The organism is Sphingosinicella terrae (genome assembly GCF_003347635.1).
Classification (GTDB): Bacteria; Pseudomonadota; Alphaproteobacteria; order Sphingomonadales; family Sphingomonadaceae; genus Allosphingosinicella; species Allosphingosinicella terrae.
In genome coordinates this window covers 102,501-159,686 of record NZ_QDFY01000007.1, presented here as the reverse complement: position 1 = coordinate 159,686, position 57,186 = coordinate 102,501, and the positions used below count along the sequence as shown (strand labels likewise).

The following is a 57,186-nucleotide window of genomic DNA, read 5'->3' as shown; positions in this document are numbered from 1 at the left end:
CCAGGGCCGCGACGAGACCCTTGAAGGCGAGCCGATCGAGGACGCGCTGATGCGCCAGATCGGCCTGCTCTGGCAGACCCGGCCGCTGCGCCGCGAGCGGCTGTTCGTGGCGGACGAGATCGAGATCGCCCTGAGCTATCTGCGCGACGTCTTCCTGCCCGTCCTGCCGGCGCTCTACGCGCGCTGGCAGCGAAGCCTGGGCTTTCATCCGCCGAGCTTCCTGCGGCCGGGATCCTGGATCGGCGGCGACCGCGACGGCAACCCCTTCGTCAACGCCGAGTCGCTGAAGCGGGCCCTCGCCGGGGCTGCCGAGGCGGTGCTCGCTTTCTACATGGACGAGATCCATGCCCTCGGCGCCGAGCTGTCCATCTCTTCGGCGCTGGCCGAGACGACGGACGAGCTGGCGGCGCTGGCCGACGCCTCCGGCGACACCAGCCCGGCCCGGCAGGACGAGCCCTATCGGCGGGCGCTCAGCGGCATCTATGCGCGGCTCGCCGCCACCTATGCCCGGCTCTGCGGCCGCCCGGCGCCGAGGCCGGCCTCGGTCGAGGCCGCGCCCTATGACCGCCCGGAGGCCTTCCGCGCCGACCTCGAGATCGTCGATCGTGCGCTCGGCGGCGAGGACGCCGCGCTGGAGCGACTGATCCACGCGGTCGAGACCTTCGGCTTCCATCTCGCGACTTTGGACCTGCGCCAGAATGCCCAGGTCCACGAGCGGGTCGTCGCCGAATTGCTTGCCGTCGCCGGCGTCGAGCCCGATTATCTGGGACTGGACGAAGCCGCGCGGGTAGCCCTGCTCCGCCGCGAACTGGCCAGCGCCCGACTGCTGGCGACCCCGTTCGCGGCCTATTCGGACGCCACCCGCTCCGAGCTCGACATCATGCACGAAGCCGCCGAAGCCCATGCGCTCTACGGTCCGGCCGCGATCACGACCTACATCATCTCGAAGACCGAGAGCGTGTCCGACATGCTGGAGGCCTATGTCCTGCTCAAGGAAGCGGGGCTGTGGCGCGTCGGCGAACCGCCGCGGGCCGGGGTGATGACGGTGCCGCTGTTCGAGACGATCGGCGATCTCGAGGCCGCATCCGAGATCATGCGGGAATGGATGGCGCTCCCCGAGGTGGCGGCGATCACCGCCGCGCGCGGCCACCAGGAGGTGATGGTCGGCTATTCGGATTCGAACAAGGACGGCGGCTATCTGACGTCGGTGTGGAGCCTCCATCAGGCCAATCGCGAGCTGGCGGGCGCGTTCGCGGACGCGGGTGCGACGCTCCAGCTCTTCCACGGCCGCGGCGGCGCCGTCGGCCGCGGCGGCGGCTCGAGCTTCGCCGCGATCCGCGCGCAGCCTAAGGGCACCGTCAACGGCCGGATCCGCATCACCGAGCAGGGCGAGATGATCGCGGCCAAATATGGCACCCCGGAGAGCGCCGCGGCGAACCTCGAGACGATGGTGTCGGCGACCCTGCTCGCCAGCCTCGAGCCCGACGAGGTCGAGCCCGGCCGCGCGGCGCGCTTCACCGAGGCGATGGAGCGGCTGTCGGCGGAGGCGTTCCGCGCCTATCGTTCGCTGGTCTACGAGACCGACGGCTTCCGGACTTTCTTTCGCCAGCTGACGCCGATCGCCGAGATCGGAGAGCTCAAGATCGGATCGCGGCCGCCGAGCCGCACCAATTCGGACCGGATCGAGGATTTGCGCGCCATCCCCTGGGTGTTCAGCTGGGCCCAGGCGCGGGTGATGCTGCCCGGCTGGTACGGCGTCGGCCATGCTCTGGCCGGCTTCGAGGACCGCCCCCTGCTTCGCGAGATGCTGGAAGCCTGGCCCTTCTTCCGCACGACGCTCGACAATCTCGAGATGGTGCTCGCCAAGACGGACATGGAGATCGCCCGCCTCTATGCGGGGCTGGTCGAGGATCCGGCGCTGCGCGATACCGTCTTCGGCCGGATCCGCGATGGCTGGCAGCAGGCCCGCGACGGCCTGCTCGACGTGCTGGGCCAGTCCCGCTTGCTCGAAAACCATCCTCGGCTGGACGCGGCGATCCGGCTGCGGCTCCCCTATATCGAGCCGCTCAACCACCTCCAGGTGGAATTGCTCAGGCGCCACCGCGCCGGCGAGGCGGATCCGCGGATCAAGGAAGGCATCCAGCTGTCGATCAACGCGATCGCCACGGCCCTCCAGAATTCCGGATGATGATCAACCCTCTCCCCTTGCGGGAGAGGGAGAGGGAGAGGCCCGACGCGAAGCGGCGGGAGGGCGAGGGGCGGCCGCGCTCGGACAGCGCAGGCATCCCCAACTCGTATGCTTGCCCTCACGCTCTCAGCGGCTTTGCCGGGAGGGGCCCTCCCTCTCCCGGACTGGGAGAGGTTGGATCGCCTAGGCGAAGTCTTCCGTGTCGATCTCTGCGAGCGTCGCTTCGGCGTAGCGCGCTCCGGCGATCGCCTCCGGGGTCATGAAGCCGTCAATCTCGGCCAGGGCGTACGCCGACACGGCGAGCGTGCCGGCCGCGAGATTTTCCTCGAGATGCTTCAGCGAGGTCGTGCCCGGGATCGGGATGACATGCTCGCCGCGCGACAGCAGCCAGGCGAGCGAGAGCTGCGCGGGCGTGCAGCCCGCCTCGCCGGCGAGCGCCTCGAAACGCGCATAGAGCCGCAGGTTGCGCTCCAGATTCTCCCCCTGGAAGCGGGGCATCGTCCGGCGCAGGTCGTTGGCCTCGAGCTGATCGGCGGAACGGACGCTGCCGGCGAGGAATCCGCGCGCCATCGGCGAGAAGGTGACGAGCGCGGCACCGAGCTCGCGCGTCGCAGCCAGGACTCCGAGCTCGACGTTGCGCGACCAGGGCGAATATTCGTTCTGGACGGCGGCGATCGGATGGACGCCGTGCGCCTTGCGCAAGGTCTCGGCCGAAACCTCGCTGAGGCCGATCGCGCGGACCTTCCCTTCCTCGACCATCCGGCCGAGCGCACCGACCGATTCCTCGACCGGCACCTCCTTGTCCCAGCGGTGGAGATAATAGAGATCGATCGTTTCGGTCTTCAGCCGCCGCAGCGACTCGTCGACCGTGCGCAGCAGCGTCTCCGGCCGGCCGTCTATCACTCTCTTGCCGTCGACGCCGGTCATCCCGCATTTGGAGGCGAGGACATAGTCGCCGCGGCGGTGGCCGATCGCCTCGCCGATCAGCGCTTCGTTCGCCCCGAAGCCGTAGAGGGCGGCGCTGTCGATGAAATCGTAGCCGAGGTCGAGGGCGGCGTTGAGCAGCCGCCCGGCCTGTTCGGGATCCGGGGGCGTGCCGTAGGCGTGACTCAATGACATGCAGCCGAGGCCGATCGGGCCAACCTCGAACGGACCTACTTTTCGCCTCGAATCCATGAGCGGCTCCATGGCGCCGAGGCCGGGGCCCGGCAATTCCAATCGCGACCCGGCCGATAAGAGCAGGCTAATCACCGGGTTCCCGCTCACGAGGTGAATCGGCCCGCACGGACGGGTTGGGGGGTCGCGGCTTCTCCTCGGCGGACACGCGCATGGCGAACAACATGACCGATTACGCGCTTTGCGGCCCGCGCCGCGGCCGATTATGCCGGCTCTCTGTTTCGCCGGGATTCAAACTTGCCTAGAAGGCGGTCCTGACGGGTTCGATTTTCTTGTCCGGCAAGGGAGAAGGAGGGAGAGACGCCTGTGCATCGTGACCGACGCACCGACGCGGTTGGGGAGGCAAGAGCGGCCCCGCCGCTTTGCGGTCGATCTGCCCGCTCGTCGAGTTTGGATCCGAGACTAGCGCGATGAGGGTGAACCGGCTCGACCACGTCAACATCCAGACGACCAGGCTGGCCGAGACCGTGCGTTTCTATGCGGCCGTGCTCGATCTCGAGGCCAAAGATCCGCCGCCGCCGCTCGATCCGGCCGAGGTGCGATGGATGCATGACGGCGACGGACGCGCCATCTTCCATCTGTCGTCGCCAGGTTCGCTCGATGCGATCGAGGACATCAATATCGGCGAGGATACCGGCGCGATCCACCATGTCGCGCTCGAGTGCTCCGGTCATGACCTTATGGTGGAACGGCTCGAGCAGCTGGGGGTCAGGCATCGGCTCAACCATGTTGTCGCGGTCGATCTGAAGCAGATCTTCGTACGGGATCCCAATGGCGTGCTGCTCGAGCTGAACTACCGGCAGGGACAACATTGATCCCACGGCCGCCGCCCGGTCTCGCCCCGATCAGGAGAGCATCCGGCGCATCTTCCTCCCATCGGTCGCAATAGCGTTCCCGACTCGCCCAAGGATGGAATGCCCGCTTCTATCCAAGAATGCCCTCTCGGCATTCCCGTGAAGCCCTTCGTCAGCTATGTTCCACAGCGTGAAAAGAAGGCCATCCTCGGCGGCCGAGGATCCGAGCGGCCCATGATCGAGCAGAAGGTCAAGGCGGTCCGATCCGCGATGGCGATCCCGGCGCGCAGGCCGGCCGGTCGGATCGGTCAACATCACTTGGCCGGGGCACCAGGCCGGTGAAGGAGGCGGTGGCGCAGCAACTGGCGACGCTCGAGGCCACCGACGCCTTCAAGCGTGACGTCGACGGATCGGCCCCGCCGGTGGCGGTGATGGCGGCAGGGCGCGATTTCCTTCCATCGACCGGAAGGGCATTGGGAGTTGGACGGGAAGCGAGCGGCTGCGTCCGCATAACGCTTGACCCGAGCGCCGCTTGGGATTGTATGCTAGGCAAACGAATGGAGAGGGTCGGAACGTGACGGGCAACGCCCATGATCCGCGGCTGTGGACGCCTCAGGAGGTCGAGGAGATACTCCGCCGCCATGCCGGTCGCGAGGGGCCGCTCATGCCGATCCTGGGTGACGTGCAGGCGGCGTTCGGCCATGTGCCGGAGGGCGCCGTTCCGATCATCGCCGCCGCGCTGAACCTGTCGCGGGCCGAGGTGCACGGCGTCGTCAGCTTCTACCACGATTTCAGGCGCGCGCCCGCGTCGCGGCCGGTGGTGAAGCTCTGCCGCGCCGAGGCCTGCCAGGCGCGCGGCGCCGAGCAACTGGCGCCCCTGCTCGAGCGGGACGAACGGATCGAGCTCGAGACGGTCTACTGCCTCGGCCTGTGCGCCAGCGGCCCCTCTGCCCTGGTCGGCGATCAGGTCTATGCCCGTCTCGACGAGACGAACGTCGCGGATTTGGTCGCGCTCGCGGCGCGGGGTAGCGCGCTATGAGAATCTTCGTCCCCGGCGATGCCGCCGCCTGCGCCGTCGGCGCCGACGAGGTCGCGCGCACGCTCGAGCGCCTCGCCGCCGGCCGCGGCCTTGCGATCGAGATCGTGCGCAACGGATCGCGCGGCATGCACGAAATGGAGCCGCTGCTCGAGGTGGCGACGCCGGCGGGGCGGGTCGGCTATGCCCGCGTCGCCGCCGGACAGGTCGAGGCGGTCCTCGACGCGCTCGTCGAAGGCCGCGACCATCCCGCCTGCGTCGGCCTGGTCGAGGAGATTCCCTTCCTCAGGCGCCAGACCCGCCTCACCTTCGCCCGCTGCGGGATCACCGACCCCCAGTCGCTGGACGATTATCGCGCGAATGGCGGCCTCGAGGGCCTGGCGCGGGCGATCGAGATCGGCCCGGAGGCTGCCGTCGAGGAGGTCGTCGCCAGCGGCCTGCGCGGCCGGGGCGGCGCCGGATTCCCCACCGGGATCAAGTGGCGCACCGCCGCCGCCGCGTCGGCGCCTCAGAAATATATCGTCTGCAACGCCGACGAGGGCGACAGCGGCACCTTCGCCGACCGGATGCTGATGGAAGGCGATCCTTTCCTCATCATCGAAGGCATGGCGATCGCCGGTCTCGCGGTCGGCGCGACCCGCGGCTATATCTATATCCGCTCCGAATATCCTCATGCGATCAAGGCGATGGAGCGGGCGGCCGAGACGGCGCGGCGCGGCGGCCTGCTCGGCCCTTCGCTGCTCGGCTCGACCCATGGCTTCGACCTCGAGATCCGCGTGGGCGCCGGCGCCTATGTGTGCGGCGAGGAGACGTCGCTGCTCGAGAGCCTGGAAGGGCGCCGCGGCGAGGTCCGCGCCAAGCCGCCGCTGCCGGCTCTGGTCGGTCTGTTCGGCCGGCCCACTATCATCAACAACGTACTCAGTCTCGCGGCCGTGCCCTTCATCCTCGCCGAGGGCGGCAAGGCCTATGCCGAGTTCGGCATGGGCCGCTCGCGCGGCACCATGCCGATCCAGCTGGCCGGAAATGTCCGCAACGGCGGCCTGTTCGAGACCGCATTCGGCGTCACCCTGGGCGAATTGGTCGAGGACATTGGCGGCGGCACCCTGTCGGGACGCCCGGTCAGGGCGGTCCAGGTCGGCGGTCCGCTCGGGGCCTATTTCCCGCCTTCGATGTTCCACCTCCCTTTCGACTATGAATCCTTCGCCGAGGCGGACGGGCTGATCGGCCATGCCGGCATCGTCGTCTTCGACGACAGCGTCGACATGGCCAGGATGGCGCGGTTCGCGATGCAGTTCTGCGCCGCCGAAAGCTGTGGCAAGTGCACGCCGTGCCGGATCGGATCGGTCCGCGGCACCGAGATACTCGACCTGATCGTCGCCGGCGACCGGGTCGACGAGCATCTCGCTCTGGTCGAGGATCTCTGCGAGACGATGAAGTTCGGATCGCTGTGCGCGCTGGGGGGTTTTACTCCTTATCCGGTGCTGTCGGCGATCCGCCACTTTCCCGAGGATTTCCGCCGCGAGGCGGCGCCCGCCGAGGGAGGAAGCAATGCCTTCGTGGATTAGACGAAGCCGTGATCCGGCGGGCGCGGATGCGCAGCCGTTCGCCGCGATGGAGATGATCCGATGACGCTCGATCCCGATAGTCCGTCCGGCCTGATCGTGGAGCCCGATCACGGCACGCCTGCGTCGCCGCTCGCGCCGGCCGTCACCCTGACGATCGACGGCAAACACGTGTCCGTTCCCGCCGGCACCTCGATCATGCGCGCCGCCAGCCTCGCCGGCACCGATATTCCCAAGCTGTGCGCGACCGACATGCTGAAGGCGTTCGGCTCGTGCCGGGTCTGCCTCGTCGAGATCGAGGGACGCGCCGGAACGCCGGCTTCCTGCACGACCCCGGTCGCGGAAGGGATGGCGGTGCGCACCCGCTCCGATCGTATCGACCGGGTCCGGCGCGGCGTGATGGAGCTCTATCTGTCGGATCATCCGGAGAATTGCCGGGACGACGCCGCAGGCCGCGATTGCAGCCTTCACGACGTCGCCGAGCAGGTCGGCCTCACGGAGGTCCGCTACGGCACCGGCGGGCGCAACCATCTCGCCGCCCCGATCGACGATTCCAATCCCTATTTCCTGTTCGATCCCGCCAAGTGCATCGTCTGCTCGCGCTGCGTGCGCGCCTGCGACGAGATACAGGGGACGTTCGCCCTGACGATCGGCGGGCGCGGCTTCGCCAGCCATGTCTCGGCGAGCCAGGAGCAGCCCTTCCTCGCCTCCGAATGCGTTTCCTGCGGCGCCTGCGTCCAGGCCTGCCCGACCTCGAGCCTGGTCGAGAAGAGGGTGTTCGAGGTGGGCGAGCCGGAGCGAAGCGCCGTCACCACCTGCGCCTATTGCGGCGTCGGCTGCGCATTCAAGGTCGAGATGCGCGGCGAGGACGTGGTCCGGATGGTGCCATGGAAGGACGGCAAGGCCAATCACGGCCATAGCTGCGTCAAGGGCCGCTTCGCCTGGGGCTATGCCAACCACAAGGAGCGGATCCTGAACCCGATGATCCGCGGCTCGATCGACGAGCCATGGCGGGAGGTGAGCTGGGACGAGGCGATCGCCCACACCGCATCGGAGTTCCGGCGCCTGCAGGCGAAATACGGCACCCGCGCCGTCGGCGGCATCACCTCCTCGCGCTGCACCAACGAGGAGACATTCCTGGTCCAGAAGCTGGTCCGCGCCGGCTTCGGCAACAACAATGTCGATACCTGCGCCCGGGTCTGCCACTCGCCGACCGGCTACGGCCTCAAGACCACCTTCGGCACCTCGGCCGGGACCCAGGACTTCGATTCGGTCGAGCAATCGGACGTCATCGTCGTGATCGGCGCCAATCCCACCGACGCCCATCCGGTCTTCGCCAGCCGCATGAAGCAGAAGCTCCGCCAGGGCGCTCGGCTGATCGTCATCGATCCGCGCCGGATCGACCTGGTGCGCACGCCGCACGTCGAGGCGGACTATCATCTGCCGCTGAAGCCCGGCACCAACGTGGCGGTGCTGACGGCGATGGCGCATGTCGTCGTGACCGAGGGTCTCGTCGACGAAGCCTTCGTGCGCGAGCGCTGCGAGCTCGACGACTTCCGCGAATGGGCCGAGTTCGCCGCCCGGCCCGAACATTCGCCCGAAGCGATGGAGCGCTATACCGGCGTCGCGCCCGCCGATCTGCGCGGCGCGGCGCGGCTCTATACGACCGGGGGCAATGCGGCCATCTATTACGGCCTCGGCGTCACCGAGCACAGCCAGGGCACCACCGCCGTCATGGCGATCGCCAACCTCGCCATGGCGACCGGCAATATCGGCCGGCCCGGCGTCGGCGTGAACCCGCTGCGCGGCCAGAACAACGTCCAGGGCTCGTGCGACATGGGCAGCTTCCCGCACGAGCTGAGCGGCTACCGCCACGTCTCGGATCCCGCGGCCCGCGACATGTTCGAGCGATTGTGGGGCAGCCCGATCGATCGCGAGCCGGGGCTGCGCATCCCGAACATGCTGGATGCGGCCGTCGACGGCGTGTTCAAGGGCCTCTACGTCCAAGGGGAGGACATCCTCCAATCCGATCCCAATACGAGGCACGTGGCCGCGGGCCTGGCGGCGATGGAATGCGTCGTCGTCCACGATTTGTTCCTCAACGAGACCGCCAATTACGCCCACGTATTCCTTCCCGGGTCGACCTTCCTCGAGAAGGACGGCACCTTCACCAACGCCGAGCGGCGCATCCAGCTGGTACGCAAGGTGATCGAGCCGCGATGCCTTTATGCGGACTGGGAGGCGACCCAGTTGCTCGCCCGCGCGCTCGGGCTCGACTGGAACTACACCCATCCCTCGCAGGTGATGGACGAGATCGCGGCGGTGACCCCCACCTTCAGCGGCGTCTCCTTCGCCAGGCTGGACGCGCTCGGGTCGATCCAGTGGCCCTGCAACGACAAGGCGCCGGAGGGCACGCCGGTGATGCATGTCGATCATTTCGTGCGCGGGCGCGGCAAGTTCGTGATCACCGAATATGTCCCGACCGACGAGAAGATCGGCCCGCGCTACCCGCTGCTGCTGACCACGGGCCGGATCCTCAGCCAGTATAATGTCGGCGCACAGACGCGGCGGACCGACAATGTCGTCTGGCATGACGAGGACCTGCTCGAAATCCACCCCAATGATGCCGAGGACCGGGGCATCGGCGATGGCGATTGGGTGAAGCTCGCCAGCCGCGCCGGCGAGACCTCGCTGCGCGCGAAGGTGACCGCGCGGGTGGCGCCGGGCGTGGTCTACACGACCTTCCACCACCCCGACACCCAGGCGAACGTGGTCACGACAGAATATTCGGACTGGGCGACCAATTGCCCCGAATACAAGGTGACGGCGGTCCAGGTCAGCCCGTCCAACGGGCCTACCGACTGGCAGGAAGCCTATGAGGCGCAGGCCTCGCACAGCCGCCGGATCGCCGCTTCGGAGGCGGCCGAGTGACGGCGGAACGCGGGCAGGACTTGGCCGCGGGCGGCACGGCGCGCTCCGGCCACACGCTCGAGCGCCTCGTCTACATGGCCAATCAGATCGCGCGCGAGTTCGGCAATCAGCGGCCCGGTGACTCGGTCGAGGCGACCTGGGACCATCTCTGGCATTTCTGGGACCCGCGGATGCGCGCGTTGATCGTCTCTCACTGGCAGTCTGGCGGAGAGGGCCTTGTCGACATTGCTAGGGCCGCGGTGGCGAAGCTCGCTTCTCCCCAGGCACCGGAGCCTCAGACGAAGGCGACGGAGTTCAATCGCGCCGGCGATCACGAGGACGGCCGCGACCTCATGTCGGATGCGGGCTGAACCCGGCGAGCATCGCGATCATGGCCGACGATACACCCGCGACGACCGCCTTGCGGCGGCTGTCGATCCCCTTCGGCCTTTGCCGCTATGCCTATGATCCGGGCACCGAACGGGTCGGCCTCCAGGCCGCGAACGCGCTGGGCGAGCCGCCGCGGCGCGTGCTCAAGACCTTGCTGGCGCAGGTGGACGGGCAGCCCGTCTGCCTCATTCTCGCCTCGGATCGCGAAGCGGCCATGAAGAAGGCGGCGGCGGCGTTCGGCGGCAAAAGCGCGGCGATGCTGCCGGTGCCCGACGCCGAGCGGATCAGCGGCTACAGGGTGGGCGGGGTGAGCCCGCTCGGGCAGCGCCGCACGCTGCCGACGGTGATCGACGAGGCGGCGCTCGCTGAGCCCTATGTGTTCGTGAATGGCGGCCAGCGGGGCCTTCAGCTGCGCCTCGCTCCGGCGGATCTGGTGCGGGCCACGCAGGCCCGGTTGGCCGTCATCGGCGCCTGAACGCCCATCTGCGCAATCGCGGCGGCCCGCAATGCGCGCCGCCGATCCTCGCAAATCGCCCCTAAATGAAAAAGCCCCGCCGAACGGCGGGGCTTTGTAGCGTCATGACGCCAGGACTAGCGCCAGTTCTCGCCGAACAACCATGCCCACATGGATCTAACTCCCAAACCCCCGGCAGAACCATTTCTACCTAACAGACTGTTTACCGCGATGCTCGTGGTAAACAAAGAGTTAAATTATGGTATGCTGGCGCATGTGTCGTTTTGGGGCTGGGCGTTGCGTAAAAGTGACGGCCGGCGGGTGGGGGCCGGGAAAAACCGTCCCAGATCCGGAAGTTACGAACGGCCGAAGCGCGACTCTGGGCAAGGGGCGTGACGGCATGCGAGCAGCAGTCCCTCTGGGCGCGGCGGCGTGGGCCTTGGCGAGTCGGGCCGAGGCAGGGGCGGAACGACGGCGTCGGGCGAATCAGGCACGGATAGCCATCCGTTCTAGGGTGAGGGGCGCCGGTCCAGGAACCGGACGCTGCGAAGCCATGCACGCTCTCCCGCAGGAGCGGGGCTGACGCCGCTCAGGCGGCCTGGCGGGAGGCTCCCGAGGCCTTCAGCAGCTTGCGCAGGTCGGCCACGGGCATCGGCCGGCCGAGATGATAGCCCTGCACGACGTCGCAGCGCATGCGCTTCAGCTCGGCGAGAACCTCGGCATTCTCGACGCCCTCGGCGACGACGCGGCGGCCGAGCGAATGGGCAAGCTGGATCGTCGAATTCACCATGATCCGGTCGCCCTTGGATTTGTCGAGCATGCCGATGAAGCTGCGATCGATCTTCAGCTCGGAGGCGGGGATCCGCTTCAGATATTCCAGCGTCGAGAAGCCGGTTCCATAATCGTCGATCGACAGCTCGACGCCGAGCCGGCTCAGCCGCTGCAGGTTGGCGATCTGCCGGGCGCCGCTGCCCAGTGTGGACGTCTCGGTCACCTCGAGGGTCAGCAGCTCCGGCGAGAAGCCGTGCTTGCGAAGCGCCGCTTCGACTGTCGGCACCAGAGTCAGGCTGTCGAGCAGCTGCGCGGAGAGATTGACTGCGACCGAGAAGCGTCGGCCGCGGCGATTGAACGAGGCCATGTCGGCAAGCGCCGTATCGAGCACGAAGGCGGTCAGCGCGTCGATGCGCCCTCCCTGCTCGGCCGCGGCGATGAACTGATCGGGCTGGAGCTGGCCCTTTTCGGGATGGGTCCAGCGCACCAGCGCCTCGGCGCCGACGATACGGCCGCTCTGGCAATCGACCTTCGGCTGATAGGCCACCCAGAGCTCGCGATGCTCGATGGCGTGGTCGAGACGCGCGAGCAAAGAAAGTCGCCAGTCGGCATCCGCGGCGCTCGCCGGATTGAAGCTTGCCCACCTCTTCCCTTCGCGGGCGGCCTCGTCCGCGGCGACCAGCGCGCTCGCTGCGCGCTGCGTCAGCGGCCGGTCGTCCTCGGTGTCGATGCCGAAGGTGACGGCGATGTCGATCAGGCGCGGGCCGATGACGATCGGACTGCGGAACAGGGCCTGCAGACCTTCCAGCTGCTGGACGAGATCGTCTTCCTCCATGTTCTCGGCGATCCAGGCGAAGACGCCGGGGCCGGCCTGATAGGTGGTGGCGCCGCCCGAGCCGAATTCGAGCCGCCCGACAATCTGTTCCACCAGTTCCTTCTCGAGCGGCACCTGTAAGGTCGTGGCGATCCGCGCATAGTTCATGATCCGGGCCGCGACGACGATGCCGCCGCCGCGGCTCTCCGCCTGGCGGAGCGCCTGGAGGTTGGGCAGGCCCGTCAGCAGATCGGTGGTTCCGCGGGCCCGATAGGCGCGCCGCAGGCCGGTGATCAGACGATAGAGCGAGGCCGTCGCGAGCAGCGCCAGAGCCGGCACGACGTCGGTATGGATGAAATTCTGCTCCAGAAGCAGGGGGGCAGCCACCAGCACCGCGACGGTGGCGCCGAGGATGGCCGAGGCGGCCACGCGCGGACGCAGTCCGACGACCGCCGCCGCCGCGAGCGCGCACAGGAGCAGCAAGGGGGCCCAGCCGAGGTCGAGCGGCCGGCCCGCCGTCAGAGTCTCGGCGGCGATCAGGTGAAAGAAGGCGGCCGGCACGAGGCCGAAGGAGGGCGCGCGATAATGGTCCGCGGCCAGGTCCGTGCGAGCGATCACGACCTGCCGCCCTTGCAGCCGATGGTCGGGCACGGCGTCGCGCAGGAGATCGTAGGCGCTGACGACCGGGATCGAGCGCAGATCGATGCCGTAATCGATCCTGAAAAGGCTCTCGCTCGGCTCGGCCGAACCGGCCAGCTCCGCCGCCAGAGAGGGTATCAGCCGGTCGCCGGCGCGCGCGCCGTGGGGATGGCTCCAGATCGCGCCGTCCCAGCTTACCCGCAGGTTCGAATTGACGATGCGGGCATGGCGCGCCAGCCGATCCGGCGGCAGATAATCGGCGCGGGTCCCGGAAATCGGGTCGATCGAGAAGCGCGCCGGCAAGAGGATGTCGGCGCGGGCGGAGGCAAGGGCGCTCTCCAGCGCGACAGCCTGCCGGCGCGATCCGATCTGGTCGAGATTGGCGTCGAGATGGATGCGGCGGGCTCCGGCGGCATCGACCCGGCGCACGAGCTCGGCCAGCTGCTCGCCGTTCCAGGGCAAGGCGCCGACGTCCCGAAGGCTGCGGTCGTCGATCGCGACCAGCACGACCGAGCCGCTGCCGGCGTGGTTGCGCAGCTTGTCGCGCACGACCTGCCCGACGCGCTCCATCGGCTCGCCCACATCGAGCAGTCCGAAGACCAACCCGACGGCGAGCGCCAGCAGAAGCGCTTTCCAGCGGCCTTCAAGAGACAATAGCGTTCGTGTCACTCCACGGCTCGAGGTAGTGAGGGTTCATCCTCGATAGCAGCCAATGGTTACCGAAATGGACCGATCTCGCCTCGCAGTCGCCCTGCCCCCCTCTCATGGTCCGGACGGGCGGCATTAACCTTCCCGTGCCGCTTAACCCATGCCAGGAGACGATTTTCCCGACGGCGAGGCGATGGCCGTCATATCCCGGGTCCCCGATGGCAGGCGGCAGCGCCCGGCTTTCGGCACGCTCGGCCGCCGAATCATGCCGGCCGGCGCGCCGGATCGCGACTCGCGAAGGGCGGGACCGGCGGCCCCGCCCGATGGGCGCCCCGGCAGGTCGGAGGATAGCCTCTAACCCCTGCGGAGCGGAAGGAAGCGCGGGTTGCGCAGCATGGCCGCGCTCAGCAGCGAGACGAGCAGCCCGACCGGGAAGATCTCGGTGAAGGTAACCGCCATGCGCAGCAGCGGATTGGCATAGATGGCACGGAACCCGTCCATCTCGGCCAGAGCCTCGGGCGAGGCTCCCTTGGCGCGCTCCTGCTCGATATACTGGTCGACGAATGCCTCCGCGCCTCCGGTCGCGGCGAGGGTCGTTTCCCAGGCCAGCGCATAGACCAGGCTGGCGACGAGGGTGATGCCGAGGCCGAGCCCGAAGGCGGGCCAGAAGCGGATGACGCCGCCGAGTTCGGAATCGCGGTAACGCTTGATCGCGACGAAGACGAGGCTGAGGGCAAGGAGCATCGTGAGGTAGCCGATGACCATGCCGAGCGCGCCGTGAACGAGCGTGCCGCTGGCCGCGAAGCCGAAGAAGGCCGCGCCGACGATGAGGCCGGCAATGCCGCCGTTGACGAATATCCTGCTGAGCATCTTCGCATCTCCCCTGGTGAGAGTCGCAGGATGACCGCCGCGGTCGCATGATCAATCGCCCGAAAGGATGATTTGGCCCCTTTCACCCGCAAGAATGACGCCGCGCGAGGTGAGCGGCGGCTCGGGATTCGCGCGGAGGGCGATTCAGGGCAGGAGGCCAAGCTCGCGTGCGCGGGCGATCGCGTCGGTGCGACGGCGCGCCTCGAGCTTCTCGAGCAATCGGGCGACATGGGTCTTCACCGTATTGGGCGAGATGCCGAGGCGGATGGCGATCTCCTTGTTGGATCGCCCGGCCGCGATTTCGTGGAGGACGGCGAGCTCGCGCGCGCTGATGCCGAGTGTGGCCTGCGCGACCGGATTGCCGTCGAACGCCTGCGGCGGCCCCGCGCCGAACAGACGGGCGCCGACGAACAGACCGAGCAAGAGAAATCCGGCGGCAACCAGGACGATGTAGATGTCGAGCGGGTTCGAGCGGACGAGACGCAGATAATCGAGGCTCTGCAACGCCAGCGCGCCTATCGCCAGCACGGCGCCGTACAGCGCGATCCGGCCCATGGCTGCGAACCGAAGCCCCATCCGCCTCCATGTAGCCGTCGCCCCGGGAGCGGGCAATCGACAGGACCGGGGACGATCTAGACCGGGAGGCGCCCGCCGAGATCGACCGCCGGCGGCGCGAGCTGGAAGCCTTCGGCGGCGATGGCCTCGAGCGCCCTCAGCAGCAGCTCTTCCTGGACGGCGAGGAAAGCGTCGAAGTCCTCGGCCACGACATAGCCGAAGACCTCGATCGGCAGGCGCGCCTCGCTGGGCGGCAGCAGCCGGACGCGAATGGCGCCTTCGAGCAGCCGGTCGTCGGAGGCGAGCGCGGTACGGATCCCGTCGAGCAGGCGGCGCAGCTGCTCGGGATTCGCCGCGCCTTCGACATGGAAGACCGGCTGGAACAGGAAATGGTCGCGGCTGGACAGATTCTCGACCTCGGCGTTCACCAGGCTGGAATTGGGGATGACCAGCAGGGTCCGCTCGAGCGTTCGCACCCGCGTCGAGCGGAGTCCGACATCTTCGACGGTACCGGTGCGCGAGCCGAAGCGGCAGACGTCGCCCACCTTGAACGGCCGGTCCGACACGATCGAGAGGCTGGCGATGAGATTCTCCAGCGTCTTCTGGGCTCCGAGCGCCAAGGCGAGGCCGCCGATGCCCAGGGCGGCGATCGCCGTGGTCACCTGGAAGCCGAAGACGTCGAAGACCGCGATCACCGCGGAAACGATGATGAGCAGCTTCGCCGAGCGGCTCGCCATTCGAATGATCGCCGTGGCGCTGGCCCGGCCGCGGCGGGCAAATCCGGCCAGCGCCCGGTCGGCGACCAGGTCGATCACGCGCCACAGCAGCCAGGCAAAGGCGATCCAGCCGATGACGAAGGTGAGCCAGGCAAAGGCTTCCCGGGCAACGATCGAGATGCCGAGACTCGGCGCCAGCCAGCTGGCGAGACCGACGGCGGCGAACAGGATGAGCGGCACGGCCACGGCGCCGGCGAGGCGGAGCGCCCCGCCGAGACGGCCGCCGATCGAGCGATGGCCGAGCAGGACCAGCCGGTAGAGCAGCCAGGCCATCAGGAATACCGCGCCGCTGATCGCGGCAAGGGTGAGCCAATGGGAGAAGGGGGCTCCGGCCACCTGCCATTGCGAGAGGCGCTGCGGAAGCCATCGCTCGGCGGGGACCGGTTCTTCCGGTGCCTCGAGCGAGAAAGCGGCGGTCAGGGTCTCGGCCGAGAACAGCCAGACGAGGCGGCCATCCCCCTCCTCCACCCGGCGCAGCAGCAGGTCCTTCACAGCCTCGCCGCTGCCCAGCGATCCGACTTCCTCCAGATCCGGCTCGAGCGCGTCGGCGAGATTGCCCTCGCTGTCGCGGCTCAGCTCCACGCGCGGGCGGAACTGCCCCTCGCGGTCGAGCACCGCCTGGAATCGCCGGGCCAGCGCCGATCCGCTCCGCTCGCCTCGGGCTCCGCGCACCCCGCGCACGTGCAGATAGCGGCCGGCGAGCGCATTGTCGCCGGCGGCGATCGCCCGGACGTAACCGGTGACCGTGCCCGCCGGCGTCGACCGTCCGAAAGGGTCGACCGCCGCCGTTTCGGCCGGGGCCGCCCCGTTGGACTGGGGAGACGCCTGCGCCGAAGCCGGAGTCGCGAAGGCGCCGGTCACGACGAAGAGGATCAGGCCGAGCAGCCGCATGAGGTGAGGTTGGCGTGCGGTCATCGAGATTCCCCGCCGGACCTACGCGAAGGTGTCGGCTTCGTTCCTTCGCCGGCCGCCCTTCAGCGCCCGGCAGCGAACAGGCCGTGCGGATCGGCCATGACCAGCATCGAATCGGCGCGCGCCAGTGCGATCAGGGTGAGGCCGGCTTCGTGCGCGCGTTCGACGGCGAGGCTGGTGGGGGCGGAAACGGTGACAAGCATCGGGAATCCGGCGAGAGCGGCCTTCTCGACCAGCTCGTAGGAGCAGCGCGAGGTCAGCAGGGCAAAGCCGCCGCTCATGTCGACTCCGCCACGCAGGCAGTGGCCGACCAACTTGTCCAAGGCGTTGTGACGCCCGACATCCTCGCGCGCGGCGACGAGGGCCCCGGAGCCGTCGAAGAAGGCGGCGGCATGGACGGCGCCGGTGTCGGCATTGAGCGGCTGATGCGCGCGAATCGTCTCGAGCGCGCGAAACAGCGATTTGGCCTCGATTGCCGGCGGGCAGCCGACCCGCGGCAGGGGCCGCAGCGCCTGCTCGAGATTCTCGATCCCGCAAAGGCCGCAGCTCGATTCGCCGACCCGGACGCGAACCCGGTCGAAGACATGCTCCCGCCGGTCGGGCGCCAATTCGATGTCGAGCAGCAAGCCCTGGTCGGCGGGCCGCACGTCGACGCGGACCAACTCGCCGATATGGCCGATCAGCCGCTCCGACAGGGCGAAACCGGTGGCGAAATCCTCGAGATCCGCCGGCGTCGCCATCATCACGGCATAGCCGATCCCGAAAAAGCTGAGCGCGACCGGAGCCTCCACCGGCACCGCTCGGCCCGCCGCCGCGGCAGCGCCGTCGGGGGTGAGCGAAACTGTGTCGAAGCGCGTGACAAATTGTATGTGATGCTGCATATTTCTTCGCACTCACGAAAGCATCGGCAGGACGAAATGGCGACGATAGCACAGACCTCGGATCCCAAGGCTGCCCTGGTTCGGCTGCTCGAACATTATTCCTGCGAGGTCACCACGCGCGACCAGAAATCGCTCGATGCCGCCGGCGACCTCCTCCGGCCGAAGACGCGGGTATTCATCGCCTCCTTTCCGAAGGACACGGTCGACGATTTCATCCGCGGGGCGACCAAGCTGCACCGCGCCGGAATGGTGGCCATCCCCCATATCGTCGCCCGCAACATCCCGAGCCGCGCGGTGCTCGAGGACATGCTGGCGCGCCTCTCCGGCGAGGCGGGGGTCGACCGCGCCCACGTCGTCGGCGGCGACCGGGACGCTCCGGTCGGCGAATATGATTCGAGCCTGCAGCTGCTCCAGACCGGCCTGTTCGAGAAATATGGGGTCAATCGGATCGCGCTTGCCTGCTACCCGGAAGGGCACCCCCGTATTCCGGAGGACGTGCTCGAGTCCGCCCGTACCGAGAAGATGCGGGTCGCGGCCGAGCAGGGCCTCAGCGTCTGGCTGGTCAGCCAGTTCGCCTTCGAGGCACCGCCCATCGTCCGGCTCGCCCGGCACCTGCGCAGCCAGGGGATCGAGGAGCCCTATCGCGTCGGCATAGCCGGCCCGGCGAGCCATGCCACCCTGCTCAAATATGCGATGCTGTGCGGCGTCGGCACGTCGCTGCGGGCGCTCAAGGAGCGCCGGGGGCTCGGCCGGTCCGCGCTCGGCGGCGAGACGCCCGAGCCGCTGCTCAAGGAAATCGCCGTGGCCCGCGAGGCGGAGCCCGACCTGGGAATCGCCGGCGTCCATTTCTTCACTTTTGGCTCGCTCGCCCAGACTGCGAAATGGGTGGAGAGCCTGCGGGGATAGACCGTCCGCCCAGGATATTTCCCCTCCCTGGAAACAGGGAGGGGTTAGGGGTGGGTGGATTCCCACCGGCAATGCGATTTCGAATACGTACCCACCTTCGGCCCCTCCCTGCGTGCAGGGAGGGGAGTTGATGGCCGGCGCCTCAGCCGACGCGCTCGGTGCGCCAGCCTTGGTGATAGGTCTCGCGGGCGACCCGGCTGTACGGAACCGGGCTGACGACGGCGCGGACCTCGATCTGGCGGTGCGGCTCGACCGTGGTCTTGCGGGTGCCGCCATTTTCCTCGCCCCAGACGACGCGAAGCTCGGTCCCCTCGGGGATCTCATGGTCGATCGTCGCGAGGCTGAGCGCCGTCTTCTCGTTGTAGCTGTAGCCGGTGAACATCGACAGCCCGATCGTCGTGCCGCCGGCGTCGACGACACGGTCGTAATTGGATGACGCGTAATTGGCGAGCGGCAGGTCGAAATACTTGTAGGGCTGCTCGTCCGGGTTGAACTGCGAGGCGAAGATCTTCGCCATGTCCTCGGCGTTCCAGGCCAGAGTGACCTTGCGCCGCTGCGTCGCCGGATCGATCTGCTCGAGCGCCTCGCGGCCATGGAAATCGTGGTCGAACTTGACGAACGGGCCGTAGCCCAGCTCCCACGGGTTCAGATAATAGTCCTCGACATTGTCGGAAACGAAGCTGCCGCCGATGCCGCCCGTCGCCTCGTAGCTGTCGGCGCCGAGCCACTCGCGATAGGATTTGAGCTTCTCGCCCGTGTAGATGGCGGGAAGCGGCGACGGGATCCAGCCGGATTCGAGGGTGTTGGAGGGATAGGCGCGGCTGCCGACCTGGATGAGGCCGAGATCCTTGCCGGCCTCGACGATCGCAGCGCGGATCTCGTCCTGCTCCTCATAGGGACCCCAGATTTCGAGGCCGGGGGCGCCGGCCATGCCATGGCGAAGCGTGCGGACCTTGCGGCCGGCAATGTTCATCTCGCTCATGTTGAAGAATTTGAGCTGCTCGAGCGGGCCGCCATGCAGCTTCTCGATGATCTCCCAGGCGTTGGGGCCCTGGATCTGGAAGCGCCAATGGGTGCGCTTCACCGGCTTGCCCATCGGCCGGGACGGCGAGCGGTCGTCCTTGACCACCTCGACATTGTAGCCCCCGGTCTCGGCATGGAACATCAGCCAGTTCGCCGCCGGAGCGCGGCCGACATAGAGGAGCTGCTCCTCCGCGAGATAGAAGAGGATGCCGTCGCCAATGACATGGCCATAGGGCGTCGTCGGGACATATTGCTTGGCCTTGTCGACCGTGAAGTTCTTGAACGTGTTGATTGCGGTGTCGGAAACCAGCTTCACCGCGTCCGGGCCGTTGATGAACAGCTCGACCATGTGGTGGGACTGGTCGAACAGCACGGCGCTGTGCTGCCAGGCCCATTGCTCGGAGCGCCAGTTGGAGAATTCCGGCGCGACCACCGGATAGACATAGGCGCCGATCTGCGAATTGCGCATCATATCGACCGGATTGCCGGCTGCCTGCAGGACTTCCTCTAGATTCTTCGCGCTCATGTCGGGCCTCATTCCTCTCTTCTCGAAACGGTTCGAGGGGGCAGGCCGATCGCGGATCCGGACGTACGCCGAGTCCCCCGCCGGAGCCCTGCGCCTCTCGTGAAAAGCCTTCTGGCCTCGTTAGAAATAATATGCAACACAAACGAATTATGACGGCTCACATCCTCACTCTTTCGTGCGACGACCGCCCCGGACTGGTGGCCGCCGTCGCGGGCCTGCTGTTCGAGATGGGCGGCAACATCCTGGAAGCGCAGCAGTTCGACGACGTCGAAACCGGGCGCTTCTTCATGCGGGTCCTGTTCGACCTCGCCGGTGAAACCGACGCCCTGCGGGCGCGGTTCGCTCCGCTCGCCGGACAGCATGGCATGGAATGGCGGCTGCGCCGGCGCGACGAGCGCAAGAAGGTGATGCTGCTCGTCTCGAAGTTCGACCATTGCCTCGGCGACCTGCTCTACCGCGCCCGGATCGGCGAGATGAACATGGAACCGGTGGCGATCGTGTCGAACCATCCGCGCGAGGCGCTGCAGATCTCGATGATCGGCGACATCCCCTATCACCATTTGCCGATCACCAGGGAAACCAAGCCCCAGCAGGAGGCGCAGATCAAGGCGCTGGTCGAGGAGACCGGCGCCGAGCTGGTCGTGCTCGCCCGCTACATGCAGGTGCTCTCGGACGATCTCTCCGCTTTCCTGCACGGCCGCTGCGTCAACATCCACCACAGCTTCCTGCCCGGCTTCAAGGGCGCCAAGCCCTATCACCAGGCCCATGCCCGCGGCGTGAAGATGATCGGCGCCACCGCCCATTTCGTCACCGGCGACCTCGACGAGGGCCCGATCATCTCGCAGGACGTCGAGCATATCACCCATGCCGACACGCCCGACGATCTCGTCCGCAAGGGCCGCGACATCGAGCGCCGCGTGCTCGCCCGCGCGGTCCACTACCTGCTCGAGGACCGGGTGCTGCTGAACGGCGTGAAGACGGTGGTGTTCGCCGGCTAGGCCGTCGCCTGGCCCGGCGGCGTCAGCCTTCTTCCGGCCAGTAGAGCCGCATCGGATTGTCGACGAGGAGCTTGCGCTGCAGCGCCTCAGTCGGCGCAATGCGAGGGATCACGTCGACGAGGCTGCCATCGTCGGGGATGCGATGCTCCATGTTCGGGTGGGGCCAGTCGGTGCCCCAGAGGCAGCGGTCCGGATAATCCTCGACCAGCGGCCGGACCGCCGCGACGAAATCGTCATAAGGCTCGCCCTGGGGGGACAGGCGGTCGGGACAGGTCGGCTTGAACCAGATGTCGTCGCGGCCATCGAGCAGGCGGCGGAAGGCCTTCATGTCGGGACCGTCGGATCCCTGGGTCACGTCCGGCCGGCCCATATGGTCGACGACTACCGGCACCGGGATAGCGTCGAGAAACGGCCGCAATTCCTCCAATAGGTCCGCCTCGAAATAGACGACGACATGCCAGCCGAGCCGGGCGATGCGGCCCGCCACGTCGAGGAAGCGATCCTTGGGCGCATCGTCGACGAGCCGCTTCAGGAAATTGAAGCGCACGCCGCGAATGCCGCCGGCATGGAGCGCGTCGAGCTCGGCATCGGCGATGGCAGGATCGACGACGGCGACGCCGCGTGCTCGGCCCTGCGCGCGGGCGATGGCGTTCAGCGTGGCGCGATTGTCGGTGCCGTGGCAGCTCGCCTGGACGACGACATTGCGGCTGAAGCCGAGCCGGTCGCGCAGCGCGAACAGCCTCTCTGGCCCCGCATCCTGCGGCAGATATTTGGCCTTCGGGCTGAACGGGAATTCGGCCATCGGCCCGAAGACGTGGCAATGGGCATCGATCGCGCCCGGCGGCGGGCGGAAGCGGGGCTGCGACGGGTTCTCGGACCAGCTGCGGATCCGGCCGTCGGCGTCGACGCTCATCCGAACACCCTTCCGTCCATCAGCTTGCGGGCGGTCCTGAGCATGGCGGCGCTGGTCACGGCGCCGGTCTCGTCGGTCTCGAGCACGCAGGTCGTCTCGCCGGTCGGGTGCTCGACCGACAGCGTCTTGCGGCGGCCCTCGGGAACGGTCGCGACCGCAGCCGCCGGCGAGCCGGGGACGAGGCAGGCGGTGGCGACGCTGACCGCGCCGAGCACGCCGATCGACGCATGGGCCCGATGCGGGATGAAGGAACGGACGGTGACGGCGCCGCCGTCCCGCGGCGGCGCGACCAGCATCATCTTCGGGACCGATTTCCCGGCGACGTCGCCGAGGTTCATGAGCGGCCCGGCGGCGAGCCGGATCGCCTCGATCCGCTGCTTGAGCGCGGCGTCCCCGTCGAGCGTGTCGCGGTCCTCATAGCCGGTGGCGCCGACATCCTCGGCCTTGAACACGACGCAGGGCATGCCGTTGTCGATCAGCGTGCAATCGACCCCTTCGATGCGGTCGACCGCATGGCCGGTCGGCAGCAGGGCGCCGCAGCTGGAGCCGGCCGTGTCGCGAAACTCGAGCGGCACCGGCACGGCGGTGCCTGGAACGCCGTCGATCCGCGCCTTGCCGTCATAGCAGACCCGCCCGCTTGGGGTCTGCACGGTGGCGACGGCGACCTGGCCGGTATTGGCCATGTAGATGCCGACCCTGGTCTCGCCGTCCTCGGCCGCGACGAGGCCGCGCTCGATCGCGAACGGGCCGACGCCGGCGAGGATGTTGCCGCAATTCTGGGCGTCGGTGACGATCGGCTGGTCGACGAAGACCTGCAGGAAGAGATAGTCGACGTCGACGCCGGGACGATCGGAGCGCGAGATCACCGCCACCTTCGACGTCAACGGGTCGGCGCCGCCCATCCCGTCGATCTGGCGCGGGTCGGGCGAGCCCATCACCCGCAGGAGCAGGGCGTCGCGCTGCGCCGTGTCGGCGGGAAGGTCCTCGGCGAGGAAGTAGCCGCCCTTCGACGTTCCCCCGCGCATCCACATGCAGCGGACGCCGTTCGAGGGATCAGACATATTTGAGGCCCATCGCCTCCAGCTTGCCGCGCATGTCGTAGATGTCGAGGCCGAGCTCGCCGGCGGAGAGACGCTGGCGCTTGCTTTCCTCATTGGCTTCGCGCGCGCGCGCCTTCTCCAGCACCGAGGCGGCGTCGGCGCGGGCGACGACGCAGACGCCGTCATCGTCGGCAACGATGACGTCGCCGGGATGGATGAGCGCGCCGGCGCAGACGATCGGCACGTTGACCGAGCCCAGGGTCGCCTTCACCGTCCCTTGCGCGAACACCGACTTCGACCAGACCGGGAAACCCATCCGGTTGAGGTCGCGAACGTCGCGTACTCCCGCCTCGATGACGAGCCCGCGGCAGCCGCGGGCCATCGCCGACGTGGCGAGGAGGTCGCCGAAATAGCCGTCCTCGCACGGACTGGTCGGTGCGAGCACGAGGATGTCCCCCTCCTTCAGCTGCTCGATCGCGACATGGACCATCCAATTGTCGCCCGGCGGGGCCGAGATGGTCACCGCCGATCCGGCGATCCGCGCGCCCGCTTGAATGGGACGCATGAAGCTGCGCAGTAGACCGGTGCGGCCCTGCGCCTCATGGACGGTGGCGACGCCGCATTCGCCGAGGCCGTCGACGACCTCGGGGCGGGCACGCTCGATATTCTGGACGACGATTCCGGACATGGCGGCACCAATGCCCCGGCGGTCCTGAGGTACAAATTCGAACAGGCCGCCGGCCATAAGCAGACGCTATTCCAGCATCCCCCAGTCTGGACTCGGCACCGCTTCCCTTCCACATGGTCGAAACGACCGGACGTGGAGGATGCCCCCGATGAACGAGTATCTGAAGCATTATGTCGACGGCCAGTGGGTCGCCAGCGAGGGCGGCCGTCGCCACGAGGTCGTCAATCCGGCGACCGAGGAAGTCACGTCGGTGGTGATGCTCGGTAGCCAGGCCGACGTCGACAAGGCCGTCGCCGCCGCCCGCCGCGCCTGGGAGAGCTACTCGCAGACGAGCCGCGACGAGCGTCTCCAGCTGCTCGGACGGATCATCGAGGAATATAAGAAGCGCATTCCGGACATCGCCAGGGCGATCTCCGAGGAGATGGGCGCGCCGATCACCCTCGCCACCACCGCCCAGTCGGGATCGGGCATGGGCCATCTCGCCTCGACCCTCGAGGCGCTGAAGGGCTTCGCCTTCGAGGAGTCGACCGGCAAGAACCGCGTCGTCTACGAGCCGGTCGGCGTCGTCGCTCTGATCACGCCGTGGAACTGGCCGATGAACCAGATCGTCGCCAAGGTCGCGCCGGCCTTGGCCGCCGGAAACACGGTGGTGCTGAAGCCGTCCGAGCAGACCCCCGGATCGGCCGCGATCTTCGCCGAGGTGATCGACGCCGCCGGTGTTCCGGCCGGCGTCTTCAACCTGGTGCAGGGCGACGGCCCCGGCGTCGGCGAGGCGCTGGCGAAGCACCCGGACGTCGACATGATCAGCTTCACCGGCTCGACCCGCGCCGGCATCCTCGTCGCCAAGAACGCCGCCGACACGGTGAAGCGGGTCCACCAGGAGCTGGGCGGCAAGTCGCCCTTCATCATCCTGCCGGGAACTCCGCTCGACATGGCGCTGCCCGGCGGTGCCGGCGGCATGCTGCTCAATTCCGGCCAGAGCTGCGTGGCGCCGACCCGCTTTCTCGTCCACCGCTCCCAATATGAGGAAGCGCTGGAGAAACTGGGCCAGATCTTCGGGTCGAAGGCAGTCGACGATCCGACCAAGGAAGGCGGCCATATCGGCCCGGTCGTGAACAAGCCCCAATATGAGAAGATCCAGGGCCTCATTCGGAAGGGCATGGACGAGGGCGCCCGGATCGTCGTCGGCGGCCTCGGCCGGCCCGAGGGCAAGGACAAGGGCTATTATGTGAAGCCGACCGTCTTCGGCGACGTGAGCAACGACATGACCATCGCCCGCGAGGAGATTTTCGGTCCTGTCCTCGTCGTCATCCCCTACGACTCGCTCGAGGAAGCTGTCGAGATCGCCAACGACACGCCCTACGGCCTGGGCGCCTATATCGCCGGCGATCCCAATGTCGCGAAGCAGATCGTGCGCAAGATCCGCGCCGGCAGCGTGTTCGTGAATTCGGGCGGACTCGACTTCAACTCGCCCTTCGGCGGCTACAAGCAGTCCGGCAACGGCCGCGAGTTCGGCAAGTTCGGCCTCGAGGAATTCTGCGAGATCAAGTCCGTGATCGGCGACGTGCCCGCCGACGCGCCGCCCGCGGAAACGGCGGCCTGATCTTCGCCTTCCGCCGTCAGCGGGGCGAGAGGGTGAAGCCGGGCGGCGCCCGGTCCTCGCGATGCTCCGAATGGTACATGTCCATGACCAGGGTCACCTGGCCGGGTGCCGCCGCGCCGCAATCGAGCGGGTAGGCATCGACGATCGTGCCGAAGGCGCCGACGCCGGCGCTGCCGCGCTGGCCGGTCCGGGGCGCCGAGCCGTCGGCGCAGCGCAGACGGGCGATATAGGCGCGCTCCCCGTCGGGCCCGCCGACGCGCACCGGATTCTCCGCCGTGCCGAGCGGATGCGCCGCGGCCGCGGCGATCGCCTCGTCGAGATCGTCCGCGTCGGGGGCAAGCCCCAGCTCGGCGAGCATCGATTCGGGCGATCGGGTCCGCTCGCCCAGTTCCTGGGCGGCGGCGGGCGCCGCGGCGAGGGCGGCGGCGAGGATCAGGGGCAAGCAACGCATGGCGGTCTCCTTGGCGGAAGAAGGGCTTAGCCGGCGCAGGGCGCCGGGCCAAGGCGGATGGCCCGGTCAGTGGAAATCGCGAGTCTTCACGCGGATGCCGGGTTCCTTGGAATAAGGGTAGAGCGGCAGAGGCCCCTTGCCGCGGCGATCGGGGCTGCCCCCCCTGGCGCCGTCGCCGGGGCCGGTGCGGTGCGGGAAATCGCGCTGGCCGACGGCGCGGAGCAGGGTGGATTCGTCGTGAATCCGGTCGGCGATGATGTGGATGACGTCGCCTTCCTTCTGCAGCTGTCCCTCGATCCCGATCATCGCCGCCGCGAGCACCGTGCGGCGATATTTCTCGTAGAGACGCTGCCAGACGATGATGTTGGCGATGCCGCTTTCGTCCTCGATGGTGATGAAGGTGACGTTGCCGGCGCCCGGGCGCTGGCGAATGAGGACGATGCCCGAAAGCCTGACCTTGCGACCGTCCCTGATCGTCTTGAGCGCGCCGCAGGGCACCGAGCCGAGACGCTCAAGCTCGGGCCGGACGAAGGCGAGCGGATGATCGCGCAAGGTGAGCTGGATCGATCGATAATCCTCGACCACCTCGCGCCCCTCGGTGAGCGGCGTGAGCGCGACTTCAGGCTCGGCGTCGCGGGCATCGGCGGCGGCGAAGAGCGGCAGCGGTGCGTCGCCGAGGCCGCGCACCTTCCACAGCGCCTGGCGGCGGTCGAGACCGAGGCCGGCAAAGGCGTCGGCATCGGCGAGCTTCTCCAGCGCCGCCACCGGCACGCCGGAACGGCGCCAGACATCCTCGACCGAATCGAACGGCCGCTCCGCGCGCGCCGCGAGGATGCGGGCGGCATGATCATTGGCGAGCCCCTTCACCAGCCGCAGGCCGAGGCGGACGGGGAGATATTTCCTCCCCTGCAAAGGCAGGGGAGGATCAGGATCCTCGATCGTGCAATCCCACCGGCTCTGGTTGATGCAGACCGGCCGCACCTCGACATCGTGCTCACGCGCGTCGCGGACGATCTGGGCGGGGGCGTAGAAGCCCATCGGCTGGGCGTTGAGCAAGGCGGCGCAGAAGATGTCCGGATGGTGGCACTTCATCCAGGAGGAGGCATAGGCGATCTTGGCGAAGCTGGCGGCGTGGCTCTCCGGAAAGCCGTAGCTGCCGAAGCCCTCGATCTGCTTGAAGGTCCGCTCGGCGAAGTCGCGCGCATAGCCGTTGGCCACCATCCCCTCGACGAGCTTGTCGTGGAAGGCGCTGACGCCGCCGGTCGACTTGAAGGTCGCCATCGAGCGGCGCAGCGCGTCCGCCTCGGTCGGCGTGAAGCCGGCACCGACGATAGCCACCTTCATCGCCTGTTCCTGGAAGAGCGGCACCCCCTTGGTCTTCTGCAGCACCTCGCGCAGCGCCTCGGAGGGATATTCCTCCGGCTCCTTGCCCTCGCGCCGGCGCAGATAGGGGTGGACCATGTCGCCCTGGATCGGGCCGGGCCGGACGATCGCCACCTGGATGACGAGATCGTAGAATTCGCGGGGCTTGAGGCGCGGCAGCATGCTCATCTGGGCGCGGCTCTCGATCTGGAAGGTGCCGAGCGTGTCCGCCTTCTGGATCATCGCATAGACCCGGTCGTCGTCCTTCTGGAGCATTTCGGAATCGAGGCCGAGGGAAATGCCCTTATGTTCGGCGAGAAGCTCGAAGGCGCGGCGCATGCAGCCGAGCATGCCGAGGCCGAGCACGTCGACCTTCATGAAGCCCAGTTCCTCGATATCGTCCTTTTCCCACTCGATGACGTCGCGATCCTCCATCGCCGCCGGCTCGATCGGGACGAGCATGTCCAGCCGCTCGCGGGCGAGGACGAAGCCGCCGGGATGCTGGGAGAGATGGCGGGGCGTGCCGATCAGCTGGCGGGCGAGCTCCAGGGTCAGAGCGAGCCGGGGATCGCGGCTGTCGAGATGGAGATCGGCGGCGTGGCGCTCGCTCACCCCCTCGCTCGACCAGCCCCAGATCTGGCCGGCAAGCGCGCCGGTCACGTCCTCGGGAAGGCCGAGCGCCTTGCCGACCTCGCGCACCGCGCCGCGGCTGCGATAGCGGCTGACCACGGCGGTCAAAGCGGCATGGCGGCGGCCATAGGTCTCGTAGATCCACTGGATCACCTCCTCCCGCCGCTCATGCTCGAAATCGACGTCGATGTCGGGCGGCTCGGCGCGGCTCTCCGAGATGAAGCGCTCGAACAGCAATTGATGCCCGACCGGATCGATCGAGGTGATGCCGAGCACGAAGCAGATCATCGAATTGGCCGCCGAGCCGCGACCCTGGCAGAGTATCTCCTGGCTGCGGGCGAAGGCGACGATCGCGCTGACGGTGAGGAAATAGGGCGCGTAGCCGAGCCGGCCGACGAGCGCGAGCTCATGCTCGAGCAGCGCGGCATAGGCGTCCGGCACGCCGGGAAAGCGCGCCTGCAGCGCCTCGCGGGTCAGCTGCTCGAGCGCCTCCTGGGGCGAGCGGCCCGACATCATGGTCTCGTCGGGATATTGGTAGGCGAGATCGCGCAGCGAGAAGGTGCAGCGATCCGCGATGTCGGCGCTCGCCCGGATCGCGTCGGGAAAGGCGGCGAAGCGGCGCTCCATCTCCGGCGGCGGCTTGAGGTGACGGTCGGCGAAGCGCTCGCGCCTGAAGCCGAGATCGTCGATCGTGCATTTGTGCCGGATCGCGGTGACGACGTCCTGGAGCAGGCGCTTGTCCGGGCTGTCGTAGAGGATGTCGCCGGCGGCGAGGCTGCGGACCCCGAAGCGCCGCGCCATCGCGTCGAGCGCGTGCAGCCGGACGGCGTCGCCCGGACGGCGGCGCAGGCCAAAAGCGGCATGAGCGCGCTCGCCGAAGATCTCGGCAGTCAGCCGCAGGCCGCGCTCGGCCCCGGCATCGGCCTCGCCGGTGACGAAGGCGGCGACGAGGCCGCCGGCATGGGCCTCGACATCCTCCCAATGGAGGAAGCATTGTCCCTTCTCGCCCTTCTTGCGGTCGGCGCGCTGCTTGCCGAGGGTGAGGAGGCGGGTCAGGCGCGACCAGCCGTCGCGATCCTCCGGCCAGACCAGCAGGGATTGCCCGTCCATCAGATCGAGCCGGCAGCCGGCGACGAGCCGCACCCCGGTCGCCTCGGAAGCGCGCAGCGCATGGACGAGGCCGCCGACGCTGTTGCGGTCGGTGATGCCGAGCGCCGGATGGCCGAGCAAAGCGGCGGCCGAGAACAGCGCCTCCGCGCTCGACACCCCGCGCAGGAAGCTGAAATGGCTGGTGACCTGGAGCTCGGTGTAGGTCATCGCGGAGTGGCGTTCCTCATCCGAACAGTCCGTGCAGGTACCAGCTGAGATCGCCGGTGCGGGAATCCTCGCCGTCGCCGCGGCGAAACAGCCAGAAGCGCTGGCCGGCCTCGTCCTCCACCTGGAAATAGTCGCGCACCGCCTCCGCCTCTCCCTTTCGCTTCCACCATTCGCCGTGGATCCGCTCGGGCCCGTCGGCCTGGCGGACGCGATAGGCCCGGCCGCGCCAGCTGAAGCGGCGCGGCGGCTGGTCGGGGAGCAAGGCGACGACATTGTCGATCCGCTCGGGCGGCGACAGCAGCCGGACCGGGCGCGGCCAGGACGGCCAAGCCGCCGTCGCGGCCAGCGGCGGCACCCGGCGGACGCTGCGCTCCGGCACGTCGCTCTCGACGGCGCTCGCGCGATAGAGGCGGCGGCTCCCCAGCCGGCCGGCGAGGCGGTCGATCAGCGGGACGATGTCGGGCGCGGGCCGCTCGCCGGCGAGGCCGCCCTCGATCGGCTGCGGCCCCAGCGGCTCGACCCGGGCCGCGGTCAGACGGACGCACTCGATACCGAAGCCGGGCTCGATCGTCTCGATCCTGGCGCCGAGCAGGCGCAGGAGATGAGGGCCGTCGCGGGTGGCACGGGCGGTGCCGACGCCCACGATCTGGGTCTCGCCGTCGACCCGCTCGCAGGCGAAATCGAGCCGGCGGACAGCCAACCCCTCCTGCTCGAGGCGGCGCACGAGGCGGCGCATCGCCTCCGCCATCGCCTCGGCGATCGCCTCCGCCGTCCCGATCGGCTCGACGAAGCGAAGCAGGATCGAAGGCGGATCGACCGGCACGATCGGATCGAAGGGCTCGCCGGCCCGGCCGAGCGCCTGATCGAGGCGGGTGAGCAGGGACCGGCCGAAACGCCGCTGCAGCGGCGCGCGCGGCTTGGCGACCAGGTCGGCGATCGTCTCCAACCCCAGCCGCCGGGCGGCGGCGAGCGTCGGCTCGTCGAGGCGGAGCGCGGCCAAGGGCAGCGGCGCCAGCGCCGCCGCCTCTCCGCCCGGGGGGCAGAGGATCAGCGGACCGGCGCCGAAACGGGCGAGCGCATGCGCCGCGCCGGCGCTGCCGGCGACGGCGATCCGGGCCGAGAAGCCCAAGCGGGCGCAATAAGCGAGGATCCGATCGGCCATGCGCCGCTCGCCGCCGAACAGGTGGGCGACGCCGCTGAGATCGAGCCAAAGCCCGTCCGGGCCCGAGACGGCGGCACGGGGCGTCCAGCGGCGGGCGGCGAGCAGGCCGAGCCGCGCCAGCCAGGCGCCGTCGCCTTCCGGATCGGAATCGCGGACGTCGAGCCCGGGCACGAGCATCCGCGCCTGGGTGACCGCCATTCCGGGCTCGAGCCCGAGCGCCAGCGCCTCCCGCGAGAGGGCGGCGAGGACGACGCGCTGGCCGGAGCGATGGGCGGTGACGAGCGGCGCCTGCGCCGTGGCGATCGGCGCGAGCGAGCGTATCTCCTCGTCCCGCGCCCAGCGCGCACCGGGGCGGAAGCCGGGGGCATTGGGGCAGGAGCAAGCGGGACGTTCGCTGGTCTCCGCTTCGAAGTTGAAAGATGCCCCTCCACCACCCTGCGGGTGGTTCCCCTCCCCGCGAAATCGCGGGGAGGATGAGCTAGGCGGCGCGTCTTTCCTCTCCGATCGCCTGATCCGGTCGATCGGCAGGAAGGGCAGGAAGAGCGAGGCGAGCCTCGGCATCGGGGGCCTCCAATATCCATTGATGCGCTTCGCCGCCGCGCTGGCGGACGAGCGCGACATTCCAGCGGCCCCGGCCGACCCCCGGCACCGCCAGCCGCTCCGAAGGCAGGCAGGCGAGGCGCCAACGGGTGACCGCGGCCGACGGCGGCGCCAGCGGATCGGCATCGGCCCGTCGCCAGCGGCGCAGCAGCAAGGCGGTCGTCCCGCCCTCCTCGGCGGCGAGCTGGAGCCGGCGGCCGGCGGCGAGCTTCAGGCTCCCCGCCTCGCCGACCACCGCGGCGAGGCCGCCATGGCGCAGCCCCTCCTCCATCACCGCCAGCACCTCCTCGTCGCGGCGGCATTCGGCGTAGATCAGCCGATCCGGCGCCAGGCCCGCTTGCGCGAGGCCCGGCGCGAACAGGTCGCGCCGCGACAGCGCCCAGAGCACAATTCCCTCCTCCAGCCGGGCGGCGATCGAGGCGAGGAACAGCACGCAGGCGGCCTCGTCGCCCAGCGCCGGGCTGGCCGGCGCCGCCTCGTGCAGGGCCGCGACGGCCAGGCCACCGCCGGCGAGACGGCGGTCGACCTCGGCGAGGCCGAAGGGCAAGCAGGGGCGGCCGGCAACGCGGCCGGCGCTCTCGATGGCGCGCACCTCTTCGCGCAAAGCGGCGAGGCGCACGTTCTGTGAAGACGTGAGCGGCATGCGACTCGGACTCTCTTGTTCGCTTTATGTTCCAACTCCGTTCAGCCGGAGTCAAGCCGATCGTCCCGAAAGGAGCACGCGCCCTTGCCATCGAGGGAAGGCATCCCACGTCGCCGATGCTCGACAAAGCCACTGTCCCGAACGAAAAGCTCCCGATGATCCTGCTGCGCGCGCTGCTGCTCCCCCTCCTCATCCTGATCGCCCTCCCCGCCCCGGCGCTTGCCCAGGGCGGCGACTCCGACTGGCTCTATCGCGGCAGCGACATCGCGCCCGATCCCGCCTGGCGATTCGGCACTTTGCCCAACGGCCTGCGCTATGCGGTGCGGCGAAACGCCTTGCCGGCCGGACAGGTCTCGATCCGGATCCGCATCGACGCCGGCTCGATGCACGAGGAGGACGGCGAGCGCGGCTGGGCCCATTATGTCGAGCACATGCTGTTCCGCGGGACCGAGAGCTATCCGGACCGGCGGGCGCGGCAGATCTGGCAGGAGCTCGGCGCCAGCTTCGGCAGCGACAGCAATGCCCGCACCACCCCCAACGAGACCGTCTACCAGCTCAACCTGCCTCATGCGGAACGGCCGGCGCTGGACACCAGCCTCGCGGTGCTCGCCGAGATGATGTGGCGCGCCCGCTTCGACCAGGCCGCGGTCGAGGCCGAGCGGCCGGTCATCCTCGCCGAGAAGGGGCGGCGGCCCGAGCTCACCCAGCGCATGGTCGAGCTCTCGCGGCGGCTCTTCTATGCCGGCCTGCTCTATGGCGAGCGCGACCCGATCGGCACCGACGAGACGCTCAATGCCGCCACCGCCGATGGCCTCAAGGCCTTTTACCGCCGCTGGTACCGGCCCGACCGCACCCATGTCGTGATGGTCGGCGACGCCGATCCGGCGATGATGGAGGAACTGATCCGGGCCCGTTTCGGTGGATGGACGGCCGAGGGCCCGCCGCCGGCCGAGCCGGATTACGGCCGCATCGCCGAGGTGGCGCAGCCGGTCGCCAACCTCGCTTATCCCGGCACCCCGCTGGCAGCGACGGTAATGTGGCTGCGGCCCTACGAGGCGCTGCCGCACACGATGGAACGCGAGCGGCTCTATCTCGAGGAATCGCTCGCCGAGCGCATCCTCAATCGCCGGCTCGAGGCCCATGCCCGCGGCGAATCGGCCTTCATCAACGCCTCGGTCGATGCCGGCCGCTCGCGCAACGTCACGTTCGCCACCAGCCTCTCGGTCGTCGCCCGCGAGCAGCAATGGCAGCCCTCGCTCGAGCAGGCCTTCGCCATCGTCGCCGACGCGCTGCGCGATCCGCCGAGCGCGAGCGAGATCGACCGGGAATTGCGCAACCTGCGCACCGCCGTCAGCGCCGCGGTCCAGGGCGAAGACACGGCCCAATCGCAGGTGCGCGCCGAGCAGCTGATCGGCGCCATCGGCAACGGCGCGGTCGTCACCACCGCCCGGACGGTGCTCGACAATTTCGAACGGAACGCGCCGCAGATGACGCCGGAGCGGGTCGGCGAGGCGATGCAGCGCCTGTTCGCCGGCGCCGGTCCCCGAATGATGCTGGTCTCGCCGGAGCCCGTCGCGGGCGGCGAGGCGACCCTCGCTTCGGCGCTCGCCGCCGCGCAGGCGGCAGCGCCAGCGATCCGCGCCGCCGACCGCAGCGTCAGCTTCGACGACCTGCCGCCGCTCGGCCCGCCCGGCCAGGAAGTGTCGCGCCAGCATGTCGAGGATCTCGACGTCACCATCGTCCGTTTCGCCAACGGCTCCACCCTCACCTTCAAGCCGACCCGGTTCGAGCAGGGCTCGGTCCAGGTGCGGCTGCGCTTCGGCGCCGGCCAGGCCGGCTTCGCCCCCGACCAGCCCTCGCTCGGATGGCTTGGCGGCCTCGTCGGCCCCTCCGGGCTTGCCGGCCTCGACCTCGAGGGCATGGAGCGGCTGCTCACCGGCCGCCGGATGGCGATGACCTTCGCCATTGGCGAGGATGCCTTCGTCCTGGCCGGCCAGACCAATTCGGAGGACCTGGCCGACCAGCTGCGGCTGCTCGCCACCAAGCTCACCCATCCGGAATGGGACCCGGCCCTGTTCGCGCGTTTCCGCAGCGCGGCGGTGGAAAGCTTCGACCTCCATTTCTCCTCGGCATCGGCACGGGCGACGCGGGAGATGGGCGGCTTCATCCGCCCCGACGACCAGCGCTGGCGGCCGATCGAGCGGCAGGAGATGGCGGCGGTGACCGTCGAGCAGTTCCGCGACTTCTTCGCGCCCTTGCTTTCGCAGGGCCCGGTCCACGCCGTCATCGTCGGCGACATGGAGCTGGAGGCGGCGGTGGAGGCGATGCGCCGCACCGTCGCGTCGCTTCCGCCGCGCCCGCAGCCCGCCATCCCGGCCGAAGCGGCGCAGGTACGGCCGCCGGCGCCCGATCCGCAGCCCCGCACCTTCACCCACGAGGGCGATCCCAACCAGGCGTTCGCGATGATCGGCTGGTCGACGCTCGGCGGGCGCGACCGGATCGAGGAGCGGCGGGCGCTGGCGTTGGCCGCCAACATGTTCCAGGCACGCCTGTTCGACCGGCTGCGCGAGGAGGAGGGCGCCACCTACTCGCCCAACGGCGCCCATCTGAGCTCCGATTCCTTTCCCCAATGGGGAATCTTCTACGCGTCGGCCGAAATCCGCCCCGACCGCGCCGAGACCTTCTTCCGGGTAGCGCGCGAGATCGTCGCCGACCTCGCCGCGCGCCCGGCCCTGGCGGACGAGTTCACCCGCGCCCGCAATCCGGTGATCAGCGGCATCGAACGGCGGCTGGCGACCAACGCCTATTGGGTGGGCGCGGTCGAGAATTGGGTCGAGCATCCCGAGGAAATAGAGAGCGTCCGCTCCTACCTCGCCGACTATCGCGCCTTGACGCCGGAGGACGTCCGCCAGGCCGTCGCCTCATGGGTCGCCGACCAGGGCGACTGGTCGATGCTCGTCCTTCCTAGTAGAGGGGTAGCCGAGAGAAGCGAATAGTGGCCAACAGCGCCGTCCCCATCGCCGCGCCACCGCTGCGCCAGGCCGCCGAAAGCTGGCATCCTGTCCGGTTGCGCGGCCGGCCGTTCTTCGAGGACAAGAACCGTGCTTTCTGGACGCTCCAATCGATCGGCTGGGGCGGCTATTTCCTGCTGCGCACCCTCTCCGGCCTCGCCAATGCGATGGGCTGGGCCTATGTCCTCCACACCGCCCTGCTGACCGCCACCGGCTATTCGATCACGCTGCTGATGGCCGCCGCCTATCGGCGGCTGATCCGGATGAAGCCCATCTACACCTGGGCGATCTCGATCCTCATCCTGATCGTCGCGGCCGCCGCCTTCTCGGCGATCGAGACCTGGAGCAGCGCCACCTTCATCTATCCCGGCTCGCGGCTCGACGGCATCCGCTTCCTCGGCGCGATCATCCTCACCGTCACCCTGCTGGTCGCCTGGTCGGCGCTCTATTACAGCATCAATTTCTACCTCTTGCTCGAGGAGCAGAGCGACCGGCTGCTCCGGCTCGAAAGCCAGGCCTCGAACGCGCAGCTGGCGATGCTTCGCTATCAGCTCAACCCGCATTTCCTGTTCAACACGCTGAACTCGATCTCGACCCTGGTGCTGCTCAAGCAGACCGAGCGGGCCAACGCGATGCTCTCGCGCCTGTCCTCCTTTCTCCGCTATACGCTGGTCAACGAATCCACGGGGCTCGTCACCATCGCGCAGGAGATCGAGACGCTGAAGCTCTATCTCGAGATCGAGAAGATGCGGTTCGAAGATCGGCTGAGGCCGCATTTCGACATCGATCCCCATTGCGACCGTGCCCTGCTGCCGTCGCTGCTGCTGCAGCCGCTGATCGAGAATGCGATCAAATATGCGGTGACGCCGCAGGAGGAGGGGGCCGACATCGCCGTCGAGGTGCGGCGCCACGCCGACCGGATCGCGATCCGCGTCTCCGACACCGGTCCGGGGACCGACGGCCTCCATACACGCAGGGCGGAGGAGTCCACCGGAGTCGGACTGGCGAACATTCGCGACCGCCTGGCGCAGGCCTATGGCGACAATCACCGCTTCGAGACACAGTCGGAGACGACAGGGGGGTTCCGCGTTCTCATCGAGATTCCCTACCAAGTTGAAGAAGCCGAGGAGCCGAAATGACCATCCGTACGATTCTGGTCGACGACGAGCCGCTTGCCATCCAGGGGCTGCAACTGCGCCTGGAGAAGCATGATGACGTCGAGGTCGTCGACACCTGCTCGAACGGTCGCGAGGCGATCCGGTCGATCAAGACCCACAAGCCCGACCTCGTCTTCCTCGACATCCAGATGCCGGGTTTCGACGGCTTTTCCGTGATTCAGGGGCTGATGGAGGTCGAGCCGCCTTTGTTCGTGTTCGTGACCGCTTATTCGGACCACGCGATCCGCGCCTTCGAGGCGCAGGCGGTCGACTATCTGATGAAGCCGGTCGAGGAGGCGCGGCTCGCGGATACGCTCGACCGCGTCCGCCAGCGGCTCGCCGAGAAGCGCGGCGTCGAGGAAATCGACCGGCTGAAGGAAGTCCTGGCCGAAGTCGCGCCCGAGGCGATGGACAATGTCGATGCCGGCGGCGACGACGCCCATGCCTCCAACCGCTACGAGCGGATGATCAATATCAAGGATCGCGGCCAGATCTTCCGGGTCGACGTCGACTCCATCGAGAAGATCGACGCCGCCGGCGATTACATGTGCATCTATACGGGCGACAACACGCTCATCCTGCGCGAGACGATGAAGGATCTCGAGAAGCGGCTCGATCCGCGCCGCTTCCAGCGCGTGCACCGCTCGACCATCGTCAATCTCGACCAGGTCAGGCAGGTGAAGCCGCACACCAACGGCGAATGCTTCCTGGTGCTCGACAGCGGATCCCAGGTGAAGGTCAGCCGCTCCTATCGCGACGTGGTGGCGCGCTTCGTCCACTGAGGCGGGGCGTCCGCCGAACTCTCTGAGCCCCTGGCGTCGGCGGATCCCGTCGGGGTCGGGGTCGGGGTCGGCGTCCGCCCGCCCGTGCCGCTTGCCATTTTAGTACGCCGCGTACTATAATTGGCTCGCAGCCGGAGGTCCGCGGGATGAACGACCCTGCCGTCACCACTCTGGGTTATGCCCTGCTGGGGTTGATCGGGCAGTCGCCGCGCAGCGGCTATCGTCTTCGGCTGGTCTTCGAGACGACGCCGCTCGGCACCTATTCCAGCAGTCCGGGAAGCATCTATCCGGCCCTCAAGCGGCTGGAGAGAGCAGGTCTCGTGCGGCGCGAAGCCGCGGGCGGCGGCAAGCCGCTCTTCCATCTCACCGGCACCGGCGCCGCCGCGCTGCAGTCGTGGCTCGAGCGACCGGTCGACGCCGAGGAGGCTATCGATCGCGAGATCGCCCTGCTGCGCTTCGCATTCCTGGAGGGCCATCGTGATCGGACGCTGAGCCTGTCCTTCCTCGCCGGTTTCGCTGCCGCCGCGAAAGGTCAAGTCGACGCCTTGGCGTCCTTCCTCGCCGGTGAGGAAGGACGGGCGCTGTCGCTGCAGAGCCGGCTCGCGGTCGAGCACGGACTCGCCAGCGCGCGCGCTTCTTTGGGCTGGGCCGAGCAGGCACAAGACCGGCTCTCGGCGGAGATTCAGAAGGAGAAGGTACGATGAAGCTCTTGCTGATATGGGCGGCAAAGGCGGCCGCTATCTGGGTGGTGACGATCATCGCCGCAATTGCGGGGAACGCGTTGTTCCCGCTGCCGATGGAAGCGGCGGCCGGCGACGGCCCGCTCACCGCCGGTCAGGCCTTTCTCCTCGTCAACGGCTTGACCGCACTCGTCCTGAGTGCGCTCGCGCCAAGGTTGAACGGGGCCGCCTGGGAGCGTGCCGCTCTGCTCTTCCTGTTCGTGTTCCTGCTCGAGACCCTGCTGTCGCAGATCGAATCCTGGTTCTTTGGGCAGTGGCTCGCCTTGCCGGCGGGAATGCTGCCGGCGATGACGGCCGCAGGCGCGATCAAGGCGATGGCCGCCGCCGGTGCGGCAGCCTTGCTCTGGCGGCCTCGGGCACGCACCGCGCCCCGCCTTTCCGGCCTTGCCTGGAAGCTTCCCCTCGTCGTGGCCGCCTATGTCCTTCTCTATTTCGCCGCCGGCCAGTTCATCGCCTGGCAGAGCGAGGCGGTGCGCGCCTATTACGAGGAAGGTCTCGGCATCGACACAGGTCGGCTGGTGCTGCTGCAGGTCGGCCGCGGCGCCGTCTGGGCTCTCCTGGCAGCGGTCGCCGCCTGGAGATTGGGAGGTCCTCCGCTGGGTCGCGCCCTGCTCGCCGGGACCGCCTTCTCGGTTCTCATGGCGGCTCCCTTGCTCTTCCCGAACCCGTTCATGCCCTGGTCGGTGCGCAGCGTTCATCTGGTCGAGATCGGTGTTTCCAACTTCCTGTTCGGTCTGCTCGCGGTGCCGCTTCTCTGCATGGGGAGTATAGACCGCAAGATTCGCAAAGACGCGGCCATGGCGCCGGCCTAGATCGATGCGCAGGAGGAACGACCATGACCGAACGAACCGAGCTTTTCCGCGCTTTCGCGGCGCTTCACGTCGCGGGTGACCCGCTGATCCTGTTCAACGTCTGGGACGCCGGCAGCGCGGCGGCCGTCGCCGCCGGCGGCGCGAAGGCGATCGCCACGGGCAGCGCCTCGGTGGCGGCGGCGAACGGCTTCGGCGACGGCGAGGAGGTGCCGCTCGAGCTGGTGCTCGCCAATGCCGAGCGGATCGCCGGCGCGGTCGACCTGCCGGTCACCATCGACTTCGAAGGCGGCTATGCGATCGAGGCCGGACCGCTGACAGCGAACATGAAGCGGCTGGCGGAGAGCGGCGCGATCGGCTGCAATTTCGAGGACCAGATCGTCGGCGGCGAGGGCGTGCACCCGATAGACGTTCAGGCGGCGCGGATCCGAGCCGCCCGCGCGGGCGCCGGACCGGATTTCTTCATCAACGCCCGCACCGACCTCTTCCTGAAGGCCAAGCCGGACACGCACGACGCGACGATGGTCGACGCCGCCCTCGAGCGGGCGCGGGCCTATGCCGATGCCGGCGCCAGCGGCTTCTTCGTGCCCTTGCTGTCCGACCTCGCCTTGCTCGAGCGGATGTGCGCCGGCTCATCGCTGCCGGTCAATTTCATGGCCTATCCGGGGGCGCCCGCCGCGGCCGAGGTGGCCGCCACCGGCGTGGCGCGGATCAGCCACGGTCCCTTCCCCTACAAAGCGGCGATGAAGACGCTGCAGGAAGCGGCGGAAGGGATTTATGGGACGAAGGGCGGGACGGGCGGGTCCTGACCCGGCGCGCCATCGTCGTTCGCGCCGCCGCCCGGAAGATGATCGAGAGCGTTCCCGACGGCCAAGGCGACCCGCCCATCCAAATTGAAAGCTCCTGGGGGTCGTCAACTTCGTCAACTTAGAAAGGTTCGCGGACCTGAAGATGAACGAAGTTCTTTGACCGGCGCGCGCGCGCCGCCTCGCGCGCGCCCGGATGAACGGCGAACGATCTGGCTGTTCACGATGTCAATGAAGCGGCGCTCCGCATCGCGGTGGGGGCCGAGAATGGCCATAGCAGGAAATGCGGAACAGATCAAGAACACGATGACCACCTGCCGGGTTAGCCGGCCGCTTCGGCCACCCGCGCCAGCACGCCCAGCAGCCGCTCGACGTCGCTCTCGCTCGTATAGACGTGCGGGGCGATGCGGACGGCGCGCCCGCGGAAGCTGATGTGGACATTGGCGTCGCGGAAGAGGGCGGCGGCCTTTTCCATCGCGCCGGCCGGGAGCTCGAGGCCGATCAGGTGCGGCGCGCGCTCCGGTCCGGAGCCGATCCTGAGGCCGAGCCTTCGCGCCTCCGCCTCGATCCGCCCGGTAATCGCGCCGAGGCGGCCGGCAAGGTCCTTGGCTTGCCATCCGAGCATCAGCCGCAGCGAGGCGGAGGCGGCGCGGGTGAGCTCGAAGGCGGAGCGCTGGCCGACATCGTAGCGGCGGGCGCCCGGGCGATAGGCATCGACATAGTCGACCAGCCGGGCGAAATCCTCGGAGCCCTCGCGCAGCAGCCAATTCTCCTCGAGCGGCTCGCCGCCGCGATGCGCCTCGTCGACATAGAGATAGCCGAGGGCGTAGGGGCCGAGCAGCCATTTGTAGCCGACCGTCACCAGGAAGTCCGGTCGGACCGCGTCCCAGTCCACCGGCAGGATCCCGAAGGACTGGCTGGCGTCGACGGCCAAAGCGGCGCCGATCTCGCGCGCCCGCGCCCCGACCCGCGCCAGGTCGATGAAGGCGCCGTCGGTCCAATGGACGTTGGGCACGGCGACGATCGCGACCCGTTCGTCGAGCCGGTCGAGGATCGCCTGGGTCCAGCCGCCCTGCTCGGGCCGGTCGACGGTGAGGATCTCGCAGCCCTTGCGGGCGGCGAAGCTCCGCCAGGTATAGACGTCCGAGGGAAAATCGTCGGCGAGGACGAGAATGTGCTGTCCGGGCGCGGCCTGGAGATTGCGCGCCGCGACCGCCAAGCCGTAGCTGGCCGAGGGAATGAGGGCGATCGCCTCCGGATCGGTGCCCGCCACCGCGGCGAAGAGCCCGCGCCGCTCCTCCACCTCGTCCATCCATTCGACGTTGGAAATCGTCCAGGGCCGGCCGCGCCGTTCGGCGGCGGCGGCGATCTCGGCCTGCGCCGAACGCGGCATCGGCCCGATGCTGGCGCAGTTGAAGTAAGCGAGATCCTCCGGGATGTCGAAGAGCGAGCGATCGGATCCGGCGGGGGCGTTCATTCGGGCCGCTCCGCGAGCCGGGCGATCAGCCGGTCCATGCGCTCGATGATCTGGCGCTGCCGGTTCGCGCGCTTGGCGGTGACGTCCCTGATCGTCTGCCCGGCGCCGCGCACCTCATGGTGGGTCCAGCCCTCCTCCTCGATCAGCCGCAGCGCCTCGAGGGCGCGGTCCCGCTCGTCGCGCAGCAATGCGAGCGCATCGGCTTCGGACAGTAGGTTCATCGCCTTGTTCATGGTCCGCCCATAGCCCGAAATCCGCTCGCGCACATCGTGGACTTGGCGCGCCGGCCCGACTCCTCTTGTGGGTCGCATCGCATGGTGCGGAAAACCGGTTCCCACTTTTCCGCGCGATGCTCTAAGCCTTCGAAGCGAGAGGCGGACCGTTCATGAAGCCGATCCAACAGCCCTTTGCCGAGCCGGAGACGGAACGCGCCTTCCTGCGCGCGGAGCGTGCCGAGCGCGGCCAGGCGATACGCGCGCTGATCCTGATCGCCGCGGCGACCCTGCTCTCCTATCTGGTGCTCAATCCGCTCCACTTCCCGCGCGAAGGCGTCGCCGCCTACACCGCGGCGGCCGGAATGCTGATCCTGGTCCTGGCCGGCTTCTTCCTGCTGAGCCGGACACAGGCCTATCTGGATCGTCCGCGGGTCGACCTGCCCGTCTTCGTGCTGGTCGCCGCCGGAATGATGGGCCTCACCCTGGCGCTCGCTTCCCAGTCCGCCGTCACCCGCTTCCCACCGCACGTGATGGGGCTGGTCCAGATGGGGATATTGGTCGTGTTCGCGAGCGTCGGCTTCGCCGGCACCTTCCGGCTTTTCGTGCTCTGGTCGGCCGGGATCCTCGGCGTCTTCGCCGCATGGCTGGCGAGCCTCGACGTCGCCGCCATCGCCATGGTCTACACGCTGACCAATTTCAGCACATTCGCGATCTTCGCGCTCTACTTCAACTGGGACACCGAGCGCCGCGCGCGGAAGGTCTTTGCCGCCCGCCAGGCGCTCGAAGCCGAGCGGGCCAAGACCGAGGCCCTGCTCTACAACGTGCTTCCCCAGGAGGTGGCGGCGCGGCTGCGCTCGGGGGAATCGGTCGCCGACGCCTTTTCCGACGTCACCGTCGTCTTCGTCGACCTGGTCGGATTCTCCAGCCTGGCGAAGCGGCTGGCGCCCAGCCATCTGGTCGAGCTGCTCAACCGTTTCTTCTCCGCCGCCGATGAGACGGCGGAGCGGCACGGCCTCGCCAAGGTCAAGACGATCGGCGACGCCTATCTTGCCGTCGCCGGCGCGATGGGGTCGCGCGAGGCGGATTGCGCCTGCGCGCTCGCCTTCGCCCGCGACCTGCTCGGACGGCTGGGGGAGATCGCCCGCGACACCGGCATGGACCTCAAGGCGAGGATCGGCATCCATACCGGCCCGGTCGTCGGCGGCGTCATCGGCAGCACGCGGCTCGCCTACGACTATTGGGGCGACACGATGAACGTCGCCAGCCGCCTGCAGGGGGCGGCGCCGCCCAACGGCGTCGCCGTGTCGGAAGCGGCCTATTTCCGGACCCGATCGGAACAGGCATATGAGGCGCAGCGCGTGCTGCTGAAGGGCATCGGCGAGGTCGACATCTATGTCAGCCGGTTCGGCGACTGACGGCGGCACAACGGTCCGCGGCAATTGGGGAGAGGACGATGGCGAAGATCACCGGGCTGGGCGGCGTCTTCTACAAGGCGGCGGATCCGCAGCGGACCCAGGCCTGGTACCAGGAGAATCTCGGCATCGGCGGCGACTGGGGGGCGCTCTTTCCCTGGTCGGCGGAAACGGGCGGCCAAGCCTACAGCCTGTTCAGCCCGTTCAAGGAAGAGACCGATTATTTCGCGCCCTCGGCGGCGCCCTTCATGATCAACCTCCGGGTCGACGATCTCGACGCCTTCACCGCCGAGCTCGAAGCGAAGGGGATCGAGATACTCGGCCGCCAGGACGAGGATTACGGCAAGTTCGCCTGGATCCTCGATTGCGACGGCATCAAGATCGAGCTCTGGCAGCAGTTGGGCCCGGCGCCCGGCGCCTGAGGCCCTCGCCCGGCTCGGCTCAGCCCGCGTCCGACCCGGCGCGCCGACCGAACAGGCGGCCGAAGCTGAAGAAGGCGCCGCCTGCCGAGGATTTCATCACCGTCAGCCGGAACAGCCGCGCCGAGGCGCGGATGATGACGAACACCCAGGCCGCCTGCCAGGCGAGCGCCAGCAGATGCGGCCACAGAGCCTCATATTTGGCGGCATGGGCGACCATGACCAGAGGCGAGCTGAACGGGAAGATGTAGGCGAAGGTCGCCAGTGCCCCGCCTTCCATGCCGATGGCGTTCATCGCCAGCAGGAAGACCAGGACCTGGAGCAACGTCACCGGCATCGAGATGGTCTGGATCTCGCGGATGTTGCTCGCCTGGCCGCCGATGCCGAGGAAGAGCCCGCCGAGCAGCATGAAATTGGTGCAGTAATAGAGAAGCAGAAGGAGCCCGAAGGCGGGCCAGCCGACCGCGGGCGAGACCTGGGGGAGCGCCATCCAGTCCTGGATCATCTGGAAGAAGACGTAGCCGAGGCCGAGCATGCCCGCCCAGAGGGTGATGCCGACCGCCGAGATGCCGAGCATCGCGATGAGCTTGCCGAAGAAGACGGCGTCGAGCGGCACGGCCGCGGCCAGCACCTCGATCACCTTGTTCGACTTCTCCTCGACCAGATTGGACAGGAGCAGCGTGGCGAGCATGATCGTCACGCCGAAGATAAGACCCTGGCCGGCGGCCGCGAGCTGCTGCCTGAGCAATTGGAGATTGCCCGCCGCCTGCTGCGAGACCACCCGCTCGACCGTCACCGGCGGCACCGCCGTGCCGGCGGCGGCGATCGCCTCGTTGCGGCGGGCCGTGTCGACGATCAGCTGGATGCGCACGCCGATATAGTCGTCGACCCGGGCCGGGCCGGTGAGAACCGGCCGGTCGATCGTTCCCGTGAACACGGCGGAAAAGCCCTGCGCCTCGTCGGCGAGCAGCGCCTGGGCCTGCGCCGCCAGATTCTCGGCGGGCGCGACGAGCTCGAGGCGGGGAAAGGTCCGATCATTGGTGCCGGCGACGAGATGCTGCCTGGCCGCCATCAGCTGGCCGACGGTCGCGCTGTCCGCGACCACCGCCACCTTGGGGTGAGCAGCGCTGCGCCCGGCTTCCTCGGCCATGCTGGTGCCGAAGAAGACGAAGGCCAGGAGAATGAGCGGCGCGAGCAGGAAGAAGATGAAGCTTCGCGAATAGACGGTGGCGACGAAGTCGCGACGGGCGATCACCCAGGCGGCCTCGAGCATGCTCATCATGCGGCCAGCCCCATGTCGGCCCGGGCGCTCTCCTCCATCTCCCGCGCCGCAGCCTCCCCGGCGATGGCGACGAACGCGTCGTGCAGGCCGGGCCGCTCGATCGACAATTCCTCGATGCCGGCGCCGCCCGAGATCAAAGCGGTCAGCAGCGGCTCGATTCCCTCGCGGGGCAGCTCGAACTCCCAATGGTCCTCGGCCTGACGCGCGTCGGCGGGAAGCGCGCGGCGCCAGGGGCCGTCGGCGACGCGCGTGCGGAGCCTCACCTGCGGCCGCAGGCGGTCGCGCGCTTCGGCGACCTGCCCCTCGAAGCGGATCTGGCCGCCCGCGATGATCGCGATCCGCTCGCACAGCCGCTCGGCGTGCGAGATGACGTGAGTCGAGAAGATGATCGTGGTCCCGGAGGCGGCCTCCTCGCGGATCAGATGCTCGAGCCGCCCCTGGTTGATCGCATCAAGGCCCGAAAAGGGCTCGTCGAGCACCACCAGACCGGGCTTGTGGACGATCGTGCCGAACAGCTGGATGGTCTGCGCCATCCCCTTCGACAGGCTCTTGATCGGTTTGTCGACATAATCGCCGAGCCCGTTCTCCCGCAGCAGGATCTCGGCGCGCCTGCGGCCGACATCGAGCGGAAGTCCGCGGAGCGCGCCCATGAAGGCGATGGCCTCGCGCGTGGTCATGGCCGGGTAGAGGCCGCGCTCCTCGGGAAGGTAACCGACGACCTTCGCGGCTTCGAGCGGGCGCTCCCGCCCGAGCAGGGTCCGCGTTCCGGAATCGGGCTCGATGATGCCGAGCAGCATTCGCAAGGTGGTCGTCTTGCCGGCCCCGTTAGGACCAAGGATGCCGTAAATGCTGCCTTGCGGGACCGCAATGTCGATGCCCCGAACCGCCGGTTTGCCGTCAAACGACTTGAAAAGACCCTTGGCCTCAATAGCTAGAACAGTCGCCACGCCGGCTTGCCGACCCCCTATGCAAGTGAAGCGGGTTAACCGGAGAAAGACTTGAAAGGCAAGACAAAGCTTCGGGAGCTTGTCGACGTGAAGGCGGCGGAGCTCGGCTTCTGCGCGATCGGAGTCGCCCGGGCCGATGCGGCGCCGAAAGCGGCGGAACGGCTCCGCGCGTGGCTCGATGCGGGCGCCCATGGCGACATGATCTGGATGGAGGAAAGCGCGGCCCGCCGGGGCTCGCCCGCCGGCCTCTGGCCGGACGTGCGCAGCGTCATCGCGCTCGGCATGAGCTACGCGCCGATGGCCGATCCGCTCGCCTTGGCCGATCATCCGGACCGCGGCCGGATCTCGGTCTACGCCCAGGGGGCGGACTATCACGACCTCGTCAAGAAGGCGCTGAAGGCGCTGGCGCGGGAGATGATCGCGGGGGCGTCGCGGCTGCACGGCGCCGACGCGCCCGCCGAGCTCAAGGTGTTCGTCGACACCGCGCCGGTGATGGAGAAGCCGCTGGCCGAGGCGGCCGGCCTGGGCTGGCAGGGCAAGCACACCAACCTGGTCAGCCGCAGCGACGGCAGCTGGCTGTTCCTCGGCGCCATCTACACGACGCTCGAGCTCGAGCCCGACGCTCCCCATCCGGTCCGCTGCGGCAGCTGCACGCGCTGCCTCGACGCCTGCCCGACCGACGCCTTTCCGGCGCCGTTCCAGCTCGATGCCCGGCGCTGCATCTCCTATCTCACCATCGAGCATAAGGGGCCGATCCCCGAGGCGCTGAGAGCCAAGATCGGCAACCGCATCTACGGCTGCGACGACTGCCTCGCCGTCTGCCCGTGGAACCGGTTCGCCGAGACCGCGCGCGCCAACCAGGCCTTCCTGCCGCGGGCGGAGCTGGTCGCCCCGGCGCTCGCCGACCTGCTCCGGCTCGACGATGCAGGCTTCAGGAAGGTCTTCGCCGGATCGCCGATCAAGCGGATCGGACGCAGCCGCATGGTTCGCAATGCCGCGATCGCGGCCGGCAATAGCGGCCGGCCCGAGCTGATCGCGCCGCTACGGCCGCTCACCGCCGACGAAGACGCGGTCGTTGCCGATGCGGCGCGCTGGGCGCTGGCCCGGCTCGAGCCGCGGGAAGGGGCCGGGTCGCCGTCGCCGCCGGTCAGCGCGACTGCTGGCGGGCGGTGAGAGCGGCGACGCAGGAGGACCGATCCATCTCGCGCCCGTCCGGCTGACGCGCATCGACATGGGTGACGACGGGCTCGCCGCCGCCGCGCGGCGGATAGAGATAGGCGTCGAGGACGCAGGCCGGGCCCATGTACTGGAGCTTGTGGGCATTGCCCTCGCGCAGGTCGAGGTCGGGGCGCCCGAGCCGCCCGGAGAGGGCGCGGGCGGTGCTGCCAAGCACGTGCTCGAGGCCGTGCGTGGAATAAGGCCGCGGCTGCGGTGCCGGCGCGGGACCGGGCCCGGTCGCCGTGCGCGGCACGCAGCCCGCCAGCAAGGAACCCACCACCATCAAAGCCGCGATCCTGCGCCGCATCGCCCCCTCCGCCGATCCCGTCATTTCACTCATCCGCGCCGCAATATCGTCCGTCCAGATAAAGGAGCGGATCGACCTCGTCGCGCGAATCCGCCTCCTCGGCCACGCCGATGAAGATGCTATGCGTGCCGAAGCTGTGGCTGTCGATGCGCCGGCACAGGATCGTGGCCTGGGCGTCGACCAAACGCGGCGTGCCGGTCGCGTCCAGCTCCCAGCCGGACAGGAAACGGAGCGCGTGCTGGCTGCGATCGGCGAACATCCGCGCCATGTCGCTCTGATCACGGTGGAGCACGTTCACCCGGAAATGCGACATGTCGCCCATCGGCGCATGGAAGGCGGCGGCCCGGTTGATGCAGACCAGCAGGCTCGGCGGGTGAAGCGAGAGCGACGAGACCGCGGTCGCCGTGATGCCCATCGGCTGGCCGTCGACGCAGATGCTGATCACGTTCACCGTCGACGCGACCCGCCGCATGGCTCGGCGAAACGAGTCGGCAAGCTGGGCCTCGCCTTCTATCATCGGGCCGCAGATGGGCGAACGGGTCCGATTAGGCAAGCCGGATCGGGAGCAGCAGCAGCAAACATCGGATTTTACTGGATAATCTCAGGATGCTCGAATAGGCTCGCGAATCATTGGAGGGGGAAATGCTCGACTTCCTGCTGGCGCCGGAGATGCTGCCTTTTTCGGTGGCGTTGGGCGTGATGGCGACGATCGGCCTGATCGAGGCGATCGGCCTCGGCGCCGGCGCCGCCCATCTGGAGGCCGATGTCGACGGAGACGCCGGCCACCTGCTCAGTTGGCTCGGCATCGGCGAGGTCCCCCTGCTCATCATTCTCGTCGTCCTGCTGGCGCTGTTCGCGATGATCGGCATGGCCGGCCAGCAACTGGCCGCCGCCCTGCTGGGCTCGCCCGTGTCGCCCTGGATCGCGGCGCCGATCGCCTTCGTCGCAGCGCTGCCGCTGACCGGCAGCAGCGCGCGGCTGCTGGCGCGGATCCTGCCGCACGACGAGACCAGCGCGGTGCCGCTCGACAGCCTGGTGGGGCGGCGCGCGACCATCGTCGTCGGGACGGCCGCCGCCGGCTCGCCCGCCCGGGCGCAGGTGCGCGACGTCCACGGGCAGCGTCACTATGTGATGGTCGAGCCGATCGAAGGCGGACCCGCCATCGGCGAGGGAGAGACCGCCCTGCTCGTGGAGCGGCTCGGCGACACGTTCATCGGATTGTCGGAGGGAGGTTCGCCGCTGGCGATCATCGATCATCCCGCCGCGCCACGCATACAGGGAGGATGAAATGACGATCGAGATGTTGGCCGTCTATATCGGCGTCATCGTTGCGGTGCTCCTCACGATCAGCCTGATCGTGACGCGCCTGTACAGGAGGGCGACCAAGGAGATCGGCTTCGTCCGCACGGGCTTCCGCGGCGAGAAGGTCGTCATCAACGGCGGCGCGCTCGTGCTGCCGGTGCTCCACGAGACGATGAAGGTAAACCTCAACACGGTGCGCCTCGCCGTCGAGCGCAAGAATACCGATGCGCTGATCACCCTCGATCGGCTGCGCATCGACGTGAAGGCGGAATTCTATGTCCGGGTGCGCCCCGATCGCGACAGCATCGCCATCGCCGCCCAGACGCTCGGCCAGCGGACGATGGAGCCGGAGCTGCTCAAGGAGCTGATCGAAGGCAAGTTCGTCGACGCGCTCCGATCGGTCGCGGCCGGCATGACGATGGCGCAGCTTCACGAGCAGCGCGCGGATTTTGTCCAGAAGGTCCAGCAGGTCTCGGCCGCCGATCTCGCGATGAACGGCCTCGAGCTCGAATCCGTGTCGCTGACCGGGCTCGACCAGACCTCGATCGAGCATTTCAACGCCAACAACGCCTTCGACGCCGAGGGCCTCACCAAGCTCACCGAGCAGATCGAGCTGAGGAAGAAGGCGCGCAACGACATCGAGCAGGAGACAAGGGTCCAGATCGAGGCGAAGAATCTCGACGCCGAGAAGAGGAGCCTGGAAATCTCGCGCGAGACCGAATTCGCCCGGCTCGAGCAGGAGCGCGAAGTCGAGGTGCGTCGTGCCGCGCAGGTCGCCGAGGTCGCGCAGGAACAGGCGCTTCGCCAGCGCGAGGCCGAGGAAGCGCGGATCACCGCCAAGCAGAAGATCGACAGCGCCCAGATCGAGGCGGCCAGGGTGATCGAGCAGGCCCGAATCGCCCAGCAGCAGGCGGTCGAGATCGCCCGCCAGGAGCAGCAGATCGCGGTCCAGAACAAGAGCCGCGAAGAGAGCCAGGCCAAGGCCGAAGCCGACAAGGCCCGTGCCGCCGCCGTCGCCGCCGAGGAGCAGGTCGGAACCGCCCGGGAGACCGAGGTGGCCGAGCGCCTCAAGCGGATCGAGCTGATCGAGGCGGCGAAGGAGGCCGAGCGCCAGGCGATCGGCGTCAAGGTGCAGGCCGATGCCGAGAAGCAGGCCGCCGCGGACCGCGCCGCGGCCATCCGCGAGGCGGCCAAGGGCGAAGCCGATGCCGAGCGCCTGCGGGCCGAGGCCGCGCGCGTGCGATTCGAGGTCGAGGCGGCCGGCCAGCGGGCGATCAACGAGGCGGCGAACCTGCTCTCCTCCGACCAGATCTCGCTCCAGACCAAGCTGGCCCTGCTCAAGGTGCTCCCCGAGGTGGTCCGCGAGGCGGCGAAGCCGATGGAGGCGATCGACAGCATCAAGATCGTCCAGGTCGACGGCCTCACCGGCGGCGGCAGCGCCGCCGCGGGCGCGGACGGGGAAGCCGCCGGCGGCGGCAATCTCGCGTCGAGCGCCGTGGCGGCGGCGCTGCGCTACCGGGCGCAGGCGCCGATCGTCGACGGGCTGATGAAGGAGCTCGGCTTCGACGGCTCCACGCTCGAGAATCTGGTAGCGGGCGCCGCGCCGGCCGCGAAGCCGGCGCCCGCGCCGACGGCGCTCAGCGGCAAGGCCACCGCCCGCCAAGCGCCGGCGGCGAAGACGCCGACGGTGGAGATCGTGTCGCAGCCGGTGCCGAAAGGGGAGTAGGCGCTCGGCTGCCTGGGCCGCAGCATCGGGCCAACTACCGTCATCCCAGCGAAATGATCGGCAGCGCGCAGACACGTCGTGTCCACCGGACACGACTGCGGAGGTGCGGGGCACCTTCGCAACCGCGTTCGGCCGATCATGGGATCTCGATGCCTAGGTCAGCCGGTGAAAGGAAATGAGATCCTGGCTTTCGCCAGGATGACGGGACAAGGCGTTACCCTGGCACGTCTAGCGCGCCGAGAAGCCGGCGAGCACCTCGCAGACCCAGCGGCCGGCGGTGAGCGCGGTGATGTCGCTGACGTCTAGGCTGGGATCGAACTCGGTGAGGTCGACCAGCTTCACCTTCGGCTGAGAAGCCAGGAAGCGCGCCGCCTCGAAGAACATCGTGACCGGCATCCCGCCCGGCCGCGCCCCCGGCGCGCCCGGGCATTGGGCTCGGTCGATGACGTCGATGTCGAAATCGATCATGACCGCCTCGGCCTGGTCGATCCGCGCCAGCGCCTGCTTCAGGATCGGCACGACGCCCTGCTCGCGGCAATCGGCGATGGTCCAGACGCCGATCCCCGCCGCCGCGGCGTCGGCGTGCATCTTGGCGGTGTTGGCGAAGGGCGCGAGGCCGACCTGGCAGATATTGGCGCCCGGCAGCCCGTCCTCGAGCAGCGCGCGGATCGGATTGCCGTTGAGAAGACCCTGATCGGTGTCGCGCAGGTCGAAATGGGCATCGAGCGTGATCAGGCCGACCCGATCGAGCGGCACGCCGAGGCCATGGGCCGCCGGCCGGGTCACCGCATTGTTGCCGCCGACGAGCAAGGTGAGGTCGTGGTCGATCGTGCAGCGCCGGACGATGTCCATGACCGGCGCGAAGCCGTCTGCCGGCATCACGCCGACCACGTCGGCATCGCCGGCGTCGAGCAAACGGAGATCGAGCTCCTCGCCCGTTTCGACGTCGTAGGTGCTGAACCGGCGCAAGACGCGGCGCAGGACGGAGGGGGCGAGGTCGCAGCGGCCGGGGGTCACCGAGCCCGCCTCCATCGGCGCTCCGGCGAGCGCCACCGGCGCGTTTCCGCCCTGGATGACAAGGTCGGCGATCGAATTCCAGCTCATGGCTTTGCCTTACACAATCCCGACCTTAGAAAGCGAGCCATGTGGGACCGCCTGCTCGTCGACTGCAACATCGCCACCATGGACCCGGCTCGGGGCGTGCCGTTCGGCGCGATCGAGAATGGCGCGATCGGGATCCAGGACGGACGTGTCGTCCGGGTCGGCCGCCGGGTCGAATTGGCGGGGTATCAAGCGCGCAAGGTGGAGCCGCTCGGCGGCGCCTGGGTGACGCCGGGGCTGGTCGACTGCCACACCCATCTGGTGTTCGGCGGCAATCGGGCCGGCGAATATGAGCAGAGGCTGGAAGGCGCCACCTACGAGGAGATCGCCCGCGCCGGCGGCGGCATCGCCTCGACGGTCAGGGCGACGCGGTCCGCCACCCTCGAGCAGCTGATCGCGGAGGCGCGGCCGCGCCTCCAGGCGCTGATGCGCGGCGGGGTGACAACGGTCGAGATCAAGTCGGGCTATGCGCTCGACATCGACGGCGAGCTCAAGATGCTGCGTGCCGCCCGCGCGCTCGGCCAGGAAGAGCCGGTGCGGGTGTCGCCCACTTTGCTGGCGCTGCACGCGCTGCCGCCCGAATTCCGGGAGCGGCGGCAGGACTATGTCGAGCTCGCCATCGCCAGCATCCTGCCGGCGGTGGCGCGCGAGAAGCTCGCCGGGGCGGTCGACGCCTATTGCGAGACGATCGGCTTCACCCCCGACGAGGTCCGCGACTATTTCGAGACCGCCCGCGACCTCGGCTTCAGGATCAAGCTCCACGCCGAGCAGTTGAGCGACCAGGGCGGTGCCGCGCTCGCCGCCGAGTTCGGCGCGCTGTCCGCCGATCATCTCGAGCATCTCGACGAAACGGGCGCCCAGGCGATGGCTCGGGCGGGGCTGATCGCGGTGCTGCTGCCCGGGGCCTTTTACGCGCTCAAGGAGACCAAGCGGCCGCCGGTCGACCTGCTTCGCCGCCACGATGTGGCGATGGCCGTCGCCACCGACTGCAATCCCGGCACATCGCCGATGCTCTCGCCGACCCTGATGCTGAGCATGGCCTGCACGCTGTTCGGACTGACTCCGGAGGAAGCGCTGGCTGGGATGACCCGGAACGCCGCGCGGGCCCTCGGGCTGGAAGCGGAAATCGGAACGATCGAGGCCGGCAAGGCGGCGGACCTGTGCGTCTGGCGCGTCGGACGGCCGGCGGAGCTGTGCTACTGGGTCGGCCTGCCGGGGCCCGAGCGGCGGATCTTCGCCGGGGTCGATCAGTAGCGCGCGGACTTTCCCCTGCCGCGCATCGTGAGTAGGGACGGCATAGCCTTTCCCATCCGACAGGAGCGCCGGCGACGGCCGCGGCGCCCGCGGGACCTGACGACGGAGAACGCCTTGAACGCGCGACGCGACAATAGCCGCCATATACAGGCGCCGACCGGGCCGGAGCTCAGCGCGAAGAGCTGGACGACCGAAGCGGCGATGCGGATGCTGATGAACAATCTCGATCCGGGTGTCGCCGAGGCGCCGGAGGCGCTGGTGGTCTATGGCGGGATCGGCCGGGCGGCCCGCGACTGGGAGAGCTACGACCGCATCGTCGAGACTCTGAAGCGGCTCGAGGAGGACCAGACCCTGCTCGTCCAGTCCGGCAAGCCGGTCGGCGTCTTCCGCACCCACGCCGACGCGCCGCGCGTGCTGATCGCCAATTCCAACCTGGTGCCGAAATGGGCGACCTGGGAGCATTTCAACGCGCTCGATCGCCAGGGCCTGATGATGTACGGCCAGATGACCGCCGGCAGCTGGATCTATATCGGCACCCAGGGCATCGTCCAGGGCACCTACGAGACCTTCGCGGAGATGGGCCGCCAGCATCATGGCGGCGACCTCCGGGGCAAGTGGATCCTGACCGCCGGGCTCGGCGGCATGGGCGGCGCGCAGCCGCTCGCCGCCGTCATGGCCGGCGCGCACTGCATCGCGATCGAATGCCAGGAGAGCCGGATCGAGAAGAGGCTGGATACCCGCTATCTCGATCGCCGGGCGACGAGCATCGACGAGGCGCTCGAGATGATCCGCGCCGCCGACGCCCCGATCTCGGTCGGGCTGCTGGGCAATGCCGCCGAGATCCTGCCCGAGATGGTGAAAAGGGGAATCCGCCCGGACGCGCTCACCGACCAGACTTCGGCCCACGATCCGGTCAACGGCTATCTGCCGATCGGCTGGACCGTCGACCAGTGGATCGAGCGGCGCGAGCGCGACCCCAAGGCGGTCGAGGACGCCGCCCGCGCGTCGATGGCCGTCCATGTCGAGGCGATGCTCGCCTTCCGGGCGATGGGCGTGCCGACCTTCGACTATGGCAACAATATCCGCCAGGTCGCCAAGGACGAGGGCGTCGAGCACGCTTTCGACTTCCCCGGCTTCGTCCCGGCCTATGTCCGTCCGCTCTTCTGCCGCGGCATCGGCCCCTTCCGCTGGTGCGCGCTGTCGGGCGATCCCGAGGATATCTACCGCACCGACGCCAAGGTGAAGGCGCTGATTCCCGACGATCCCCACCTCCACCGCTGGCTCGACATGGCGCGCGAGCGGATCGCCTTCCAGGGTCTGCCGGCGCGGATCTGCTGGGTAGGCCTCGGCCAGCGCCACCGGCTCGGCCTCGCCTTCAACGAGATGGTCGCCTCCGGCGAGCTCAAGGCGCCGATCGTCATCGGCCGCGACCATCTCGACAGCGGTTCGGTCGCCAGTCCCAATCGCGAGACCGAGGCGATGATGGACGGATCCGACGCCGTCTCCGACTGGCCGTTGCTCAACGCGCTCCTCAACACGGCGTCGGGCGCGACCTGGGTCTCCCTCCACCATGGCGGCGGCGTCGGCATGGGCTATTCCCAGCATGCCGGGATGGTGATCGTCGCCGACGGCACGCCGGAAGCGGCCAAGCGGCTGGAGCGGGTGCTGTGGAATGATCCGGGAACGGGCGTGATGCGCCACGCAGACGCCGGCTACGAAGAGGCGATCGAATGCGCCCGGGAGCAGGGTCTGGACCTGCCGATGCTTGTGAAGTGAGGGGCTGGGACTGGGGGCTGGGGACTGGGACCGCGGGCACGAGGAATGCGGAGGCGCGAATGGTGCGGGACTATCGCGATCTCGAGGTCTGGCGGCTCGCCATGGATCTCGCCGAAGCGGTTTACCGACTGGCGCGCGGCTTCCCGAAGGCCGAGGAGTATCGGATGACCTCGCAACTGCTGCGCGCAGTTACCTCGGTTCCCGCAAATATCGCCGAGGGCAGCAAGGTCCAGTCGCAAGGATTATGCCCGGTTCGTCAGCATCGCACGCGGCTCGCTGGCCGAGACCGAGACCCTGCTCATGCTGGCTCGACGTGTCCGGTTGTGCGCCGAGGAAGACATCGATCCGTTCCTGAGTCAGGCCGACCGCGTCGGACGGATGCTGAACGGCCTGCACCGAAGCCTGGAGAACAGCCATAACTGACCAGTCCCCAGTCCCCAGTCCCGAGCCCCTATTGCTGAGGCCGGGCAAGGTCACCCTGGCCGAGCTCCGCGCCGTCTGGACCGGCGCGCCGGTTGCTTCCGGTGAGGAATATTGGGCGGGCATCGATGCTTCCTCCGCCGCCGTCGGAGCGATCCTGGACAGTGGCCGCACCGTCTATGGCGTCAATACCGGCTTCGGCCTGCTCGCCCAGACGCGGATCCCGGCCGAGCGGCTCGAGGAGCTGCAGCGCAACCTGATCCTGTCGCACTGCGCCGGGCTCGGCGATCCGCTCGACCGGCGGATCGTCCGGCTGATGATGGTGCTGAAGGTGATCGGGCTCGGCCGCGGGCATAGCGGCGTGCGGCGGTCGCTGGTCGAGCGGCTGCTCGCGCTCGTCGAGGCGGACGCGTTGCCGGTGGTGCCGAGCCAGGGATCGGTCGGCGCGTCGGGGGATCTCGCGCCGCTCGCCCATATGAGCGCGGCATTGATCGGTGCAGGGCAGATGGCGATCGGAGACGAAGCGCCGGTGCCGGCCGCCGACGCGCTCGCCCTGCTCGGCCTCGAACCGCTCGTCCTCGGCCCGAAGGAAGGCCTGGCGTTGATCAACGGCACCCAGGCATCGACGGCGATCGCGCTGGACGTGCTGTTCACCGCCGAGCGGATATTCGGATCGGCCCTGATCGCCGGCGCCCTGTCGCTCGATGCGCTCAAGGGCACCGACGTCGCCTTCGACCCTCGCATCCACGAGGCGAGGGGCCAGCCGGGCCAGATCGCGGTCGCGGCCATCCTCAACCGGCTGCTCGACGGCAGCGAGATACGCGAATCCCACGAGGGCTGCGACCGCGTCCAGGATCCCTACAGCTTCCGCTGCCAGCCGCAGGTGATGGGGGCGGCGCTGGACCTGATGCGCAACGCCGCGCGGACGCTCCAGATCGAGGCCAATGCGGTGAGCGACAATCCCCTGCTGTTCGGCGAGGAGGCGCTTTCCGGCGGGAATTTCCACGCCCAGCCGGTGGCGTTCGCCGCGGATATCCTCGCGCTCGCCTTGTGCGAGATCGGATCGATCTCGGAGCGGCGGCTGGCAGTGCTGATCGATCCCAAGATGAGCGGCCTGCCGCCCTTCCTGATCGAGGATAGCGGGGTCAATTCGGGCTTCATGATCGCCCAGGTGACGGCGGCGGCGCTGGTTTCCGAGAATAAGAGCCTGGCCTTCCCGGCCAGCGTCGACACCATCCCGACCTCCGCGGGGCAGGAGGATCATGTGTCGATGGCGACGCACGGCGCCCTCAAGTCGCGACGGATCGCGCGCAATGCCGCCGGCGTGATCGGGGTCGAGCTGATGGCGGCGGCGCAGGGCGTGGATTTCCACGCGCCGCTGAAGACGTCGCCGGCCTTGGGTCGGGCGGTCGCGGCGATCCGCACGGCGGTGCCGTTCCACGCCCGCGACCGCTACCTCGCCGACGACATGGCATGGGTTCGGAATGCCGTCCTCGACGGCGCCTTTTCAGGCGCCGTCGAAGCCGACCTGTTCGCTCAGTAGCGGGGCACGCCCGTCATCATGGCGGCGCCGAAGAAGCTCAGAACGATCATGCCGACGACCATGCTGATGACGAAATAGAGGATGATCAGGCCGACGATGACCGCGGCGGTATAGCCCGCCGTCTTGTCGGCGGCGACGCCCTTGACCGTGCCGAGCCCGAGATAGAGCAGGTAGCCCGCATAGACGATCCCGGCCAGCGCGGCGAGCATGCCGAGGAACGGGATGAGGTTGAGGATGCCAAGCACCCAGACCGGCGTATAGGCATAGGCCGCGACCTTGAAGGACTGGGTCATGTCCTTGGCGCCGCCGAACGTCGGCGCGAGGAAATCGATGATCAGCGCGAGCACGTACACGGCAACCAGCGAGAGCAGGTAGCTGAGCACGGCCGTCGCGATCGAGAAATTGAGCGACGGCGCAAAGGCGCCGAGCAGCAATTGCGTGCCGATCAGCGACGCGATCACCGGGATCGCCGCGAGGATCAGGACGTAGGAGGTATAGATCCCGCCGATCGTCGCCGGCTCGGCGGCAATGCGCGGCCATTCGGTCTTCGGCGTCATCAGGATGTTCTTGGCGCGGTCGACCAGCGAGACCGGTGCCCCTGGCAGCCCGCCGGGCGCTGGATTGGTTGGACCGTCCGTCATGAAACCCTCCCCTACTGGAAAGCAGGGACAGAAGCATGTTCGGCGGCAAATCTCAAGCGAGGCGGGGACGGGGGCCGGAAGCGCCCTCACGCGCGCTGCCGACGCCGGCCGCCCGACGACAGGCTTTCACCCCGCTTGTCATCCGCGACCCGGCTGTTCCATCCTGCGCCGGATCAGGGATTGCGACACGATGGGGGGAGTTCGCATGCTCAGACGCGAAGAGGTTCGTTCGGGCCAAAGCAGGCCGAGGAGGAGCCGGAGATCCTTGCGGCTGATCGGGGCGCTCGCCTCGGCCGCCTGGTGCGGCGGACTTGTGCCCGCTCTTGCGTTCGCCGCCCCACCTCCGGCGGCCGAGGCCGGCCTGCCCGAGCGCGTCGAGACCGCCAACCGGCTGATGGCGGAGCGGCTCCACGCGGAGGCCGAACCGGTGGTGGCGGCGATCCTGCGCGATATCGAGGCCGGCGAGGGCCCGGATGGCGAGACCGCTTTGGCCTGGGCGGGCGTCCTGGGCCAGATCCGCCTCGAGCTCGGGCGCCACGCCGAGGCAGAGCCCCTGCTCCTGCGCGTCTGGGAGGCGCGGCGACGTCAGCTGGGGGAGGATCATGCCGATACGGCATTGGCCCAGAACGGGCTGGCCGCCGCCTATCAGCGCCAGGGCCGCTACGAAGAGGCCTCCAGGCTCTATCGATCCGCGCTCGCCGTGCTGGAGCGCAAGCTCGGCGCCGACGATCAGCGCACGCTCCTGGTCGCCAACAATCTGGCCGGGGCGTATCTCAATCTCGGTCGCTATGCCGCCGCCGAGCCGCTCAGCCTGCGGGTGGTGGCGGCGAGCGCGCGCGTTCTGGGCGAGGAACATCCCGATACGCTCCATGCGCGCCAGGATCTCGCCCGGCTGCGCGAGTTGCAGGGGCGCCTGCACGAGGCGGAGGAGATTGCGGCCCGGGTGCTTGCGGCGCGCGAGCGGAGCCTCGGGCCCGAGCATCCGAACACGCTGACGTCGGTCAACAATCTGGGCAACGTCCATGTCCAGCTCGGCCGGTACGCCGAGGCGGAAGCCTCCTTCGCCCGCGCCCTGGAGACGCGGGCGCGGCTGCTCGGGCCCGACCATCCGCTGACCCTCGTCTCGGTCAACAACCTGGCGATGCTCTACGACCGCCAGGAACGGCATGCCGAGGCCGAGCCGCTGCTCGTTCGGGCGCTGCGCGGGCGCGAGGATGCCTTGGGCGCCGACCATCCCGAGACGTTGCTGGCGGCCAACAACCTGGCCCTGTCCTACCAGCGGCAGGGCCGGCACGAGGAGGCCGAGCCGCTCTTCAGGCGCGCGCTGACCGGAGTCGAGGAGAGGCTTGGAAGCGATCATCCGGACGTCCTGGTTCCGCTTCACAACCTGGCCGGAAACCATGAGGACCGGCGGCTCTATGGGGAGGCCGAGCGGCTCTACCGGCGTTCGCTGGAGGCGAGCGAGCGCCGGCTCGGCGCCGAGCATCCGACGACGCTGCGCTTCGCCTACAATCTCGCCGGCCTCTACGTCACGCAGGAGCAGCGGGAGCCGGCGGAGGCGCTGCTGCGGCGCGTGCTGGATACGGGTGAACGGGTTCTCGGC

At 68.8% G+C, this 57,186-nt stretch carries 47 protein-coding genes and 1 pseudogene (2 of these 48 running past the window's edge); 26 read left to right on the top strand and 22 right to left on the bottom strand.

All coding sequences use genetic code 11. The annotated features are described in order from the left end of the window. Positions 1–2,188, top strand: partial view of a phosphoenolpyruvate carboxylase gene (gene ppc, locus DDE10_RS15195; protein WP_114953707.1) — the 3' portion only. Its footprint begins 467 nt before the window's first position; only the last 2,188 of its 2,655 coding nucleotides appear in the window; its start codon lies off the left edge, out of view; it ends in the stop codon at positions 2,186–2,188. A gap of 183 nt (positions 2,189–2,371) precedes the next feature. On the opposite strand, the gene DDE10_RS15190 is transcribed toward ppc, so the two are convergent. After that, entirely contained in the window at positions 2,372–3,364 is a 993-nt protein-coding gene (locus DDE10_RS15190; RefSeq protein WP_114953627.1) for an aldo/keto reductase, read from the bottom strand. A 410-nt stretch (positions 3,365–3,774) separates the two neighbouring features. Here DDE10_RS15190 and DDE10_RS15185 point away from each other — a divergent pair, with 410 nt between their 5' ends. From DDE10_RS15185 to DDE10_RS15155, 6 genes are all read left to right on the top strand, one after another. Further along, the gene (locus DDE10_RS15185; RefSeq protein WP_114953706.1) at positions 3,775–4,179 is read left to right on the top strand and encodes a VOC family protein; all 405 of its coding nucleotides are present in this window, start codon (positions 3,775–3,777) and stop codon (positions 4,177–4,179) included. A gap of 553 nt (positions 4,180–4,732) precedes the next feature. Further along, a complete protein-coding gene (locus tag DDE10_RS15175; protein ID WP_432653734.1) occupies positions 4,733–5,197 on the top strand; it encodes an NAD(P)H-dependent oxidoreductase subunit E in 465 nt (154 codons plus the stop codon). Continuing rightward, positions 5,194–6,759: a formate dehydrogenase beta subunit gene (locus tag DDE10_RS15170; protein ID WP_114953625.1), complete on the top strand. Its 1,566-nt coding sequence runs from the start codon at positions 5,194–5,196 to the stop codon at positions 6,757–6,759. The genes DDE10_RS15175 and DDE10_RS15170 overlap by 4 nt, the downstream gene beginning before the upstream one ends. A gap of 60 nt (positions 6,760–6,819) precedes the next feature. After that, positions 6,820–9,687, top strand: coding sequence for a formate dehydrogenase subunit alpha (gene fdhF, locus DDE10_RS15165; protein WP_114953624.1), 2,868 nt, complete (start codon positions 6,820–6,822; stop codon positions 9,685–9,687). Next, on the top strand, positions 9,684–10,037 hold the full coding sequence (locus DDE10_RS15160; RefSeq protein ID WP_284734686.1) for a formate dehydrogenase subunit delta: 354 nt from the start codon (positions 9,684–9,686) through the stop codon (positions 10,035–10,037). Before fdhF ends, DDE10_RS15160 begins: the two co-directional genes overlap by 4 nt. A gap of 20 nt (positions 10,038–10,057) precedes the next feature. Further along, complete coding sequence (locus DDE10_RS15155) at positions 10,058–10,531, top strand: aminoacyl-tRNA deacylase (protein WP_114953623.1); 474 nt, start codon at positions 10,058–10,060, stop codon at positions 10,529–10,531. Positions 10,532–11,099: 568 nt separating this feature from the next. Here DDE10_RS15155 and DDE10_RS15150 read toward each other — a convergent pair. From DDE10_RS15150 to fdhD, 5 genes are all read right to left on the bottom strand, one after another. After that, positions 11,100–13,388: a putative bifunctional diguanylate cyclase/phosphodiesterase gene (locus tag DDE10_RS15150; RefSeq protein ID WP_114953622.1), complete on the bottom strand. Its 2,289-nt coding sequence runs from the start codon at positions 13,386–13,388 to the stop codon at positions 11,100–11,102. A 348-nt stretch (positions 13,389–13,736) separates the two neighbouring features. Beyond that, complete coding sequence (locus tag DDE10_RS15145) at positions 13,737–14,252, bottom strand: DUF4199 domain-containing protein (protein WP_114953621.1); 516 nt, start codon at positions 14,250–14,252, stop codon at positions 13,737–13,739. Positions 14,253–14,396: 144 nt separating this feature from the next. Beyond that, the gene (locus DDE10_RS15140) at positions 14,397–14,828 is read right to left on the bottom strand and encodes a response regulator transcription factor (RefSeq protein WP_114953620.1); all 432 of its coding nucleotides are present in this window, start codon (positions 14,826–14,828) and stop codon (positions 14,397–14,399) included. A gap of 56 nt (positions 14,829–14,884) precedes the next feature. Beyond that, positions 14,885–16,498 (bottom strand): mechanosensitive ion channel family protein, encoded by a 1,614-nt coding sequence (locus tag DDE10_RS15135; RefSeq protein WP_162806645.1) that lies wholly within the window; start codon positions 16,496–16,498, stop codon positions 14,885–14,887. Positions 16,499–16,557: 59 nt separating this feature from the next. Beyond that, entirely contained in the window at positions 16,558–17,376 is an 819-nt protein-coding gene (fdhD, locus tag DDE10_RS15130; protein WP_114953618.1) for a formate dehydrogenase accessory sulfurtransferase FdhD, read from the bottom strand. A 36-nt stretch (positions 17,377–17,412) separates the two neighbouring features. Between fdhD and DDE10_RS15125 the strand changes: the two genes are divergently transcribed. Further along, positions 17,413–18,282, top strand: coding sequence for a methylenetetrahydrofolate reductase (locus DDE10_RS15125; protein ID WP_114953617.1), 870 nt, complete (start codon positions 17,413–17,415; stop codon positions 18,280–18,282). A 142-nt stretch (positions 18,283–18,424) separates the two neighbouring features. Here the strand turns inward: DDE10_RS15125 and ligM are convergent, their stop codons facing one another. Beyond that, positions 18,425–19,831 (bottom strand): vanillate/3-O-methylgallate O-demethylase, encoded by a 1,407-nt coding sequence (ligM, locus tag DDE10_RS15120; RefSeq protein ID WP_114953616.1) that lies wholly within the window; start codon positions 19,829–19,831, stop codon positions 18,425–18,427. Positions 19,832–19,980: 149 nt separating this feature from the next. Here ligM and purU point away from each other — a divergent pair, with 149 nt between their 5' ends. Next, complete coding sequence (gene purU, locus DDE10_RS15115; protein WP_114953615.1) at positions 19,981–20,829, top strand: formyltetrahydrofolate deformylase; 849 nt, start codon at positions 19,981–19,983, stop codon at positions 20,827–20,829. 22 nt (positions 20,830–20,851) lie between these two features. Here purU and DDE10_RS15110 read toward each other — a convergent pair whose 3' ends face one another. The 3 genes from DDE10_RS15110 to ligK are packed head-to-tail and all read right to left on the bottom strand — an operon-like array spanning position 20,852 to position 23,470. After that, positions 20,852–21,742, bottom strand: coding sequence for an amidohydrolase family protein (locus DDE10_RS15110; RefSeq protein WP_114953614.1), 891 nt, complete (start codon positions 21,740–21,742; stop codon positions 20,852–20,854). Beyond that, positions 21,739–22,803 (bottom strand): 4-oxalomesaconate tautomerase, encoded by a 1,065-nt coding sequence (locus DDE10_RS15105; RefSeq protein WP_114953613.1) that lies wholly within the window; start codon positions 22,801–22,803, stop codon positions 21,739–21,741. Before DDE10_RS15105 ends, DDE10_RS15110 begins: the two co-directional genes overlap by 4 nt. Further along, positions 22,796–23,470, bottom strand: coding sequence for a 4-carboxy-4-hydroxy-2-oxoadipate aldolase/oxaloacetate decarboxylase (ligK, locus tag DDE10_RS15100; RefSeq protein WP_114953703.1), 675 nt, complete (start codon positions 23,468–23,470; stop codon positions 22,796–22,798). Before ligK ends, DDE10_RS15105 begins: the two co-directional genes overlap by 8 nt. Positions 23,471–23,618: 148 nt before the next feature. On the opposite strand from ligK, the gene DDE10_RS15095 reads away from it, so the two are divergent. Beyond that, entirely contained in the window at positions 23,619–25,073 is a 1,455-nt protein-coding gene (locus DDE10_RS15095) for an aldehyde dehydrogenase family protein (RefSeq protein WP_114953612.1), read from the top strand. Between the two features lie 16 nt (positions 25,074–25,089). Here the strand turns inward: DDE10_RS15095 and DDE10_RS15090 are convergent, their stop codons facing one another. The 4 genes from DDE10_RS15090 to DDE10_RS15075 all read right to left on the bottom strand — a co-directional run bounded on the left by DDE10_RS15090 (position 25,090) and on the right by DDE10_RS15075 (position 31,238). Then, positions 25,090–25,524 (bottom strand): hypothetical protein, encoded by a 435-nt coding sequence (locus DDE10_RS15090; protein WP_114953611.1) that lies wholly within the window; start codon positions 25,522–25,524, stop codon positions 25,090–25,092. A 66-nt stretch (positions 25,525–25,590) separates the two neighbouring features. Beyond that, positions 25,591–28,833 (bottom strand): error-prone DNA polymerase, encoded by a 3,243-nt coding sequence (locus tag DDE10_RS15085; RefSeq protein ID WP_114953610.1) that lies wholly within the window; start codon positions 28,831–28,833, stop codon positions 25,591–25,593. Positions 28,834–28,849: 16 nt separating this feature from the next. After that, complete coding sequence (locus tag DDE10_RS15080; protein ID WP_114953609.1) at positions 28,850–30,556, bottom strand: DUF6504 family protein; 1,707 nt, start codon at positions 30,554–30,556, stop codon at positions 28,850–28,852. Then, positions 30,474–31,238 carry an ImuA family protein gene (locus DDE10_RS15075; RefSeq protein ID WP_114953608.1) on the bottom strand — a complete coding sequence of 255 codons (765 nt, stop codon included), beginning with the start codon at positions 31,236–31,238 and terminating at the stop codon, positions 30,474–30,476. The genes DDE10_RS15080 and DDE10_RS15075 overlap by 83 nt, the downstream gene beginning before the upstream one ends. 116 nt (positions 31,239–31,354) lie before the next feature. Between DDE10_RS15075 and DDE10_RS15070 the strand changes: the two genes are divergently transcribed. The 6 genes from DDE10_RS15070 (at position 31,355) to DDE10_RS15045 (ending at position 38,546) form a co-directional block, all read left to right on the top strand. Beyond that, the gene (locus DDE10_RS15070; RefSeq protein ID WP_162806644.1) at positions 31,355–34,234 is read left to right on the top strand and encodes a M16 family metallopeptidase; all 2,880 of its coding nucleotides are present in this window, start codon (positions 31,355–31,357) and stop codon (positions 34,232–34,234) included. A gap of 20 nt (positions 34,235–34,254) precedes the next feature. Then, entirely contained in the window at positions 34,255–35,388 is a 1,134-nt protein-coding gene (locus tag DDE10_RS15065) for a sensor histidine kinase (RefSeq protein ID WP_432653737.1), read from the top strand. Beyond that, entirely contained in the window at positions 35,385–36,188 is an 804-nt protein-coding gene (locus DDE10_RS15060; RefSeq protein WP_114953606.1) for a LytR/AlgR family response regulator transcription factor, read from the top strand. Before DDE10_RS15065 ends, DDE10_RS15060 begins: the two co-directional genes overlap by 4 nt. 146 nt (positions 36,189–36,334) lie before the next feature. Then, on the top strand, positions 36,335–36,892 hold the full coding sequence (locus DDE10_RS15055; RefSeq protein ID WP_114953605.1) for a PadR family transcriptional regulator: 558 nt from the start codon (positions 36,335–36,337) through the stop codon (positions 36,890–36,892). Then, positions 36,889–37,740, top strand: coding sequence for a hypothetical protein (locus DDE10_RS15050; protein ID WP_114953604.1), 852 nt, complete (start codon positions 36,889–36,891; stop codon positions 37,738–37,740). Before DDE10_RS15055 ends, DDE10_RS15050 begins: the two co-directional genes overlap by 4 nt. 23 nt (positions 37,741–37,763) lie before the next feature. Further along, positions 37,764–38,546: an isocitrate lyase/PEP mutase family protein gene (locus tag DDE10_RS15045; RefSeq protein WP_114953603.1), complete on the top strand. Its 783-nt coding sequence runs from the start codon at positions 37,764–37,766 to the stop codon at positions 38,544–38,546. A 319-nt stretch (positions 38,547–38,865) separates the two neighbouring features. Here DDE10_RS15045 and DDE10_RS15040 read toward each other — a convergent pair whose 3' ends face one another. Together DDE10_RS15040 and DDE10_RS15035 are read right to left on the bottom strand one after the other, a co-directional pair. Beyond that, entirely contained in the window at positions 38,866–40,020 is a 1,155-nt protein-coding gene (locus tag DDE10_RS15040; RefSeq protein WP_114953602.1) for an aminotransferase class V-fold PLP-dependent enzyme, read from the bottom strand. Beyond that, positions 40,017–40,241, bottom strand: coding sequence for a hypothetical protein (locus tag DDE10_RS15035; protein ID WP_162806643.1), 225 nt, complete (start codon positions 40,239–40,241; stop codon positions 40,017–40,019). Before DDE10_RS15035 ends, DDE10_RS15040 begins: the two co-directional genes overlap by 4 nt. A gap of 164 nt (positions 40,242–40,405) precedes the next feature. Between DDE10_RS15035 and DDE10_RS15030 the strand changes: the two genes are divergently transcribed. Then, the gene (locus DDE10_RS15030; RefSeq protein ID WP_114953600.1) at positions 40,406–41,650 is read left to right on the top strand and encodes an adenylate/guanylate cyclase domain-containing protein; all 1,245 of its coding nucleotides are present in this window, start codon (positions 40,406–40,408) and stop codon (positions 41,648–41,650) included. Positions 41,651–41,688: 38 nt separating this feature from the next. Continuing rightward, the gene (locus DDE10_RS15025; RefSeq protein ID WP_114953599.1) at positions 41,689–42,069 is read left to right on the top strand and encodes a VOC family protein; all 381 of its coding nucleotides are present in this window, start codon (positions 41,689–41,691) and stop codon (positions 42,067–42,069) included. A gap of 19 nt (positions 42,070–42,088) precedes the next feature. Here the strand turns inward: DDE10_RS15025 and DDE10_RS15020 are convergent, their stop codons facing one another. Continuing rightward, positions 42,089–43,348 (bottom strand): ABC transporter permease, encoded by a 1,260-nt coding sequence (locus DDE10_RS15020; protein WP_114953598.1) that lies wholly within the window; start codon positions 43,346–43,348, stop codon positions 42,089–42,091. Next, the gene (locus DDE10_RS15015) at positions 43,345–44,316 is read right to left on the bottom strand and encodes an ABC transporter ATP-binding protein (protein WP_114953701.1); all 972 of its coding nucleotides are present in this window, start codon (positions 44,314–44,316) and stop codon (positions 43,345–43,347) included. Before DDE10_RS15015 ends, DDE10_RS15020 begins: the two co-directional genes overlap by 4 nt. Before the next feature lie 30 nt (positions 44,317–44,346). Between DDE10_RS15015 and queG the strand changes: the two genes are divergently transcribed. Next, positions 44,347–45,468 (top strand): tRNA epoxyqueuosine(34) reductase QueG, encoded by a 1,122-nt coding sequence (gene queG / locus DDE10_RS15010; protein ID WP_114953597.1) that lies wholly within the window; start codon positions 44,347–44,349, stop codon positions 45,466–45,468. Here queG and DDE10_RS15005 read toward each other — a convergent pair. Both DDE10_RS15005 and DDE10_RS15000 read right to left on the bottom strand, forming a co-directional pair. Further along, on the bottom strand, positions 45,443–45,820 hold the full coding sequence (locus DDE10_RS15005) for a hypothetical protein (protein ID WP_114953700.1): 378 nt from the start codon (positions 45,818–45,820) through the stop codon (positions 45,443–45,445). The genes queG and DDE10_RS15005 overlap by 26 nt on opposite strands. A 25-nt stretch (positions 45,821–45,845) precedes the next feature. Next, positions 45,846–46,337, bottom strand: a complete 492-nt coding sequence (locus DDE10_RS15000) for a flavin reductase family protein (RefSeq protein WP_114953596.1) — start codon at positions 46,335–46,337, stop codon at positions 45,846–45,848. A 125-nt stretch (positions 46,338–46,462) separates the two neighbouring features. Here DDE10_RS15000 and DDE10_RS14995 point away from each other — a divergent pair, with 125 nt between their 5' ends. Both DDE10_RS14995 and DDE10_RS14990 read left to right on the top strand, forming a co-directional pair. Then, positions 46,463–47,107, top strand: a complete 645-nt coding sequence (locus tag DDE10_RS14995) for a YqiJ family protein (RefSeq protein ID WP_114953595.1) — start codon at positions 46,463–46,465, stop codon at positions 47,105–47,107. Between the two features lie 13 nt (positions 47,108–47,120). Then, complete coding sequence (locus tag DDE10_RS14990) at positions 47,121–48,848, top strand: flotillin family protein (RefSeq protein ID WP_432653736.1); 1,728 nt, start codon at positions 47,121–47,123, stop codon at positions 48,846–48,848. 228 nt (positions 48,849–49,076) lie between these two features. Here DDE10_RS14990 and DDE10_RS14985 read toward each other — a convergent pair whose 3' ends face one another. Continuing rightward, positions 49,077–49,952 carry an arginase family protein gene (locus tag DDE10_RS14985; RefSeq protein WP_114953593.1) on the bottom strand — a complete coding sequence of 292 codons (876 nt, stop codon included), beginning with the start codon at positions 49,950–49,952 and terminating at the stop codon, positions 49,077–49,079. 39 nt (positions 49,953–49,991) lie between these two features. Here DDE10_RS14985 and hutI point away from each other — a divergent pair, with 39 nt between their 5' ends. The 4 genes and pseudogenes from hutI to hutH all read left to right on the top strand — a co-directional run bounded on the left by hutI (position 49,992) and on the right by hutH (position 54,942). Next, entirely contained in the window at positions 49,992–51,203 is a 1,212-nt protein-coding gene (hutI, locus tag DDE10_RS14980; protein ID WP_114953592.1) for an imidazolonepropionase, read from the top strand. Between the two features lie 114 nt (positions 51,204–51,317). Further along, positions 51,318–52,979 (top strand): urocanate hydratase, encoded by a 1,662-nt coding sequence (gene hutU, locus DDE10_RS14975; RefSeq protein WP_114953591.1) that lies wholly within the window; start codon positions 51,318–51,320, stop codon positions 52,977–52,979. Then, positions 52,934–53,402: pseudogene (locus tag DDE10_RS24085) on the top strand (four helix bundle protein). Before hutU ends, DDE10_RS24085 begins: the two are co-directional and overlap by 46 nt. Positions 53,403–53,433: 31 nt before the next feature. Continuing rightward, the gene (hutH, locus tag DDE10_RS14965; RefSeq protein ID WP_284734684.1) at positions 53,434–54,942 is read left to right on the top strand and encodes a histidine ammonia-lyase; all 1,509 of its coding nucleotides are present in this window, start codon (positions 53,434–53,436) and stop codon (positions 54,940–54,942) included. On the opposite strand, the gene DDE10_RS14960 is transcribed toward hutH, so the two are convergent. Continuing rightward, positions 54,936–55,583 (bottom strand): Yip1 family protein, encoded by a 648-nt coding sequence (locus tag DDE10_RS14960; RefSeq protein WP_114953589.1) that lies wholly within the window; start codon positions 55,581–55,583, stop codon positions 54,936–54,938. The genes hutH and DDE10_RS14960 overlap by 7 nt on opposite strands. Before the next feature lie 265 nt (positions 55,584–55,848). Between DDE10_RS14960 and DDE10_RS14955 the strand changes: the two genes are divergently transcribed. After that, positions 55,849–57,186 carry the 5' portion of a CHAT domain-containing protein gene (locus DDE10_RS14955; RefSeq protein ID WP_162806642.1) on the top strand. 1,869 nt of this gene lie beyond the right edge of the window, so 1,338 of the gene's 3,207 nt are visible here — the first part of the coding sequence; it begins with the start codon at positions 55,849–55,851; its stop codon lies off the right edge, out of view.

Bases quoted from the DNA above. Each gene is read 5' to 3' on its own strand.
- purU (WP_114953615.1), top strand. From the start codon at position 19,981: ATGACGGCTCACATCCTCACTCTTTCGTGCGACGACCGCCCCGGACTG.
- DDE10_RS15185 (WP_114953706.1), top strand. From the start codon at position 3,775: ATGAGGGTGAACCGGCTCGACCACGTCAACATCCAGACGACCAGGCTG.
- DDE10_RS15135 (WP_162806645.1), bottom strand. From the start codon at position 16,498: ATGACCGCACGCCAACCTCACCTCATGCGGCTGCTCGGCCTGATCCTC.
- ligK (WP_114953703.1), bottom strand. From the start codon at position 23,470: ATGTCCGGAATCGTCGTCCAGAATATCGAGCGTGCCCGCCCCGAGGTC.
- DDE10_RS15050 (WP_114953604.1), top strand. From the start codon at position 36,889: ATGAAGCTCTTGCTGATATGGGCGGCAAAGGCGGCCGCTATCTGGGTG.
- DDE10_RS14985 (WP_114953593.1), bottom strand. From the start codon at position 49,952: ATGAGCTGGAATTCGATCGCCGACCTTGTCATCCAGGGCGGAAACGCG.
- DDE10_RS15055 (WP_114953605.1), top strand. From the start codon at position 36,335: ATGAACGACCCTGCCGTCACCACTCTGGGTTATGCCCTGCTGGGGTTG.
- DDE10_RS15110 (WP_114953614.1), bottom strand. From the start codon at position 21,742: ATGAGCGTCGACGCCGACGGCCGGATCCGCAGCTGGTCCGAGAACCCG.
- DDE10_RS15040 (WP_114953602.1), bottom strand. From the start codon at position 40,020: ATGAACGCCCCCGCCGGATCCGATCGCTCGCTCTTCGACATCCCGGAG.
- fdhF (WP_114953624.1), top strand. From the start codon at position 6,820: ATGACGCTCGATCCCGATAGTCCGTCCGGCCTGATCGTGGAGCCCGAT.
- DDE10_RS15000 (WP_114953596.1), bottom strand. From the start codon at position 46,337: ATGATAGAAGGCGAGGCCCAGCTTGCCGACTCGTTTCGCCGAGCCATG.
- DDE10_RS14960 (WP_114953589.1), bottom strand. From the start codon at position 55,583: ATGACGGACGGTCCAACCAATCCAGCGCCCGGCGGGCTGCCAGGGGCA.
- fdhD (WP_114953618.1), bottom strand. From the start codon at position 17,376: ATGCAGCATCACATACAATTTGTCACGCGCTTCGACACAGTTTCGCTC.
- DDE10_RS15085 (WP_114953610.1), bottom strand. From the start codon at position 28,833: ATGACCTACACCGAGCTCCAGGTCACCAGCCATTTCAGCTTCCTGCGC.
- DDE10_RS15025 (WP_114953599.1), top strand. From the start codon at position 41,689: ATGGCGAAGATCACCGGGCTGGGCGGCGTCTTCTACAAGGCGGCGGAT.
- DDE10_RS15140 (WP_114953620.1), bottom strand. From the start codon at position 14,828: ATGGGGCTTCGGTTCGCAGCCATGGGCCGGATCGCGCTGTACGGCGCC.
- DDE10_RS15155 (WP_114953623.1), top strand. From the start codon at position 10,058: ATGGCCGACGATACACCCGCGACGACCGCCTTGCGGCGGCTGTCGATC.
- DDE10_RS15045 (WP_114953603.1), top strand. From the start codon at position 37,764: ATGACCGAACGAACCGAGCTTTTCCGCGCTTTCGCGGCGCTTCACGTC.
- DDE10_RS15090 (WP_114953611.1), bottom strand. From the start codon at position 25,524: ATGCGTTGCTTGCCCCTGATCCTCGCCGCCGCCCTCGCCGCGGCGCCC.
- DDE10_RS14995 (WP_114953595.1), top strand. From the start codon at position 46,463: ATGCTCGACTTCCTGCTGGCGCCGGAGATGCTGCCTTTTTCGGTGGCG.
- DDE10_RS15030 (WP_114953600.1), top strand. From the start codon at position 40,406: ATGAAGCCGATCCAACAGCCCTTTGCCGAGCCGGAGACGGAACGCGCC.
- DDE10_RS15060 (WP_114953606.1), top strand. From the start codon at position 35,385: ATGACCATCCGTACGATTCTGGTCGACGACGAGCCGCTTGCCATCCAG.
- DDE10_RS15035 (WP_162806643.1), bottom strand. From the start codon at position 40,241: ATGAACCTACTGTCCGAAGCCGATGCGCTCGCATTGCTGCGCGACGAG.
- DDE10_RS15170 (WP_114953625.1), top strand. From the start codon at position 5,194: ATGAGAATCTTCGTCCCCGGCGATGCCGCCGCCTGCGCCGTCGGCGCC.
- DDE10_RS15095 (WP_114953612.1), top strand. From the start codon at position 23,619: ATGAACGAGTATCTGAAGCATTATGTCGACGGCCAGTGGGTCGCCAGC.
- DDE10_RS14990 (WP_432653736.1), top strand. From the start codon at position 47,121: ATGTTGGCCGTCTATATCGGCGTCATCGTTGCGGTGCTCCTCACGATC.
- DDE10_RS15080 (WP_114953609.1), bottom strand. From the start codon at position 30,556: ATGCCGAGGCTCGCCTCGCTCTTCCTGCCCTTCCTGCCGATCGACCGG.
- hutI (WP_114953592.1), top strand. From the start codon at position 49,992: ATGTGGGACCGCCTGCTCGTCGACTGCAACATCGCCACCATGGACCCG.
- DDE10_RS15190 (WP_114953627.1), bottom strand. From the start codon at position 3,364: ATGGATTCGAGGCGAAAAGTAGGTCCGTTCGAGGTTGGCCCGATCGGC.
- ligM (WP_114953616.1), bottom strand. From the start codon at position 19,831: ATGAGCGCGAAGAATCTAGAGGAAGTCCTGCAGGCAGCCGGCAATCCG.
- DDE10_RS15005 (WP_114953700.1), bottom strand. From the start codon at position 45,820: ATGCGGCGCAGGATCGCGGCTTTGATGGTGGTGGGTTCCTTGCTGGCG.
- DDE10_RS15125 (WP_114953617.1), top strand. From the start codon at position 17,413: ATGGCGACGATAGCACAGACCTCGGATCCCAAGGCTGCCCTGGTTCGG.
- DDE10_RS15145 (WP_114953621.1), bottom strand. From the start codon at position 14,252: ATGCTCAGCAGGATATTCGTCAACGGCGGCATTGCCGGCCTCATCGTC.
- DDE10_RS15070 (WP_162806644.1), top strand. From the start codon at position 31,355: ATGCTCGACAAAGCCACTGTCCCGAACGAAAAGCTCCCGATGATCCTG.
- DDE10_RS15105 (WP_114953613.1), bottom strand. From the start codon at position 22,803: ATGTCTGATCCCTCGAACGGCGTCCGCTGCATGTGGATGCGCGGGGGA.
- DDE10_RS15075 (WP_114953608.1), bottom strand. From the start codon at position 31,238: ATGCCGCTCACGTCTTCACAGAACGTGCGCCTCGCCGCTTTGCGCGAA.
- DDE10_RS15020 (WP_114953598.1), bottom strand. From the start codon at position 43,348: ATGATGAGCATGCTCGAGGCCGCCTGGGTGATCGCCCGTCGCGACTTC.